This is a genomic window from Methylobacter psychrophilus (assembly GCF_025583945.1).
Taxonomy (GTDB): Bacteria; Pseudomonadota; Gammaproteobacteria; order Methylococcales; family Methylomonadaceae; genus Methylobacter_C; species Methylobacter_C psychrophilus.
The window spans coordinates 1-57671 of record NZ_JAOEGU010000017.1; the positions used below are offsets into that span (position 1 = coordinate 1).

The 57671-nt window shown below is 43.6% G+C and carries 44 protein-coding genes and 1 pseudogene (1 of these 45 running past the window's edge); 31 read left to right on the plus strand and 14 right to left on the minus strand.

The window, feature by feature from the left end:
* The 8 genes and pseudogenes from N7974_RS20895 to N7974_RS10050 all read left to right on the plus strand — a co-directional run.
* A pseudogene (locus N7974_RS20895) lies at positions 1–108 on the plus strand (IS5 family transposase); the annotation flags it as partial.
* Positions 96–1175: a SpoIIE family protein phosphatase gene (locus tag N7974_RS10020; protein WP_262965478.1), complete on the plus strand. Its 1080-nt coding sequence runs from the start codon at positions 96–98 to the stop codon at positions 1173–1175. The pseudogene N7974_RS20895 and the gene N7974_RS10020, both read left to right, overlap by 13 nt.
* Entirely contained in the window at positions 1163–3886 is a 2724-nt protein-coding gene (locus N7974_RS10025; protein WP_262965479.1) for a response regulator, read from the plus strand. Before N7974_RS10020 ends, N7974_RS10025 begins: the two co-directional genes overlap by 13 nt.
* Before the next feature lie 354 nt (positions 3887–4240).
* Complete coding sequence (locus tag N7974_RS10030) at positions 4241–6760, plus strand: response regulator (RefSeq protein ID WP_262965480.1); 2520 nt, start codon at positions 4241–4243, stop codon at positions 6758–6760.
* 70 nt (positions 6761–6830) lie between these two features.
* Complete coding sequence (locus N7974_RS10035; RefSeq protein ID WP_262965481.1) at positions 6831–10892, plus strand: PAS domain-containing hybrid sensor histidine kinase/response regulator; 4062 nt, start codon at positions 6831–6833, stop codon at positions 10890–10892.
* The gene (locus N7974_RS10040) at positions 10879–13305 is read left to right on the plus strand and encodes a PAS domain-containing hybrid sensor histidine kinase/response regulator (protein ID WP_262965482.1); all 2427 of its coding nucleotides are present in this window, start codon (positions 10879–10881) and stop codon (positions 13303–13305) included. Before N7974_RS10035 ends, N7974_RS10040 begins: the two co-directional genes overlap by 14 nt.
* Positions 13302–14207 carry a diguanylate cyclase domain-containing protein gene (locus N7974_RS10045; RefSeq protein ID WP_262965483.1) on the plus strand — a complete coding sequence of 302 codons (906 nt, stop codon included), beginning with the start codon at positions 13302–13304 and terminating at the stop codon, positions 14205–14207. The genes N7974_RS10040 and N7974_RS10045 overlap by 4 nt, the downstream gene beginning before the upstream one ends.
* 168 nt (positions 14208–14375) lie before the next feature.
* The gene (locus tag N7974_RS10050) at positions 14376–19046 is read left to right on the plus strand and encodes a PAS domain S-box protein (RefSeq protein WP_262965484.1); all 4671 of its coding nucleotides are present in this window, start codon (positions 14376–14378) and stop codon (positions 19044–19046) included.
* 765 nt (positions 19047–19811) lie between these two features.
* Here the strand turns inward: N7974_RS10050 and N7974_RS10055 are convergent.
* The 3 genes from N7974_RS10055 to nagZ are packed head-to-tail and all read right to left on the minus strand — an operon-like array spanning position 19812 to position 22115.
* Complete coding sequence (locus tag N7974_RS10055) at positions 19812–20552, minus strand: S-methyl-5'-thioinosine phosphorylase (RefSeq protein ID WP_262965485.1); 741 nt, start codon at positions 20550–20552, stop codon at positions 19812–19814.
* Positions 20552–21109 (minus strand): hypoxanthine-guanine phosphoribosyltransferase, encoded by a 558-nt coding sequence (locus N7974_RS10060; protein WP_262965486.1) that lies wholly within the window; start codon positions 21107–21109, stop codon positions 20552–20554. The genes N7974_RS10055 and N7974_RS10060 overlap by 1 nt, the downstream gene beginning before the upstream one ends.
* Positions 21102–22115, minus strand: coding sequence for a beta-N-acetylhexosaminidase (gene nagZ / locus N7974_RS10065; RefSeq protein ID WP_262965487.1), 1014 nt, complete (start codon positions 22113–22115; stop codon positions 21102–21104). Before nagZ ends, N7974_RS10060 begins: the two co-directional genes overlap by 8 nt.
* A gap of 394 nt (positions 22116–22509) precedes the next feature.
* Between nagZ and N7974_RS10070 the strand changes: the two genes are divergently transcribed.
* From N7974_RS10070 to rluB, 7 genes are all read left to right on the plus strand, one after another.
* Complete coding sequence (locus tag N7974_RS10070) at positions 22510–22641, plus strand: DUF3096 domain-containing protein (RefSeq protein ID WP_262965535.1); 132 nt, start codon at positions 22510–22512, stop codon at positions 22639–22641.
* A gap of 251 nt (positions 22642–22892) precedes the next feature.
* Positions 22893–23936: a tetratricopeptide repeat protein gene (locus N7974_RS10075; protein ID WP_262965488.1), complete on the plus strand. Its 1044-nt coding sequence runs from the start codon at positions 22893–22895 to the stop codon at positions 23934–23936.
* A 129-nt stretch (positions 23937–24065) separates the two neighbouring features.
* On the plus strand, positions 24066–24686 hold the full coding sequence (locus tag N7974_RS10080; protein WP_262965489.1) for an L-threonylcarbamoyladenylate synthase: 621 nt from the start codon (positions 24066–24068) through the stop codon (positions 24684–24686).
* Positions 24687–24701: 15 nt separating this feature from the next.
* Positions 24702–25361, plus strand: a complete 660-nt coding sequence (locus N7974_RS10085; protein ID WP_262965490.1) for a site-2 protease family protein — start codon at positions 24702–24704, stop codon at positions 25359–25361.
* A gap of 79 nt (positions 25362–25440) precedes the next feature.
* Positions 25441–26271, plus strand: a complete 831-nt coding sequence (locus N7974_RS10090; RefSeq protein ID WP_262965491.1) for a segregation and condensation protein A — start codon at positions 25441–25443, stop codon at positions 26269–26271.
* Positions 26237–27124, plus strand: coding sequence for an SMC-Scp complex subunit ScpB (gene scpB / locus N7974_RS10095; protein ID WP_262965492.1), 888 nt, complete (start codon positions 26237–26239; stop codon positions 27122–27124). The genes N7974_RS10090 and scpB overlap by 35 nt, the downstream gene beginning before the upstream one ends.
* Before the next feature lie 73 nt (positions 27125–27197).
* On the plus strand, positions 27198–28064 hold the full coding sequence (gene rluB, locus N7974_RS10100; protein ID WP_262965536.1) for a 23S rRNA pseudouridine(2605) synthase RluB: 867 nt from the start codon (positions 27198–27200) through the stop codon (positions 28062–28064).
* Between the two features lie 79 nt (positions 28065–28143).
* Here rluB and N7974_RS10105 read toward each other — a convergent pair whose 3' ends face one another.
* Positions 28144–29517: a sensor histidine kinase gene (locus N7974_RS10105; protein WP_262965493.1), complete on the minus strand. Its 1374-nt coding sequence runs from the start codon at positions 29515–29517 to the stop codon at positions 28144–28146.
* Complete coding sequence (locus N7974_RS10110) at positions 29510–30184, minus strand: response regulator (protein WP_262965494.1); 675 nt, start codon at positions 30182–30184, stop codon at positions 29510–29512. The genes N7974_RS10105 and N7974_RS10110 overlap by 8 nt, the downstream gene beginning before the upstream one ends.
* A gap of 245 nt (positions 30185–30429) precedes the next feature.
* Here N7974_RS10110 and N7974_RS10115 point away from each other — a divergent pair, with 245 nt between their 5' ends.
* The 6 genes from N7974_RS10115 to N7974_RS10140 all read left to right on the plus strand — a co-directional run bounded on the left by N7974_RS10115 (position 30430) and on the right by N7974_RS10140 (position 40675).
* A complete protein-coding gene (locus tag N7974_RS10115) occupies positions 30430–32031 on the plus strand; it encodes a SulP family inorganic anion transporter (RefSeq protein ID WP_262965495.1) in 1602 nt (533 codons plus the stop codon).
* 332 nt (positions 32032–32363) lie between these two features.
* A complete protein-coding gene (locus N7974_RS10120; RefSeq protein WP_262965496.1) occupies positions 32364–33638 on the plus strand; it encodes a TolC family protein in 1275 nt (424 codons plus the stop codon).
* A gap of 2 nt (positions 33639–33640) precedes the next feature.
* Positions 33641–34750 carry an efflux RND transporter periplasmic adaptor subunit gene (locus N7974_RS10125; RefSeq protein WP_262965497.1) on the plus strand — a complete coding sequence of 370 codons (1110 nt, stop codon included), beginning with the start codon at positions 33641–33643 and terminating at the stop codon, positions 34748–34750.
* Between the two features lie 3 nt (positions 34751–34753).
* Complete coding sequence (locus N7974_RS10130) at positions 34754–37855, plus strand: efflux RND transporter permease subunit (protein WP_262965498.1); 3102 nt, start codon at positions 34754–34756, stop codon at positions 37853–37855.
* 111 nt (positions 37856–37966) lie between these two features.
* A complete protein-coding gene (locus N7974_RS10135) occupies positions 37967–40183 on the plus strand; it encodes a bifunctional SulP family inorganic anion transporter/carbonic anhydrase (protein WP_262965499.1) in 2217 nt (738 codons plus the stop codon).
* A 78-nt stretch (positions 40184–40261) separates the two neighbouring features.
* The gene (locus N7974_RS10140) at positions 40262–40675 is read left to right on the plus strand and encodes a hypothetical protein (protein WP_262965500.1); all 414 of its coding nucleotides are present in this window, start codon (positions 40262–40264) and stop codon (positions 40673–40675) included.
* Between the two features lie 230 nt (positions 40676–40905).
* Here N7974_RS10140 and N7974_RS10145 read toward each other — a convergent pair whose 3' ends face one another.
* The gene (locus N7974_RS10145; protein WP_262965501.1) at positions 40906–41445 is read right to left on the minus strand and encodes a hypothetical protein; all 540 of its coding nucleotides are present in this window, start codon (positions 41443–41445) and stop codon (positions 40906–40908) included.
* Between the two features lie 156 nt (positions 41446–41601).
* Here N7974_RS10145 and N7974_RS10150 point away from each other — a divergent pair, with 156 nt between their 5' ends.
* Positions 41602–42087, plus strand: coding sequence for a hypothetical protein (locus N7974_RS10150; protein ID WP_262965502.1), 486 nt, complete (start codon positions 41602–41604; stop codon positions 42085–42087).
* 158 nt (positions 42088–42245) lie between these two features.
* On the opposite strand, the gene speD is transcribed toward N7974_RS10150, so the two are convergent.
* The 3 genes from speD to N7974_RS10165 form a co-directional block, all read right to left on the minus strand.
* Positions 42246–43052 (minus strand): adenosylmethionine decarboxylase, encoded by an 807-nt coding sequence (gene speD, locus N7974_RS10155; RefSeq protein WP_262965503.1) that lies wholly within the window; start codon positions 43050–43052, stop codon positions 42246–42248.
* Between the two features lie 5 nt (positions 43053–43057).
* The gene (locus tag N7974_RS10160; protein ID WP_262965504.1) at positions 43058–43477 is read right to left on the minus strand and encodes an OsmC family protein; all 420 of its coding nucleotides are present in this window, start codon (positions 43475–43477) and stop codon (positions 43058–43060) included.
* 344 nt (positions 43478–43821) lie between these two features.
* The gene (locus tag N7974_RS10165; protein WP_262965505.1) at positions 43822–44709 is read right to left on the minus strand and encodes a LysR family transcriptional regulator; all 888 of its coding nucleotides are present in this window, start codon (positions 44707–44709) and stop codon (positions 43822–43824) included.
* Between the two features lie 47 nt (positions 44710–44756).
* Here N7974_RS10165 and N7974_RS10170 point away from each other — a divergent pair, with 47 nt between their 5' ends.
* The 8 genes from N7974_RS10170 (at position 44757) to N7974_RS10205 (ending at position 53004) form a co-directional block, all read left to right on the plus strand.
* Positions 44757–45806, plus strand: coding sequence for a hypothetical protein (locus N7974_RS10170; RefSeq protein WP_262965506.1), 1050 nt, complete (start codon positions 44757–44759; stop codon positions 45804–45806).
* A complete protein-coding gene (locus N7974_RS10175) occupies positions 45803–47398 on the plus strand; it encodes a DHA2 family efflux MFS transporter permease subunit (protein WP_262965507.1) in 1596 nt (531 codons plus the stop codon). Before N7974_RS10170 ends, N7974_RS10175 begins: the two co-directional genes overlap by 4 nt.
* Positions 47395–48912 (plus strand): efflux transporter outer membrane subunit, encoded by a 1518-nt coding sequence (locus N7974_RS10180; protein WP_262965508.1) that lies wholly within the window; start codon positions 47395–47397, stop codon positions 48910–48912. The genes N7974_RS10175 and N7974_RS10180 overlap by 4 nt, the downstream gene beginning before the upstream one ends.
* 36 nt (positions 48913–48948) lie before the next feature.
* Complete coding sequence (locus tag N7974_RS10185; protein ID WP_262965509.1) at positions 48949–50175, plus strand: HlyD family secretion protein; 1227 nt, start codon at positions 48949–48951, stop codon at positions 50173–50175.
* 291 nt (positions 50176–50466) lie between these two features.
* On the plus strand, positions 50467–50838 hold the full coding sequence (locus tag N7974_RS10190) for a DUF805 domain-containing protein (protein WP_262965510.1): 372 nt from the start codon (positions 50467–50469) through the stop codon (positions 50836–50838).
* A 219-nt stretch (positions 50839–51057) separates the two neighbouring features.
* Entirely contained in the window at positions 51058–51663 is a 606-nt protein-coding gene (locus N7974_RS10195; protein WP_262965511.1) for a LemA family protein, read from the plus strand.
* Positions 51664–51676: 13 nt separating this feature from the next.
* Complete coding sequence (locus N7974_RS10200) at positions 51677–52504, plus strand: TPM domain-containing protein (protein ID WP_262965512.1); 828 nt, start codon at positions 51677–51679, stop codon at positions 52502–52504.
* Positions 52498–53004 (plus strand): TPM domain-containing protein, encoded by a 507-nt coding sequence (locus N7974_RS10205; protein WP_262965513.1) that lies wholly within the window; start codon positions 52498–52500, stop codon positions 53002–53004. The genes N7974_RS10200 and N7974_RS10205 overlap by 7 nt, the downstream gene beginning before the upstream one ends.
* Positions 53005–53055: 51 nt before the next feature.
* Here the strand turns inward: N7974_RS10205 and N7974_RS10210 are convergent, their stop codons facing one another.
* Together N7974_RS10210 and N7974_RS10215 are read right to left on the minus strand one after the other, a co-directional pair.
* Positions 53056–54027 (minus strand): FAD-binding oxidoreductase, encoded by a 972-nt coding sequence (locus N7974_RS10210; RefSeq protein ID WP_262965514.1) that lies wholly within the window; start codon positions 54025–54027, stop codon positions 53056–53058.
* Positions 54028–54105: 78 nt separating this feature from the next.
* Positions 54106–54507, minus strand: coding sequence for a group I truncated hemoglobin (locus N7974_RS10215; protein ID WP_262965515.1), 402 nt, complete (start codon positions 54505–54507; stop codon positions 54106–54108).
* A 175-nt stretch (positions 54508–54682) separates the two neighbouring features.
* On the opposite strand from N7974_RS10215, the gene N7974_RS10220 reads away from it, so the two are divergent.
* Complete coding sequence (locus tag N7974_RS10220; protein ID WP_262965516.1) at positions 54683–55315, plus strand: helix-turn-helix transcriptional regulator; 633 nt, start codon at positions 54683–54685, stop codon at positions 55313–55315.
* 241 nt (positions 55316–55556) lie between these two features.
* Here the strand turns inward: N7974_RS10220 and N7974_RS10225 are convergent, their stop codons facing one another.
* The 3 genes from N7974_RS10225 to nqrE form a co-directional block, all read right to left on the minus strand.
* Positions 55557–56069, minus strand: a complete 513-nt coding sequence (locus tag N7974_RS10225) for a hypothetical protein (RefSeq protein WP_262965517.1) — start codon at positions 56067–56069, stop codon at positions 55557–55559.
* 332 nt (positions 56070–56401) lie between these two features.
* Entirely contained in the window at positions 56402–57622 is a 1221-nt protein-coding gene (gene nqrF, locus N7974_RS10230; protein WP_262965518.1) for an NADH:ubiquinone reductase (Na(+)-transporting) subunit F, read from the minus strand.
* A gap of 14 nt (positions 57623–57636) precedes the next feature.
* A protein-coding gene (nqrE, locus tag N7974_RS10235; protein WP_243218299.1) for an NADH:ubiquinone reductase (Na(+)-transporting) subunit E crosses the window boundary here: on the minus strand, positions 57637–57671 show its end. 574 nt of this gene lie beyond the right edge of the window; the window shows 35 of its 609 coding nt (coding positions 575–609); its start codon lies beyond the right edge, outside the window; the stop codon is at positions 57637–57639.

The window sequence follows — 57671 nt, forward strand, 5'->3', positions numbered from 1 at the left end:
TTCGGTAAGCTCAAGCACTATCGCAGAATTGCTACACGATATGAGAAAAAAGCTATTAATTACATGGGGATGCTGTCATTTTCCTCGGTGCTTTTATGGCTGAGGTGAAACGTCAACAGAACCTAGACCTAAGAATTGCCATTACCCAAACACTAAACTGGCAACCCTTGCTTGGAGCCAGTGCCGTCGACAAATCCTTTATTGCCACTATCGTTTCCGAATTGGCGAGTAATATTATCAAATATGCAAAATCAGGTTATATAGATTTACGTTCTTACGAATGGCCTGGCAATGTTGAAATTGACGTGGTTGCAATGGATAACGGTCCGGGCATCGTTAATGTAAAGCAAGCCATGCAGGAGCATTTTAGTTCAGGTGGCACCCTCGGCTTGGGTTTATCGGGTGTCAAGCGCATTGCCGATGATTTTGAAATATATTCCACTGCCGGTTATGGCACCTGTGTATTTGCAAGAAAAAACATAAAAATTGATGCTGATCAGCAAGTTTTATCACTCACAACGGCCAGCTATTGTTCAATTTCAGAAAGACTTGCCACATTTAGAAATGCCAGTTTGGTCGAACCTCCAGTCACTATCAACTTTGAAATTGGTAAGTGTATACGCGCCTATCCGGGACAAATCGTCTCTGGTGATCAAGTACTGGCTTTACCTTTAGAGGATGGTTATTTTCTGGCCATCATTGATGCTACCGGCCACGGCCCGGATGCACATAAAATGGCGTTGGTGCTTGTTGCCGCCTTAAAAAAAATTGCCTCACGCAACTTGGTCGACATAATGAGCAAACTTTATGAGCTCGCAAAAGGCACAATAGGTGCTGCAATTGGTTTAGCCTTTTTTGATGCCAATAAACAGACGGTCTATTGTGCGAGTATAGGCAATACCAGCCTTGTGGTATTTAACGATAAAAAATGGCGTGGTGTTTCTCGTGATGGCATACTCGGACAACGCTCGCCCAGCTTTATGGAACAATCCACACACTTCAATCCAGGCGACATGGCTATTATGTTTACTGATGGTTTATCAGAATCATTGGCAAATAACGAAGCCATCAAGCTACGCTTTCAAGATGCGAATACTATCGCCTATCGACTGGTGGATATACTCGGCAAGACTTACGATGACGCCTCGTGCATAGTTCTAAAATGGAACAAATAAGTCATCTGGGTCACCTGGGTCAAATTAATTTGGCTACCGACAGATCAATCTTTGATACGCGTAATAAAGTTCGTGAAATTGCGACCTTACTCAAGCTGGGCTTAATCACCACCACGCGTTTGGCCTCAGAGATTTCAGAACTTTGTCGCTGGATTCGACAAGCCGGAGTCAAGCCCTTGCTGGAAGTGTGGATAGCCCCGGAAGAAATCAGCGGTATTCGCTTGCAATACGGTGTGTCAGCCATAGGATCAACGCCTTCTCTTGAGCAATTAAATACTGTCACTATGGGGCGGGTTTCTTCAGATATTGTCATTGAAAACGGTAGATTTACCGTGTTGGTAACTTATCAATTCAATAGCGCGAACTATAGCACAGCATACTTTAATCAGCTTGTCGCCATCATCAGTCGTCAGTCTCATGAAGATTTATTTTTAGATCTACAAGCTAAAAACAAAGAGCTCGCTAAAGCGACAGTGATTGCCGAGCAAGCTGCGCAAGTCAAAGCTGATTTTTTAGCCAACATGAGCCATGAAATCCGTACGCCCATGAATGCGATTATTGGCATGTCCAGCCTTGCCCTGAAAACCGATCTCAATACTAAACAACGTGGCTATATAGCGCGTGTTAGCCGGGCAGCAGAAAACTTGTTAGGTATCATCAATGATATTCTTGATTTCTCCAAGATAGAAGCTGACAGAATGACCGTGGAACAGACCAATTTCCAGCTTGATCAGGTACTGGATAACTTGGTCAACTTAATAGGTATCAATGCCGAAGAAAAGGGTCTTGAGTTATTATTCAGTCAGACCAAAAACCTGCCGGCCCATCTTATTGGTGATCCGCTAAGACTTGAACAGATTTTGGTTAATCTTGGCAATAATGCTATCAAATTTACCGATCAAGGTGAAATTGTTATCGGGGTAGAGCCTGTTACACAAAATGCTGATGGCATTACGCTGCACTTCTGGGTAAAAGATTCGGGTATAGGCATGACCTTTGAACAATGCAACAAGTTGTTTCAATCATTTAGCCAGGCAGACTCATCGACCACACGCAAATATGGCGGCACCGGCTTGGGACTTGTCATCACCAAGAAACTGGTTGAACTCATGACCGGCCATATTTGGGTAGAAAGCGTACCTGAACAGGGATCAATATTTCATTTTCATGCGCAGTTTGGCATTAACAACACGATTCAATCCAGTGAAATGCAGTTATGGGCTTCAACGGAACTTCAAGGGGTTCGTGCCCTCGTTGTTGATGATAATCAGATGGCACTTGAAATTATGTCTTCAATGGTGCAAGGGCTGGGACTGAACGTGGATGTTGCAGAAAATGGTCAGCAAGCACTTGACATGTTGATGACCGCAGACCAACTGACCGCTCCCTATCAATTACTGTATATAGATTGGAGAATGCCGGTTATGAACGGGATTGAAACCATTAAACGCATAGCTGACTTAAACTTGTCCAAACAGCCTGCAATCATTATGGTGACCGCGCTTAGCAGGGATGATGCTCGGGACTCTGCCAAGGAGCACGGTATTGATTTACAAGCGGTGTTAATGAAACCCGTCATTACCGCCAATTTACTTAGGAAGACAGTGAAGGTATTAGGCTATACAGGAGTGGATGACATGCTCTTTGATCACAACAGCGATCACTCTGAGCAAATAATTGCCAAGCTTGGCGGAGCTTATATTCTGTTGGTCGAAGATAATGAAATGAACCAGGAGCTTGCCATACAAGTTTTGGGGAGAGCCGGCATTCGTATAAAATTGGCCGAAAACGGCCAGGAAGCACTTGATATTCTGTATACCGGCGAGCAATTTGATGGGGTTTTGATGGATTGTCAAATGCCGATAATGGATGGTTTTAGCGCAACACGAGAAATTCGTAAAAATCCTGCTTGGGCAGAGCTTCCCATCATTGCCATGACCGCCAATGCTATGGCAGGTGATAAGGAAAAAGTAATCGCCGCCGGTATGTTTGACCATATTGGCAAACCGCTGCATTTTCAAACAATGTTCGAAACGATGGCTAAATGGATTACACCGTCCAAGCCTTTTGTTTATTTAGCCAAAGCAGAAACTGACGTTGCCGAAACAAACCTGGCGATACTTGCCTTACCGGACAAATTACCGGGCATCAATATGAAAGTGGGTCTTGCAACCACGATGAACAACATAAAGCTCTATCAACGTCAACTTGAGATGTTTCGCGATGGACAAGGCAATTTTGCCGAGCTGTTTGGTTTGGCGGCTATTGATGCCGACCCAGCGGCCCAAGCTCGTGCCGCTCATACGTTAAAAGGTACGGCAGGAAACATTGGCGCTCATGCTGTTTATGTGGCGGCAGGTAAACTTGAGCTCGCTTGTTATAAATGTAGCAGCCCGGATATTATTTCAAAATATTTAACACTAACGTTAATAGAGCTTGATATTGTCATTAGCGGCTTGGCATCGCTACCAACAGCCCAGCCATTAGTAAAGGCTACTGAACCCATGTCCGCTGAAACATTTAAGATATTAATTCAACGCTTGAAAAATTTCCTTGAAGATGACGATACCAGTGCTGGCGATGTCTTGGAAGAATTGTTACAAACTTCACAAGAAGCGGCTGTTGACTCATTATTAAAGAAGCTTCAGTTTGCTGTAGGAAATTATGATTTTGAAAGTGCTTTAGAGCTGATGAAAGAGTTGCCAGCCTGATATAAATCGACGTATCTGTGTCGGGTTACGGCTATCGCCTAACCCGACCTACAGAGATTATTAGTATTTTTTGTAATAAAAAAGTGGCATCCTTCATGCCTCGGTTTACACTTTTTGCAATTACCATTGCGTAAGTATCTGTGTCTGGTTACGGCTATCGCCTAACCCGACCTACAAAGATTATTAGTATTTTTTGTGATAAAAAAGTGGCATCCTTCATGCCTCGGTTTACACTTTTTGCAATTACTATTGCGTAGGTCGGGTTAGCAATAGCGCTTGTGCCCCAAGGGGTATAACCCGACATTTTGCTAACCACATTAAATTTTAACTGATTATAAAAATGCCTGAAATCAAATGAAATTAAGTTTAAAACCGGTCATTCTGATTATTGACGACTCTCCTGACATTATTAATTTAATATCAGGGTTACTCAAGAAGCATTACAAGGTGAAAACAGCCACTAATGGCGCGAAAGGCCTTAATATTGCCGGGAGTGATGACTCCATAGACCTCATCTTACTTGACGTTCTGATGCCCGGGCCGTCCGGCTTCGAGGTTTGTGAACAACTAAAAGCCGACGTTAAGACAGCCGATATTCCGGTCATATTTTTAACTGCCCTGTCCGATATTGAAGATGAGCAGCTTGGTTTTGAGCTGGGCGCTGTCGATTATATTACCAAGCCGATCAGCCCGGCTATATTGTTGGCACGAGTAAAGAACCACCTGAAGATCAAGGCTGCCAGTGATTTTTTAAAAGATAAAAATTATCAGGCCAATATCCGTCTGGACTTGATACTCAACGCCACTGGCGAAGGTATCTACGGAATCGGCATCAACGGCGACTGTGTTTTCATTAATACCGTCGCGTTAAACATCCTGGGATATGACTCGGAACAGGAGATTTTGGGTAAAAATAACCACCAGTTATTTCATTTTGCTCATCCTGATGGTTCACCCTATATCCTTCAACAATGTCCTATCTATAAAGCCCTGCAAGGCGAAGCAAGTTCGTTGATGGATACAGAGGTGTTTTGGCGTAAAGATGGCACCAGCTTATCTGTACAATACCAGTCACATCCTATCAAAAACAATGAGAAAATTATTGGCTGCGTAGTCAGTTTTATGGATATCACCGAGCGCAAACAAAACGAGGCGCTTCTGCTTGCTACTCTACAGCGCGCTGAAACGCTGGCCAAGTCGAAAGCGCAGTTTCTTGCCAACATGTCGCACGAAATTCGCACGCCAATGAATGGCATTATCGGTTTTTCCGAGCTGGCGTTACTTAAAGACATGCCTGCTGATATACGAGATTATCTACAAAAAATTAACAGTACCTCGCTTAACTTGCTAAATATCCTTAACGATATTTTGGATTTATCCAAACTGGAAGCCGGAAATATCCATATTAACTTGGCACACTTTGCTATTGACGGCTTGATAGATGTTCTCGATAGTCTGTTTATAGAGACTAGCAGGCAAAAAGGCCTGAATCTTACCCTAAACATTGCACCCGATGTGCCATGTTACTTGCTTGGCGATAGACTCAGGCTGGAACAAGTCTTGATTAACTTGGTGGGCAATGCGATTAAATTTACAGCAAGCGGCTCGGTTACCCTTAACATTACCTTGCAACAACGCCAGCAATCACAAGCCCGGTTATTATTTTCTGTCACGGACACCGGTATTGGTATCTCTGCTACTGATCAAGACAAGCTGTTTCAACCTTTCAGTCAGATAGATGAATCCATCACCCGGCGTTTTGGGGGTACCGGTCTTGGCTTGGCACTTAGCCATGATCTGGTACAACTCATGGGCGGTGAGTTATCGTTAATCAGTGAGTTTGACCAGGGTAGCTGTTTTAGCTTTGAGTTGATACTGGCCATATCATCGTTGTCCAGTCAGGACGGGATTCCGGATGCTTTGGAATCTTTGGACTCGGTGTTGCAAAAACTTGGCCAACAACTAACAGGCTTCCGAATTTTGGTAGTCGAAGACAATGTGTTTAATCAGCAAATTATACAAGAATTTCTTGGTTTATCGGGCATCAGCGTTAATATTGCCAATGATGGTCAAGAGGCTCTACTGGCACTGAAGAATGCTGAATTTGATGCCGTGTTGATGGATATTCATATGCCGGTCATGGATGGCTTTGAAGCAACTCGTCAAATACGCTGTTTCCCGCATCTCCAGACACTGCCAATTATTGCTCTGACGGCTGGCGTAACCGAGGAGGAGCGAGGGCAATATCTGGCTGCCGGCATGGACGATTTTATCAGTAAACCCATTAATCCGGTCCAACTCCTGTCAATACTCGCGCACTGGCTAAAGCTTGCTGATATTTCGGTAACGGCGCTTGGGAAGGCCCCTTTACAAGAAGCCGTTGAGAAAGACCAGTTAACCGCCGTTAACCCCGACATGATCTTGACTGAGTTATCGTTACCTATAAAAGCCGTCAGTATTACTGATAACTTAACGCCCCTCCCTATGGATCGGGATATGTGTGTACTTAAAGAACTGGTGGGTGACGATCCTGCTACTCTTGCCAAATTTCTGGGTTTTTTCCATGTTAGTGCACTGAAAATCAGTGCCGATATAATAATCGCACTCACTACCGGCCAAGCCATTGCGGCAAGCAACGCCGCTCATACCTTAAGTACTTCGGCACACAGCGTTGGAGCGCTCAGATTGGCTGATCTTTGTCTGCAAATTGAAGCAGCCGGTAATGCCGGTGACGGTGATATCAATGCCATACTCAATGACTTGTTACCTGACTTTGAAGAAGAATGGGGCAGGGTGGAACAATATCTGCTTGCCTGGCCGGATGAACCAACCTATACAGTAGCATTAGACAAACAAGAACCCTTAATCTTTTGACAAATAATACCGGTACTAATCCAGGTTAATAGCTCAAAAGTTGCACTGAAATTAAAAATAATCTACTGACATGTACGAACAATTTATTTTAAATCTTACCGGCGCAAATGGCTGGATGCCGCATGGTTTTTGTATCCAGTGGACACCCAGTATTCTCTGGTCTTATGTTGTTGCCGATGCACTGATTGCACTGTCCTATTATGCCATACCACTGGTGCTCGCTTACGTTGCCTGGCGTAGAAAAGATCTGCAGTTTCGCCGGGTTTACCTGATGTTCTGTGGCTTTATTCTGGCCTGTGGCACCTCACATTTATTATCGATTGTACTGCTGTGGCAACCATTGTACTGGCTTGATGCCGTTCTCAAAGTCATCACCGCCGGGCTCTCCGTTGCTACGGCAATTTATCTGATAAGGCTTGTTCCCTTGGCCTTACAGCAGAAGACCTCGGCAGAGCTGGAAAACAAGCTGCTCCATAGCTTCGTAAAACAAAGCGCCACTGAACTAAAAATGCTTAATATACAGTTTTATGAGACTTTTGATAACGCCCCCATCGGCATTATCAACTTGTCACCCAAAGGAATTTTTCTGGAAGTCAATCAACGCATCAGTGATTTTATGGGTTGCTGCAAAGAAGAGCTGGTCGCCCTGACTTTTGAAGCAATAATGCCTCCGGCTGACCACGCTATCGTTGCCCAGAAAATGACCTGGTGCCTGGCCGGTAAAATTTCAGAATTCACCCTGGAAAGTTGCTACCTACGTCAGGATGGCAAACAGTTCTGGGGGAATACCTTGGTAAAGCTGATTCGTCATCAAGACAGCTCTTCGAATTATTTTATGGCAATGATTGAGGATATTAACCAGCGCAAAGCCGCCGAAGCGATTTTGCAGGAACGGGACAAACTGTATTTTATTCTTAACAACACGCCGGCTTTGATTGGCTATTGGGACAAACAATTAAAAAACCTGTTTAGTAACCCTGCTTATACACACTGGTTTGATAAAACACCGGAACAAATTAAAGGCTGGCATATTCGCCAAGTGCTCGGCGAGACGTTATATGCGGAAAACTTACCCTTCATCAATGCGGTGATACATGGTGAACCGCAAAAGTTTGATCGTCATATTTTATGTCCACAAACCGGCCTGGAAATACACACTCAAATCAGCTACTTACCGCATATTGTTAATCACGAAGTACTGGGCTTTTATGTGTTGGGTATTGATATAACCGATCAGGAACGCTTAACTGATGCCAATTATTATAATTTAACGCTGCTTAAAAATCTGACTAGAGGCGTTATTCTGACTGATATAAACAAACAAATCACTTATATTAATCCCGCTTTTGAGAAAATAACCGGCTATTCGAGTGAAGATATGCTGGGTAAATCCTGCGCTATTTTGCAGGGTGAAAAAACCGATCCACAACAAATTTTACGGATACGGGAGGCACTTTCCAGCTTACAACCTTATCAAGGTGAACTTCTCAACTACCGTAAAGATGGTAGCCTGTTTTGGACTGAATTAACCATTAACCCGGTTTATGACCGGCACGGTAAATTGATTCATTTTATTGGCTTTCAACACGATATTTCACAGCGCAAATATCTTGAAGCCCAACTCAAGGACAACCAAAAACTGTTGGCCAATCTGTTTGCCCATGTTCCGGGTATGGTTTACCAGTTTAAAATTACTCCTGATGGGAACCTTAACTTTCCCTTCGCCAGTGACGGTATCAAGGATATTTACGAAACCACCCCTGAACAGGTACGCGAAAGCGCAACCGCCTTTATTTTTAATATTATGCACCCGGATGACCTCAACCGGATGAACAGCTCTATTGAGGAATCTACTCGCACCCTGCAACCCTGGCAACTGGAATACCGGGTCAATCTGCCTGGTAAAGGCTTGCGCTGGCTGTCCGGTCATTCCCAACCCGAACGGCTAAAGGATGGCAGTACCCTCTGGCATGGTTTTATTGCCGACATCACCGAGCGCAAACTGCTTGATAATGAACGCGACCGACTTCTGCAACTCATTGAAGAATCACAGGATTTTATTTCAATAGCCGATATGCAGGGACAGCTTACTTTTATTAATCGTGCCGGTTTTAAGATGGTTGGTTTGCCGGAACAATCAACTATCTCCGGTCTTAAGATCAATGATTTGCACACCGAACAGGCGGCAAGAAGGGTATTGGAAGAGGCTGTTCCGGTCGCCTGCATGCGAGGTTTTTGGGAAGGTGAAAATACGTTGTTGCACAGCGATGGTCACGAGATACCGGTTTCTCAATTATTACTAAGCCATCATCAAGGTGCAACCGGCTCGCCCACGTTCCTTTCTACCATCATGCGTGACATGACCAAGAGTAAGCAAGTTGAGCGGGAATTGCGCGAAGCCAAAGATAATGCAGAACACCTGGCACAAGCAAAATCCGACTTTCTGGCCAATATGTCGCATGAGATTCGCACGCCGATGACCGCCATTATCGGCTTCTCGCAACTGGCATTAACCAAAGCAAATTCACCTGAAATAACCGCTTACCTGGATAAAATCAACTCTGCCTCTACCAATCTGCTGGGCATTCTGAATGATATTTTGGACTTATCCAAGTTGGGGGCAGGTAGTGTTGCTATTTATCCGGTTCTTTTTGATATTGATAGCCTGCGCGATAATCTCTACAACCTGTTTATCAGCACAGCTGAAAAGAAAGGCCTCGGCTTTACTGTAACGGTAGGAACAGATATTCCTCGTAGCTTGCTTGGCGATAAACTCAGGCTGGAACAAGTCTTGATTAATCTGCTGAGCAATGCGATTAAATTTACAGCAAGCGGCTCGGTTACCCTTAACATTACCTTGCAACAACTTCAACAATCGCAAGCCCGGTTATTATTTTCTGTCACGGATACCGGTATTGGTATCTCTGCCACAGATCAAAACAAGCTGTTTCAACCCTTTAGTCAGGTAGATGAATCCATCACCCGGCGTTTTGGGGGTACCGGTCTTGGCTTGGCACTTAGCCATGATCTGGTACAACTTATGGGCGGTGAGTTATCGTTAATCAGTGAGTTTGACCAGGGTAGTTGTTTTAGCTTTGAGTTGATACTGGCCATATCATCGTTGTCCAGTCGGGACGGGGTTCCGGATGCTTTGGAATCTTTGGACTCGGTGCTGCAAAAACTTGGCCAACAACTAACAGGCTGCCGAATTTTGGTAGTCGAAGACAATGTGTTTAATCAGCAAATTATACAAGAATTTCTTGGTTTATCGGGCATCAGCGTTAATATTGCCAATGATGGTCAAGAGGCTCTACTGGCACTGAAGAATGCTGAATTTGATGCCGTATTGATGGATATCCACATGCCTGTCATGGATGGCTTTGAAGCAACCCGCCAAATACGGGCTCTCCCAGGATTCTCGACACTGCCAATTATTGCCCTGACGGCTGGCGTAACCGAGGAGGAGCGAGGGCAATATCTGGCTGCCGGCATGGACGATTTCATCAGTAAACCCATTAATCCGGTCCAACTCCTGTCAATACTCGCCCACTGGCTAAAGCTTGCTGATATTCCGGCAATAGCGCTTGGCAAGGCCCCTTTACAAGAAGCCGTTGAGAAAGACCAGTTGACCGCCGTTAACCCCGACATGACCTTGATTGAACCATCGTTACCTATAAAAGCCGTCAGTCTTACTGATAACTTACGGCCCCTACCTATGGATCGGGATATGTGTGTACTTAGAGAGCTGGTGGGTGACGATCCTGCTACTCTTGCCAAATTTCTGGGTTTTTTCCATGTTAGTGCGCTGAAAATCAGTGCCGACATAATAACCGCACTCACTACGGGCCAAGCTATTGCGGCAAGCAACGCCGCTCATACCTTAAGTACTTCGGCACAAAGCGTTGGAGCGCTCAGATTGGGTGATCTTTGTCTGCAAATTGAAAAAGCCGGTAAGGACGGTCACGGTGATATCAATACTATACTCAGTGACTTGTTACCTGACTTTGAAGAAGAATGGGGCAGGGTCGAACAATATCTGCTTGCCTGGCCGGATGAACCAAATTACGACATACCCTATTTTTCTCACAACCATCGTCCTATGTTAACGACTGATAATAATGACCATCAATAATAAGCCACTGGAACCAGCCAGTAAACTGGATTTGCTAGCCATAAGGCTAACCCGGGAACTCCCTACTGAGTTACGTGCTGAAATACAGGCTATATTCCAGGAATTGGAGACCTATAAGATCGAACTGGAAATACAGAACGAAGATTTGCGGCAAGCCCAAATCGCTCTGCAAGAATCCAGAGACCGTTATATAAATCTCTATGAATTTTGTCCTGAGGGTTATTTAACGCTGTCCGCTGAAGGTCGAATTGAAGAAATAAACCTGACTGCAACGGCGCTTTTTGGCATCGAACGTAACCAACTGCGGAACCGGCATTTTGCTGATTTGGTTGCCTCTCATGACCGAGACCGCTGGCATCGTCTGCTGATAAGTATGCTTCAATACGAAGCCCTCGAAAGTATTGAATTACAACTTCAATGCAACGAAAATGCCGTATTTGATGCGCATCTTAAAGTACTCAGTCTGTCTGCAGATGGCAATATCCAGACCATCCGTATTAACTTCAGCGATATTAGCAAGCTTAAAGAATTGGCATTACATCAGCAAAAAGAGGCCTTAAATAAAGCCGGTGCCTTGCAAAACGCAATTTTTAATAGCGCCAATTTCTCAAGTATTGCCACCGATGCCAAAGGTGTTATCCAAATCTTTAATGTCGGCGCGGAACACATGCTCGGTTATAGCGCTACCGAAGTAATTAATAAAATTACGCCGGCTGATATTTCCGATCCACAGGAAATTATTGCCCGTGCGGCTGCTTTAAGTCTTGAACTGGGCACACCTATTAAACCGGGCTTTGATGGCCTGGTGTTTAAAGCGGCACGAGGCATTGAGGATATCTATGAGCTGACTTATATTCGTAAAGATGGTAGTCGCTTTCCTGCGATGGTGTCTGTCACGGCGCTACGTGATCCCGAAGACAGCATTATTGGTTACCTGCTGATCGGTACCAACAATACAGAACGTAAACAGCTTCAAGAGACTATTCTGCTTAATAAAGAAAATGAAGCCAGGCTTTTGTCAGATAAAGAGCAAGCCGAATATTTATTAACCATAAAATCCCAATTTATCGCGACCATGTCGCATGAAATTCGCACGCCAATGAGTGCGATTATGGGACTTTCCCAATTGGCGCTCAATCAGGCGCTGCCCACTGAAACGCAGAATTATCTGAAAAATATTACCGTAGCCTCCAGGAGCCTTATGAATATTCTTAATGATATTCTGGATTTTTCAAAATTGGATGCCGGGCGTCTCGTCATTGAGTCAGTACCTTTCCCTCTTAATGATCTGCTGGATATACTCTACAGTCTATTTATTGACGCTGCCAAACAGAAACAACTGACCTTTAACATAGAGGTTGCATCCAATATCCCCTGCACCTTGATTGGCGACCGACTCAGGTTGCAACAAATATTAAGTAATCTGCTGGGTAACGCGATCAAATTTACCGCGCAGGGCGAAGTCACTCTAAAAATCACGCTGATGCAAATTGATCTCTCACAAGTCCGCCTGTTATTTTGCGTGTCGGATACCGGTATCGGTATCTCTGCCGAGGATCAGGACAAGCTGTTCCAGCCTTTCAATCAGGTGGACGGCTCCATTACCCGTCGTTTTGGCGGCACCGGTCTTGGGCTGGCTATCAGTAATAATCTGTTGCAGTTGATGGACAGCGAATTTTCACTAACCAGCACGCTAGGGCTAGGTAGCTCCTTCAGCTTTGAATTGGCTTTGGGCGTATCGACTACGTCCATTCAATACCGCGTTACCGAACCTTCTGCAATAGTAAGTCCGACCTTGAATTATTATCAACAACTGGTTGGTGCCAGAATTCTGATGGCTGAAGATAACCTGCTCATTCAACAGGTTGTACGAGAATCGCTAATTCCCTCAGGTATCATCGTCACTATTGCCAACAATGGTCAGGAAGCGCTGGATTTATTGGCACAGAGTAAATTTGATGGCATTTTGATGGACATTCACATGCCGGTTATGGATGGCCTTGAAACAACGCAACGGTTACGTAGTCTGCCGGGTTTGGCAACACTACCGGTGATTGCGTTGACCGCTGGCGTAACTGAAGAGGAACAGGCGCAATGCCTGGCCGCAGGTATGAATGATTTTATCAGTAAACCCATTGATTTAACTCAGCTTCTGCTGGCACTGGCGCAATGGCTCAGGTCTGAGGGTGATATGAATACGCTGAGGCAGTGCGCCATTGAGCTTGACGAACTTATGCAAGAACAAGAATTTATTCCCGAAGCCTTGCTAAACACCATGAAGACACATTTGTCCCCTACGCAGCTTGATCTGTTTAGCCGTCTACACCAGATGATCCGAGACCTTCGTTATAAAGAGGCACGCACCTTGCTTCATCAACTGATTTCACTATCCAATCCTCAGGAAACGTTATGAGAGATATTCAACAACGCCCCATTATACTCATTGTTGATGATATACCCGACAACATCAAGATTCTTGCGGAAGCGCTTCGTTCTGATTACCGGATTAAGGTGGCCAATAATGGCAGCGATGCTCTGGATCTGGCTGTACGTGTGCAGCCGGACTTGATTTTGCTGGATATCATGATGCCCGATATGGATGGCTTTGAAATCTGCCGACGCCTGAAAGAAAATGCCCGAACCCGTAAAATCGCCGTCATCTTCGTCACCGCCATGAGCCGTGAAACCGATGTAGATAAGGGACTTAATCTGGGAGCGGTTGACTATATCATTAAGCCTTTCGTAATTCCGGTCGTCAAAGCCCGTATTCGCAACCACCTTCTCATCAAGCAACAAGCCGATTTACTCGACTCGCGGGCGTTGCTTGATGCGCTGACGCTTATTCCCAATCGCCGCTGTTTTGATGAAACTTTCGCAGTAGCATGGCAGCAAGCGAGCCGGAATAAAACATCACTTTCGTTGGCGATAATTGAGGTGGATTATTTTAAGCACTATAACGACCATTATGGCCACGGTATCGGAGATAGCTGTTTAAAAAAACTGGCGGCTATGTTGGCCAACAGTCAAAAACACCCCGGCGATCTTATTGCACGCCTTGACGGTAATGCCTTTGCGGTTATCCTCCCTGACACCGATTCGGCCGCTGCCCGGCAAATTGCCGAAGGCTTGCGAGAGTGTATCCAGAACATGGGCCTGGCCCATGCCAAAGCAAAAGCCGGGGCAGTGGTTACTATTAGTGTCGGGGTAGCCACGCAAATGGCTATGCCAACTTATTTGTCCTGGGATGAGCTCTATGAGGCGGCAAACAGCGCGTTGTCCACGGCAACAGCCAATGGCGGCAATCAAGTCATGTAGGTCGGGTTAGCGACAGCGCTTGTGCCCCAGAAGGTATAATCCGACATTTTGCGCGAATGTGTCGGGTTACGGCTAGCGCCTAACCCGACCTACAAAGTTATGACAACGTAGATACTTTAAGGCTTCCATGAAGGAAGTCTATTTTATTAATTAAAGAACACCAGAACCATGCTTAAAGATAACCCGGGCCCTACATTGCCTATAACCCATCCACCCCGCCAATCTTATCAAGGGTTGTTGCACATTATCGGCTTGGCTGTCGCTTACGTGATAGCCGGTAAACTCAGTTATTTTTCGGTAATTCCACCCGGCTATGCGGCAGCTATTTGGCCGCCAGCCGGTGTTGCCCTGGCGGCTATGTTGGTTTATGGCTACCGTGTCTGGCCTGGTGTCATGCTGGGTGCGTTAATTGTTAACGGCTTGATCCCGGAAATGACCGGCTCGATTGCAGGAAATTTGCTGTCCGCACTGATAACCTTAGGTATTAGTACCGGTGCAACGCTGCAAGCGCTATCAGGCGCTTATTTGGTTAAACGCTTTGCCGGTTATCCCAACGGACTGATTCGGGCAAAGGATATTTTTCGCTTCTGGCTGGCTGGTGGCCTCCTGAGTGCCCTGATTAATTCGACGCTATCAGTGGCCCTGTTGGTCGCTGTCGGCACCACACCGGCAGCCAATTTTCCGGCAAACTGGGCAACTTGGTGGCTGGGCGATGCCTTAGGCATTATGCTCTTTACCCCACTAACGTTAGTCTGGCTATGCCAAACTGATTCAGCGTGGTGTAACCGGAAATGGCTGATTACCCTGCCAATAGTCGTTATGTTTATGCTAACCCTGAGTGCCGCTTATTATGAAAATCAAAATAGCCGGCAGCGATTAATGCTGACGTTGGACCAAGAGGCGCAAGCATTTAAAGTAGCGCTGGAAAACGAACTTTCTATTAATATCAATGCGCTACGTGCGCTTGGTAGTTTCTATAAAGCCTCAAACGCGGTTACCCGGGCAGAATTTAAAACCTTTACCACCGATGCCTTGAAGCAGTTACCTGGTATTAATGCGCTGGGCTGGAATGCCGCTATTTCCGGCACCCAACGGGATACCTACGAGGCAACCATCAAAAGCGAAGGTTACCCAAACTTTGAGATTACCCAACAAGATGCCAACCAACAGCTCTTAACAGCGGAAAATCGCCCGGAATATGTTCCCGTCACCTTCATTGAACCCTATCAAGGCAACGAAAAAGTCTTGGGGTTTGATATCTACTCTAATGCCATACGGCGAGAGGCTGTTGAGCGAGCAAGGGCTAGCGGGGAGATTACCCTGACCGCCCGGATTATGTTGGTTCAGGAACAAAGTCGGGGCTATGGCGTACTCGCCATTATGCCCGTGTATGCCCAAGGCCGCGCACACCAATCCTTGGAAGAACGTCGTCAGCATGTGACCGGTTATCTCGTTGCCGTCTTTAAAATCGAGGCTATTATCGCGGCGACACTTAAAGCTTCACCGGCTGCCGGACTGTCCTATCGACTGGTTGACCAGAGTGCACCGGCCGCAGAGCAGTTACTGTTTGTAAACGACCAGACACAACCCTCAGCCAGAGTAGTTAAGACAAAAAGTTTTTTCAATAATCCAAAAGATCTGCTCAGTGCGACCAAGATTGCCATTGGTGGTCGAATCTGGCGACTTGAAATCACCTTCACACCTGATTATATCGCCCAACACGGATCGGATAGCGCCTGGTTACTATTACTGTCGGGCCTGCTGTTGACCTGTCTGGTCAGTGCCTTCGCGTTGATGGCTTCTGGCCAAGGACGTTTGCTTCAGTTACAGGTAATACAACGTACCGCTGCGTTACAAGCCAGCAAGCGGCGCTTTGATTCCACGTTCAATGATGCACCGTTCGCTATTGCCCATCTATCGCCACAGGGCGGTTGTTTGGAAATCAATCAATATTTTTGCGAGTTTATGGGGTATAGCCATGCCGAGGCGCTCACCATACCCTGCCTGCAATTGATGCATCCCGATCATCACCAGCTCAATAATGAGAAAATTGCGCAATGCCTGAGTGGTGAAATATCAGGTTTTACGCTGGATAATCAATATCAACACAAGCTCGGGCATCTGCTCTGGGGCAAGCTAACGGTAAAATTAATCCGTACTGAAGCAGGCAGGCCGGATTACCTTATTAAAATAATTGAAGATATCACGGCGCGTAAAGCCGTTGAACAAGCGCTGGATAAAGCCGATATTTTAAAAAATGCAATTGTTAACAGTAGCACTTTTGCAAGTATCGCCACCGATGCCAAAGGCGTTATTCAGATTTTTAACTTGGGTGCAGAAAATATGCTCGGTTATCAGGCCGATGAAGTACTAAACCAGCTTACGCCGGCTGATTTTTCCGATCACCAGGAATTGCTTACCCGTGCAATGACTTTAAGCGAAGAACAGTCAGCTTTTATTACCCCCGGCTTTGAAGCTTTGGGATATAAAGCCTCACGGGGTATTGAAGATATTTACGAGTTAACGTATATCCGTAAAAATGGCAGCCGCTTTCCGGCAATGGTCTCAATTACCGCGTTACGTAGTAGTAGTATCATCATTGGTTACCTGTTGATTGCCATCGATAATACCGTCAAAAAACAGGCCGAAGAAACCATTAGAAGGCTGTCACTGGCAGTAGAGCAAAGCCCCAATTCGGTAACCATCACTGACCTTAACGGCACGATTGAATATGTCAACGCGGCCTTTGTCAAAACCTCCGGTTATCATGCCGATGAACTTATCGGCAAGCATCAAAAAATAATCGCATCCGGCAAAACGCCAGAGGCTGTCTATAACGATATGCGGGGTACTTTAAACCGGGGTGACGCCTGGCAAGGCGAATTTATCAACAAAAGCAAGGCTGGTGTTGAATACATAGAGTTAACCTGGATTTCGCCGATACGTCAGCCTGATGGCACCGTTACCCATTATTTGGGACTGAAAGAAGATATCACCGAGCGCAAGCACAACGAAGCGATTATCGTGCTGGCTAAAGAACGGGCTGAGGCCTTGGCAAAATCAAAATCGCAATTTCTTGCCAATATGTCGCACGAGATTCGCACGCCCATGAACGCAATCATTGGTCTGTCGCAACTGGCACTAAATAAAAACTTCTCGCCTGAAGCAGTGGATTATCTGGATAAAATCAACCGTGCATCGACCAGCCTGTTGATAATACTGAACGATATTCTGGACTTGTCCAGACTGGAAGTCGGGCGTGTCGCCATTGAGTACAAACACTTTCACCTTGATGGACTACTCGATACGCTTCACAATCTGTTTGATGCAGCCGCTAAGGAAAAAAATCTGGCTTTCACTATTGTGCTGGCAGGTGATGTTCCATTGGGCTTAATCGGCGATGCCTCCAGACTGCAACAAGTATTAATTAATTTGCTCGGTAACGCCATCAAGTTTACCGCTCACGGCAGCGTAACTCTGACCATCATGCTGCAACAAATTGACCAGTCACAAGCGCGGTTATTATTTTCTGTAGCGGATACCGGTATCGGTCTGTCCAGCCAGGATCAGGAAAAGCTGTTTAAACCGTTCAGTCAAGTGGATGATTCTATCACCCGTCGTTTTGGGGGCTCAGGCCTTGGCCTGGCGATCAGTAATAATCTGTTGCAGCTTATGGGTAGCCGGTTTACGCTGGACAGTACGCCGGGACGCGGCAGTTGCTTTAGCTTTGAGTTGGTCATGGCTGTTTTACCCTTAACCCGCCCCTATAAACTGGAGTCGCCCACGGGAAGATTGGCGTCGACATTAAGCGATTTTAGTCAATTACTGACCGGTAGCCGCATCCTGGTCGCAGAAGACAATCACTTAAATCAGCAAGTAGTCAGTGAATTTTTGGAATTATCGGGTATCAGCGTCAAGATTGCCAATAATGGTCAGGAGGCGCTGACATTACTGCTTGAGCAGGGCGAATTTGATGCCGTATTAATGGATATGCACATGCCGGTCATGGATGGTTTTGAAGCCACCCGGCAAATACGCAACCAGCTACGTTTTGTAACACTACCGGTGCTTGCACTGTCTGCCGGTGTAACCCAAGAGGAACAGGAGGAGTGCCTGGCCTCAGGAATTAACGATTTCATCAGTAAACCGATCAATCCGGTAAAACTGCTGTCAACGCTGGCACAGTGGATCAAACCCGATAACACCAAAATCGAAAGCTTGGAGGAGGAAGCTGTGGCAGTGCCGGCTATCGATACGCTACCGGATTTCGATCAGAGGAATCTGTTACTAATGCTCGGTAATAATCAAGAGCTGGCAACGCAATTACTGTTTAACTTCAAGGACAACATGCAAAACCTGCCGGCTGAACTTGCCGAACTTATCGCCTCAGGATCACTGGTTATCGCTAAAGAAAAAATACATACCCTTAAAGGTGTGGCCGGCAATTTTGGTGCAGTGAGACTGCATGCGGCCGCTGAAATACTGGAAGCGGAACTTAAATCAGAGCTACCCACAACGGCTGCTGTCAACCACTTTACTGCAGCCTTTAATCAGACGATGTCGGTCATCGCAGCGCAGTCTCCTCCTGATATCGTATTGCCGTTCAATGCCGGTAATCGTGACGAACTACTGCTGTCAATTGCCGAACTTGACGCACTGATCCAAGAGCAGGATTTCATTCCCGAAGAGTTGTTGAACACGCTAAAAACGCATCTGGCCACGGAACAGCTTGAGCTGTTTATTCGCTTACGCAAACTAATCCACGATCTTGACTATAAAAATGTACGACTACTGCTGCAACAACTGATATTGCAACCAGGCAGTAAAGATGCCTTATGACGCAAATATATTCCGCGCGGTCACAACCCGGTTTTCTGAGTGGCCATTTATCGGATAGCGGCGTTGTAAAAACAGTTAGATAGCCGGCTATGGGCCTGTTTTTACTTCTTACTCTCGAATAAAATTACTCGATCATGAATTCCTTAAACATGAACGCGCGGAGTATAGTTGTCGTTGGGATTTAGCACGAATAACTCTGCCAGGAGACTGTCCGAGAATAGAAAATTTCCCGCTCATTTTCGTTTAATAGAACAACTATTCGCCTCAAATGACCAAAAAATCTGACTAAAAATGGCTTTCCCTCGCTACGATTCCTATTCTCGGACAGTCTTTTAGCGTCTAAAGTAAGGCAACTCGTAATAAATAAGCCCCCAATTTATAGTCTCCATATGTTTAACTTAATGGCAGTGATCGTATCTGACACCTTAATAATTTGGAGTGCAAACCTGGGTTTGTACTCCGGCCTTTAGGCAACTCTCAGTAGTAGTCTCCACACGCTTCTTACACAGCGTTACAGGAATAATTAAGTCGGTGGTACTCCCAGAATCAAGCAATGATTGGCTGGTATTTATTGCGAGTTACCTAATATGTCTATCACTGGTCGTAGCCGAACGACAGCAATCGGACATATTACTGACGTAACTGTTTGCACCGTTTAAAACGATTGGTGTAAATATCTATGCCCTTGAAAGGATGGTATCTGTAAGTATTGAAATTATTTATCCGCGAATTTATAGGTGCGTAGAGCCGTTGTAGAAAATTACCTTACGCTTGGGCGATAAAAACTTTAAGTAATTTTGCCATATTGGCCATACCGACATGAAGATGCTGCTCAATTTCTGCCATAGTAATTTCACCTTCAGTTTTACCAGCTGCCCAGTTGGCAACAACAGAAATAGCAGCATAACTCATATCAAGTTCTCTGGCTAAAGCCGCTTCCGGCATACCGGTCATGCCCACTACATCGCAACCATCTCTTTCAAGACGTTTAATTTCTGCAACGGTTTCCAGGCGAGGACCTTGGGTACAACCATAAGTGCCTATTGGACTGATGGTAATATCGGCATTTGTGGCCGCTATAATTAAAGCCGAGCGCAATTTTTGACAATAAGGATAGCTAAAGTCTATATGCGTAACAGGGTAGTTTTCATCTTCAAAGAAAGTATGCCGGCGGCTATGGCTATAATCGATGATTTGATCGGGAATGGCAATGTGTGCCGGTATCATGGCTTCGGTAATGCCGCCTACTGCGGCAACGGCAATAATCTGTTCAACGCCCAGATGTTTAAGTCCCCAGATATTGGCGCGATAATTTATTTTGTGTGGCGCAATAGTGTGTGGATTACCATGTCTGGCCAAAAATATCACTTCTTTTTGGTCAATTTCACCGGTAATAAAGTCAGCTGAAGGCTCACCATAAGGAGTGGTGAGTTTGTCACGTTTGATGATGGTTAAGTCACTGAGTTGGGTTAGCCCTGTGCCGCCAATAATTGCAAGCTTGGTCATTATATTATGTCCTCTTTGATTTCTCTGCAGGCATAAATGCCGGATGCGTTACGTAAATAACCTTTGTAATCCATGCCGTAACCGAACAAGTAACGGTCGGCTACTTTAAGACCAACAAAATCAGCGGTTACCGGTTTTTCATGATCCAGCATTTTGTCCACTAACACCGCGCTGTAAACCGATGTCGCGCCCTGTTCCAGGCAATACTGATAGATTGCCGCCAAGGTTATACCTTCATCCAAAATATCATCAATAATTAATATCGTCCGGTCTTTAAGAGGCGATCCCGGTTTCAGTATCCATTCGATACTGCCACCTGCAGTCTGGTTTTGATAACGACTGGCGTTAATTGCATCTATATTGAGAGGGATGGTTAAGCGGGTAATTAATTTACCGGCAACGACTATGCCGCCATTCATCACACAGAGTAATAGTGGATTACGGCCAGCCAACAAGACATTAATTTGTTCAGCCATTTTATCCAGAGCCGCCTCTACTTCCTGTTCGTTGAACAGTAAGTCGGCATTGGTCTTAATGTAGTTTATTTCTTTAAGCATGTTTTTGAATCAGTTGGTTGATAAGATCAGCAGTTTGTTGCCATTTTTCAGTATTTTCAGATGTTGCCGGTTTCTGTTTGCCTTGCATTCGCTGAAGTCGTTGTTCCCTTACGGGGTCTTGTGTAACCGGCAATGCTTCCAGAACCTGTTCAGCCGCAAGTGGATTATTACAGACTAACAACATATCACAACCGGCAAGTTGTGCCAGTCTGGCGCGTTCAGTAAAATCTCCCGCCGATGCCGCACCCGCCATACTTAAATCATCACTAAATACCGCACCGTTAAAGTTTAATTCCTGGCGTAAGATCTGTTGTATCCAGAAAGCTGAAAAGCCGGCGGGATAAGGATCAATGTTTGGATAAACAACATGTGCAGGCATAATGCCTTCCAGGCCTTCTTTTATGAGTTGCTTAAACGGCAGGAAATCTTTTGCACGAAGACTTTCCAAGTCGCGATCGTCTGTCGGCAGGGTCAGGTGCGAGTCGAGCGCTACTGCGCCATGTCCGGGGAAATGTTTGCCGGTCGCTGCCATGCCTGCCGCATTCATGCCTTTTCTAAACAAACTTGCAAGGCGTGTTGCCTGTTCCGGGTCGGTTGAAAAGGAGCGATTGCCGATAATTTGACTAATTCCGCAATCAATATCCAGTACCGGTGCAAAACTGAAATCAACACCCACTGCCAATAATTCAGTTGCCATCAACCAACCTGCCGATTCTGCAAGTTCAGGGGTTTGAGCATAACAAGATGCAGGCGGCAACCGTGTAAAGCCGGTTTGAAACCGCTGAACCCTCCCGCCTTCCTGATCCACCGCGATTAGAATGTCGCCCTTACGTGCTGCACGAATACTGTTAATCAGTTCGGTAACTTGCTGCGGGTTTTGGTAATTACGGGAAAAAAGAATAACCGCCCCGGTATTGGGATGGTTTATTTTTTCCTGTTCATGCTTCGCCAGGGTTAAGCCTTCAACATCCAGCATAACCGGACCGATGGGATAGTGATGTGTCATTATTATAGAGTCAAAATGGTGTGATAATGCGCGTGACCAAGTATAAAGTATATTTTATTGAAGATTATTAAGCCCGATAATTATAACTGCCAATAGTGACCAAAATAAGTATATTGTCGGTAATTATTACAGGAAACGAGATTGCGGGCATTAAATCTTGTTCGTTGGTTTAAAGTTATTTTGTAAACACGATCTTTACGAAATAGAGTTTCCATGTTACATGTTTCATGTAAAAATGTGTAATACTCTAAAGACTATTCTTGGACAGCCTCTTGGTTAAAGCTTTTCATCTGAAAGTTGGTAGCCGGAATAGGTAACGACAACAAAAGCGAAACGCAAAGCGATGTAAGCTAGTTGCCTTGATTTAAATTTTTAAGGAAAAACCATCATGAATATGAATGTCGCAATTGAACCCATACTGGCTATTGTAATGGGACTATTAATTTTAGTGATGCCGCGGTTTTTAAATTACTTCGTGGCGGTGTATTTGATCGTTGTGGGTATCTTGGGGTTAGCGCACCCATAGGGTGATTGCCTGTATTGCCTTACCTTCTGTAAGCTTGCAGTCGTTGTAAATAAACAAAAAAATTGCGTCACTTGGGACTACTGATTTTTTGATAGCACCTGAGAGAAGTCATGTTAACGCCCAAAGATATGTCGATTTAGAATGGTTTTCAGGTTAATTTTTTTCTAACAAGTGTGGTGTTATGACACTAATAATATACGCTGTTTGTTTGACTAAAAAATTCGCCTGTAATTATTGATGAAGTAAGGTCCATGGCATTAAATAACTGCAAAGAATGTAAAAAGGAAGTTTCAACCAACGCTAAAACTTGCCCGTATTGTGGAATTAATAATCCTGGGGTTATTGATAGTAATCGCCGTATCGGCATAGTCGTTTTGGTGGTGATGATTTGCCTGGGAATATTTGCTTTTACAAAGCATGAAAGAGCTGACTATCACCAATCTGAAAAAGTCGAAATAAGCGAAAATAAAGTTGCGGCTGTGGCTAAAGTCAAGCAGGTAGTTAACTCCAGACAATCCTTATCAGCGCATTCTTTGTTAATGGAAACAGTCGCAGAAGAGGCATCAAAAATACCGGAACAGTCAGTACTTGAAACACTGCCAAAATTACCTGTAATCCAGGAACTGCCTAAACAGGCGACACTTGAGCAGCAGGATAACGCCGAGAATATTTACTCAGCAGATACATCGCAAACAATGGTTATGCATATGCTTGAATATGCGTTAAATGCTGATGGCTTAAGTCACGAGTCAGTACTACAAGAAACCAAGCTGCAAATAGAAAATTTAGCTAAACCGGAAAAAGGTAACAAGAAAGCGGCGAGAGTTATTAACCTTAAAGGTTTGGCGGCACTGAAAGAAGGTGATTTTAATAAGGCAGTAGAACTGTTTGAAAAAGCTAATAAATTAGATGCGTCGGATGTTGAAATTATCAATAATTTGGGTTTTTCTTATTTAAAAAAAGGTGATTTTAATGCGGCCCAACAAGTAATAATCAGTGCTTTAACATTATCTCCAGGGCGAACAACAGCATGGGAAAATTTAGGCGAAGTATTCGGAAAAAAGGGTGAGGTCAATAAGGCGTTAGCCTGTTTTTCTAATGCTTATAGATTTTCAAAAGACCGGTTAACATTGCATCAGTACATGAAAGGCCGTAACCAAAAAGAAGATGACAAGCGTTTAAAGCAAGCGCGAGAAAAAGCGATCAATTGGGCTGAAAAAATTTATTTGAATGGTTCGAAAAACATTCAGCAGCAAGAAAGTGTCAGACATGATTTGGCGGCTTCAAAAAAATAGCCTCTCAGCCCTGATGGAAGTAAAAATTTTTATCCTTATTTAAATTCTATTTTCAAGTATTTTTAAACGCGATCATTCGGGGATGTAAGGTATAATGCGCGTCTATTTAATTTCACTTTAGCATCCCTGATGGCTCAATTTTTTGAAATACATCCAGAAAATCCGCAACTGCGACTGATTCACCGTGCTGTGGAAATTATTCGCAAGGGTGGCGTTATTGTTTATCCGACCGATTCATCGTATGCGCTTGCCTGCCAATTGGATGACAAACAAGCATTGGACCGGATACGGCGTATCAGACAATTGGATGATAAACACAACTTTACGCTTGTGTGCAAAGACCTGACGCAAGTATCAACATTCACTAAAATTGGTAATGATGCCTACCGGTTAATTAAAATCTTAACGCCGGGGCCTTTTACTTTTATTCTGGATGCCACGCGTGAAGTGCCGCGCCGACTTCAACATCCCAAGAAAAAAACCATTGGTGTACGTATCCCCAATCATCCGGTTGCGCAATTGTTGCTTCAGGAACTAGGCGAAGCTTTGTTCAGTGCAACCTTGATATTGCCGGGAGAAACCGAGCCTATGACCGATCCTTACGAGATCAAAAACCAGCTTGATAATGAATTGGATTTAATCATTGATGCCGGTATTATTGACGGTGGAGAGACGACCATGATTGAGTTTTCCAATGACGGTGCAGAAATCATCCGGCAGGGCAAGGGTCTTGCTCCGATGCTGGATTGATAGAGAATATATAATATGATGGATAATTTAACATTAATTCAGCGCATAGCGGTTTGGGTATTGCCGGTGATATTTGCGATTACCGTACATGAAGTAGCACATGGTTGGGTTGCCAAAAAATACGGCGATAATACTGCTTCCAGTCTGGGGCGGTTAACCTTAAATCCGATCAAGCATATCGATTTATTTGGTACGATTATCCTTCCAGGACTGTTACTGATTACCGGTACCGGTTTTATTTTCGGTTGGGCAAAACCGGTTCCTGTTGATCCGCGAAATTTCAAAAATCCCTTGCAGGATATGGCTATAGTGGCTTTGGCCGGGCCTGTTTCAAATTTGTTGATGGCGGTCTTCTGGGCACTAATAATCCGTTTGGGGGTTACTATCGGCGCAGGCAATGAAGCGATCTCACACCCGTTGATTTATTCAGGCGTTGCCGGTATTTCCATTAATCTGGTTTTGGCCTTGATTAATTTGTTACCGATTCCACCGCTGGATGGCAGTCGTATTTTGACCGGTATTTTACCGACTTATTGGGCCAGGCAATATAATCGCCTGGAGCGGTACGGGTTTATTATTTTAATTTTGCTACTCTACACTAAAGTTTTAAACGCACTTTTAGAATATCCCCTGTTTATCGCCCAGAAATTGTTTTTTTCAATTGCTGGCTTATGATTTTCACGGATTACTCTGGAATCCTGTTTTGGAAGTTAATGTGGTCGGATTAGCGTAACCCGTCACACGCAACTACAAAATGACCAATAATATAACTGCTCCCGTTATGGATCAGGCACCAGCGTTTGCAATAGTTAACGGTGCGCCTTTTAATAAATTACCGGATGATCTCTATATTCCGCCGGATGCACTGGAAGTGTTTCTGGACTTGTTTGAAGGGCCGCTGGATTTATTACTGTATTTAATCAGAAGGCAAAATCTGGATATTGTTAATATTCCTGTCGCCCAGATCACCCAACAATACATCACTTATATTCAACTGATGAGTGAATTAAACCTGGAGCTGGCTGCAGAATATTTGGTTATGGCGGCGCTGCTGGCAGAAATAAAGTCGAGAATGCTGTTGCCCAGACAGTCTGAGCAAGATGATGACGAAGACGATCCCCGGGCTACATTAATTCGCAGATTACAGGAGTATGAATGTATTAAGGCCGCCGCTGAAGAGATGGATTTTTTACCCAGAGTTGAGCGTGATATATTTGCCGTAGATATTGATATTTCGCCATTAGATATTAAGCAGCAATTACCGGATATTCAGTTAAAAGACATGTTACTGGCATTTCAGGATGTTCTTAAACGAGTAGACCAACTTAGCCATCATCAAATTACCAAAGAAGCATTATCTGTCCGTGAACGAATGGCAACCATTTTGGCAAACCTTAAAGGACAAGATAGTCTCCTTTTCTCGCAATTATTTATCCGAAAAGAAGGTCGACCCGGCGTTGTTGTCTCGTTTCTGGCCATCCTCGAACTTGGCAAAGAAGGACTTATCGAAATCATTCAGTCAGAACCCTTTACCGAAATACGGGTTAGAAGTGCCGGTTACAAAGCCATCGAAGCGGGAAACTAAAGTATCGGTAAAGCCTGCTGTTGTTGGCTTTGCTGTGACCGATCATGATTTCCCCATCAACGATGCCCAAAAGGGCTTTGTCGAAGAACGGCTCGCTGTGCCAATCAGGTTGCGTCCCTTTGGCAAGTTTAGAAAACGACATAAACCGTTAAAACCAATAATATTGAACACACCTTCATCTGTGATTGAACAACCTGACATTAACGTAAAAACCAAGCGTATAGTCGAAGCAATTCTGTTTGTTGCCAAGCGTCCGATGACGGCTACACAAGTATTACACGTTTTTCCTGAACTGGAACAACCGGAACTGCAGGAGATACAAGCGGCAATAGCGGCTATTACGGAAGAATACAAGTCCAGGCCCATTGAATTAAAACAGGTAGCTAGTGGCTATCGATTTCAAATTAAACAGGATTTATCCCGCTGGGTATCGCGTTTATTTGAAGAAAAACCACCAAAATATTCACGTGCATTACTGGAAACCTTGGCAATTATTGCCTACCGGCAACCGGTGACTCGAGCTGATATTGAAGATATACGCGGTGTCAGTGTCAGTTCAAGTATTATTCAGACTTTACTTGAACGTGAGTGGGTCAGAGTAGTAGCATATAAAGAAACGCCGGGTCGACCCGGCTTATATGGCACGACCAAACAATTTCTGGATTATTTTAATATTACGTCATTAAATGAACTACCAACTTTGCAGGATATACAACATCTTGATGAGTCGATAGATAATACGCAACAACCTATGCAGGTAACGAGTGAAAAGCAAGAAACCAACCAACGATTCATCGAAGCAGCCGGGCAACTCGCCGAAGACAATAAAAAGGTCACCCAAACAACAGCGTAAAAACAAGGAAAGAAATGCGCCGAAAGAAACGGGTTACAAACCGGCCGGTAGTTCAGCAAAACAGCCGGATGAAATCAAGGTAGCAAAAAAAGCTAATAAAAACCAGCCCGATGCAGGCGAGCGCATTCAAAAAGTGCTGGCACGCGGCGGCGTCGGTTCACGTCGGGAAATTGAACGCTGGATAGCTGAAGGCCGGTTAAAGTTAAACGGCGAGATTGTTAAGCTGGGTGACCGATTAAAAGAGCGTGATTATTTGCAGCTCAATGAACGGGTGGTTCATTGGGAAAAATTTGCGGTACAACCTACGCGGGTGCTGCTTTACCACAAACCCACGGGTGAAGTGGTGACACGTCGCGATCCTGAAGGTCGTCCGGTGGTATTTACCCAGTTGCCCACACTGACTACCGCTCGCTGGATTTCAGTAGGCCGGCTGGACATTAACACCTCGGGATTATTATTGGTTACCAATAATGGTGAGCTGGCCAATCAATTAATGCACCCCTCCACGGAAGTTGAGCGTGAATATGCGGTCCGTATTTTAGGTGATGTATCAGAGGCAACGCTGGAAAAACTCAAGCAAGGTGTAGAGCTTGAGGATGGTAAAGCCAAATTTGATGCCATTCGATTTTTTGGTGGTGAAGGTGCCAATAAATGGTATCACGTTATCGTCAGTGAAGGCCGTAACCGACTGGTCAGGCGCTTATGGGAGTCGCAGGAAGTTGTTGTTAGTCGCTTAATGCGTGTTCGCTATGGACCAGTGGTTTTACCGGAACGTTTAAAAGCCTGTACATTTTATGAATTGACGGAAAAAGAACTGGATTTGTTATTTGAATTTGCCGGGCTGGAAAGAAATGAGCCGGAAGTAATAAAAGGCAAGCCGGAACCCAAAGGCCATAATCCCAGAAGAGAACCCAGAATCCACAGTCCTGGAAGACGGTAGTCTATGTGTCGGGTTACGGCTAGCGCCTAACCCGACCTACCGGGATTATTATGATTTTGTACTTTGACTGTCAGTGATTTTAAGATTTTTCAAAGAGTAAATTAGTGCGGGTTCCACCGTCTATACTTGATTTACTCAGTTCAAAACGTGCTTTATGCAGATCAGCAATTTCTTTGACAATAGCCAATCCCAAGCCGCAACCATTACCCGGGCTTCCGGGGACACGGTAAAAGCGCTCAAAAACCCTGTTTATTTCAATGTCGGATATGCCGGGGCCATCATCTTCTACTGTCAGACACGGAACCGGATAGCGGCAAATTTTGACGGTAATGTTACCGTTATCATAGCCATAAAAAATAGCGTTATCCAAAAGATTAGTCAATAATTCCCCCAGCAGTATTTCATCGCCCTGAACATAAATCACATCTTCCGTACTTTCAAAGCTCAATTCCATGTTCCGCTGTAAGGCCTTAGGCACCCAATCTATGCAGGTTTTTTTAGCCAGTTTGCAAAGATCTACCGGCAGCAACTCGTAGCCACCATTTATGGGCTCTGATCTGGCAAGAACCAATAATTGTGTCGTTAAATGGGACATGCGATCAGCGCTGTTTTGGATTTGTTTGAGTGCCGGCTGCATTGCCGATAAATCCTGTTCACGCAATGCACGTTCAGCCTGTAATTTCAAACCTGCCAGCGGCGTACGTAGTTGATGTGCGGCATTGGCAATAAAACGCTGCTGGGTAGCAATAGCCAACGTGTGTGCGGCCAATAAATCATTAATGGTATCTGTCAGTGTGCGCACTTCAATAAAAACATGTGTTTCCGGTATGGGGCTGAGGTCGCGAGATGACCGCTGACTGATTTGATTAGCCAATAACCGTAGCGGCTCCAAACCTTTTTTTAAACCCCTCAACAGATAAATACCGGTTAACAAGATTAATATTATTTGCGGAATCAGATCGGATAATAATATATCAATCATCATTGTCTGGCGCTTATTCATGGTTTCTGCGACATGGACAAAAACCTTTTCTGACGTTTTATCCAGAGGAATTAACATAGATACTACTCTGACCGATGCCCCGTTCATCTCGTCGTTAAAATAAACAGGATGCGTCCAATCTGTTTTTAGATCTTCGGGTTCGGGAACCAGATTATCGCCCGCCAGTATTTTCTGCTCTGATGAGGTGATTTTAAAATAGGTTTTATCTTGCTCGTTCCAGTTAAAAATTTCCAAAGCAGCGGTTGGCAACTCGATAACCACCTTGCCTTCCCGTACTTTAATTTCCTGCGTTAAGGATTTGGCAGAATCGAGTAGCCATCGATCATACGCTTCATCGACATAATTGAGAGTCACGAAATAAGACAGGGTGGCATCAACTATCACGAAAAAAATAAGCGGAATAACCAACCTGAACAGCATTTCTGTTTTGAGACTTCTGTTTTTATTCATCCGCTGATTTCTCCAATAGATAGCCTAAACCGCGTACCGTGCGAATCACTCCACCATAAGGTTCTATGCGTTTACGGAGGCGGTAAATATAAATTTCAATGGCATTATCGGTTAATGCATCACCATCGACCGATAAGCGTTGGGCAATACTATCTTTGGTAACAACTTTTCCGGCTTGCAGCAATAAAATCTCCAATACACCATATTCCCTTGCTGATAATAAAATCGGCTGTCTCTCTACCAGTACTTGGTGGTTATGCGTGTCCAGTACCAACCGGCCAATAACAATATCATTACTAAAGCCGCCATAACAGCGCCGAATCAGGGCATTAATCCGCACTTCCAATTCCCTAAGCTCAAAAGGTTTGGTCATGTAATCGTCAGCACCTTGCTCTATGCCGGTGATCCTGTCATTGAAACCATCACGCGCTGTTAAAATGATAATAGGCAAGGGCACCTTTAATCGTCTGAAACGGCGCAGTAATTCCAGTCCGTCAACATCAGGCAAGCCTAAGTCAAGCACGATTAAATCAAATCCCTGTGCTTGTAATAAATGTTCAGCATAAGTCCCCGTCGTTGCACAGGTAACGACATAACCGCTATTGGCCAAGGTGTGAATTAAGCCATCGGCTAAAACAGCATCGTCTTCTATTAATAAAATGTTCATAAATCCGGTGCAACTGTCGTGAAAGGTTGGTGAAAGGAAGAGGGGCTAGAATAACGTCTAAACAATAAGCTGATAGTCAAATAAAGCACCATACAGTTTAAAAGCCGGGTTTTTAAAGCATAAGGCTGGTATTGATTAATACGTTTCCTTTGGATAAATTGGGAGCTATAAATAGATTAATTATTAATTTCGATTCGATACTGTTTATAATAATAGCAACACATAACTTCACCGGATTATTAAGTATGATACACAAACACAAGCAGTATTATTTTCGTCATTTAAAGGATGATATTCCTGCCGGAATTGTCGTGTTTTTAGTGGCTTTACCTTTATGTTTAGGGGTGGCGCTGGCATCAGGTGCTCCTTTGTTTTCGGGATTAATTAGTGGCTTGGTCGGTGGTCTGATTGTTGCCTGGTTTAGTGGCTCACAACTTGCTGTTTCCGGACCTGCGGCCGGTTTAACCATTATTGTTTTTAATGCCATTGAAACCTTGGGCGGCTTTCAGGGAGTATTGGTTGCTTGTGTTTTAGCCGGTATCATGCAGCTCTGTTTAGGCTACCTGAGGGCCGGTATTATTGGTGCTTTTTTCCCTTCCGCAGTTATAGAAGGCATGTTGGCAGCCATTGGCTTAATTTTGATTATCAAGCAAATTCCTCATGCAACCGGCTATCATACCAGTTATGAAGGCGATGAGAGCTATATGAGGGAAACTGCCGAATCCAGTTTTATGGAGTTATTTGATGCGTTTAATGGAATATCTCCAGGTTCGGTTATTATTAGTGTTGTCGCGATATTATTGCTGATGTTATGGGGTACAGCATGGTTTAAAAAACAAAAACTATTAAAATTGATTCCTGGAGCATTAATCGCTGTCATTTGGGGTGTTGGTTATAATTTACTTGCCTTAAAGTTTTTTCCTCAGTGGGCAGTTAGGGGTGATCACTTGGTTAACTTACCGGTTTCAGAAAAAGCGATCGATTTTTTTAATAATTTTGTACTGCCAAGTGCCAGTTATCTGGATCATCTGAGTAATCCAAAGGTTTATATCGTTGCAGTAACTATTGCGATTATCGCCAGTTTGGAAAGTTTGTTAAGCCTTGAAGCGACCGATAAACTGGATCCTTTGAAGCGTATTGGCCCCACCAACAGAGAGCTTAAAGCGCAAGGCGTCGGTAATATTATTAGTGGCTTGCTTGGCGGTTTACCAATAACAGCGGTTATCGTTCGTAGCGCAGCCAGTATTAATGCGGGTGGTCAAACTCGTATAGCCAGCTTTACTCATGGTGTCTTTTTGTTGCTTAGCGTTATGTTTTTGGCACACTACTTAAACTACATTCCCTTGGCTTGTTTGGCGGCTATCTTGTTGCATACCGGGTATAAGCTGGCAAATCCGGTTTTATTTAAGGCGTTTTACCGAAAAGGTATGAGCCAATTTCTGCCTTTTGTCATTACTGTTATTGCCATTCTTACCACTGATTTATTAAAAGGTATGGCCATCGGTATGGTTATTGGTTTGTTTTTTGTCATTAAAGCCAATTATCATGCTGCCATTACCTTGACTCAAGATGGTACGCATTATTTGTTGGCGCTAAACAAGGATGTCTCCTTCCTGAATAAAGCGCTATTAAGAAAATTTATTTTGAGCATTCCCGAGAAAAGCACAGTAACTATTGACGCAAGCGATGCCAAATTTATTGATCATGATATTTTGGAAACGATTGAAGATTTCCTGGAAACTGCGCCGGATGATGATATTACTGTTGAAGTTATTGAGTTACATGGCAAAGAGAAAATTAAAAAACACCAAGCCATTGTCATATTAAACGACCGTGCTGAAGTGTAAATAATGGCCAAAAACAAACTTTTACCAAAGCTTTCATGACCGTAAAAAACCATTTTTGCGGTCATGAAAAAAGGCTACTGTATTTTATGTCTGACCGTTCATTATTAAAACGTCAGAATCATAATGCTCGCATACCCTGAATTGCATGATCTTTTTGGTATAAAAACTGCTTACTACTTTATAGAAAAGAAAGTCCATAAGCTTACTGATGGTCCGGAATAGCTGATTTTTTGGCTAATCAGTAAACTTGTGGTCAGGTTCCTTTTTTACTTAAGGCCGGCTTAACTTGATAGTAATACACTGTCATCATCTTTAACCTAAAATATAAAATCATGCGAAGACCCAGAAAATTATTTTATCCTCCCCTTTCCATCTTACAATATCTTGGTCTTATCTTTACCCTGAGCGCTTTTTGGCACGGTAGCCTGTCTGCAGAAACCCTGACTTTGCCGCAAGTACTTGGCTTGCTTGAAGAACATAATCCATCCATTGCCAATGCCAATGCACGTCAAGACTTGGCACAGGCAGCATTAGTAACCTCCAGAGCTTATCCAAATCCAGAACTGGAAGTCGGTGGAGGCACGTCTACAGGTATTGGCCAGGGGGCGCTTAGTGGCTCCAATCAACAGATTTTTATTTCCCAACCACTGGATTTTCCCTTTGTAAGAGAGGCTCGGCGTATGGTTGCTGAAGCCGGTATTACCTCGGCAGATGAGGCCAATCGACATGTCTGGCTAACCGTACGTAGTCAGGTGCGCTTGGCATTTTATGAAATTTTACGTCGTCAGGAAGTACTGCAAATCAGTAAAGACAACGAATTATTGCTGACGCAAATACGCGATAAAATTAAACTTAAAGTGGAAGTGGGCGAATCACCCCGTTATGAACAGGTTAAATCTGAAGCAGAATCACTCAATGCCTTGAAGTTGAGGGAAAGTGCTGAAACACAGGTAGATGATGCCAAATCAGCATTACGTATGATGTTCGGTTCAGGTTTACCGCTCCAATATGAAACATCTGGTGCTTTACCTGCACCATTAGTGACCTTGCCGACGCTGGCAAGTTTGCGTGAAGAAGTGCTGGACAGACAACCTATCCTTCAACAGGTCCGTGCAGAAGTCAAAAAAGCCGAGGCCAACGTCAAATTTCAAGAAAATCTTCGTTATCCGCAACCAACCCTAAAAGCCGGTGCGGAACAAGATCCAGGTCTTAAGCAGTGGCGGGTTAATCTTGTTATACCTTTACCTTTGTGGAATCAGCGTCAGGGACCTATTGGCGAAGCCGCTGCACAACTAAGGCAATCAGAAGCCTTGGCTAATCAACAGGAGTTTACCGTCATACGGGAGCTGGAAAATGCTTATAACCGCTATCGAATAGCCAATCGCCAAGTGGAAACCTTTGATGCCGGTTTATTAAAAGAAGCTGAAACGGTGCTAAAAGTCGCTGAAGCTGCTTACCGCTTCGGTGAGCGTGGCATACTTGATTACCTTGATGCCCAACGCACTTATCGCAGTGTTCGTACTGATTATCTCAACGCCCAATTTGACCGCCAGGCAGCACGAATTGATCTGGACCGTTTACGCGCTACCGACCTGGAGAACTTGTAACCATGACTTTATTTACCCCATTATTATTTATCCTGCTGCTGATTTCATCAACAAGTAACGCTGACGATTCGTTGCCGGTGGTAAAAGCTTCCCCAACTTTGATGAAGCAAATTAAAATCATGGCTATTGGTGAAGGTCAAGTACATGATTCATTGCGCTTGCCGGCACGAGTGGATCTGGATCAACAACGTGTTGCCCGAATGGGTGCAACAGTAACCGGCCGAATTACCCAGATCCAGGTTGAACTTGGTCAGAATGTCGCTAAAGGTGAGCATCTTGCAACGATTAATAGCACTGAACTTGGCTTGGTACAGTCCACTTACCTAAAAACCAGCGCCCAGGTGAATCTACGCAGACTCGCTGTCAATAGAGCCAAACGGTTACTGGCCAGTGATGTCATTGCGGCAGCCGAACTCCAGGAAAGAGAAGGTGTTTTGAATGAAGCTGATGTCGATTTACGCACGGCTACCGATCAGTTGCGTGTGTTTGGTATGTCTGACAGGGATTTGGCACAATTGGCTAAAGATAAGAAAATTCATTCATTCTTACCCATTACTGCCAGTATTCAGGGCACCATTGTTGAGCGCAAGGTGACGGTCGGTCAAGTTGTCCAGCCTGCCGATGCGTTGTTTACCGTAGCTGATCTGTCGCATGTATGGGTCGTTGCCGAACTACCTGAGCAACAGGCGAGTTGGGCGCATAAAGGTGATGAAGCACTGGTTACTATTGCCGCCCTGCCGGGACAAGAATTAAGTGGTCGCCTGATTTATGTCGCAGATATGGTTGATCCAAAATCCCGCACCGTGACAGTGCGAATGGCATTGCCCAATCCGGAACGTAATTTTAAGCCGCAAATGCTGGCAACGTTATTGATTCGCAAACAGGGTGTACCCGCATTGGTTGTGCCTGATTCAGCGGTACTTCGTATTAATGATAGCGAGCACGTTTTCGTCCAGACAGCCCCTGAAGTATTTGAGCTAAGACTCGTAAAGTTGGGCGTTCTTGATGGTAACGTCCGTCATGTTATTAGTGGCTTAACACAGGGTGATAAGGTTGTTGTAGAAGGCGGCTTTCATCTTAATAGTGAACGCCAACGCAAGGAATTGGAGTAAATTATGATTGAGGCTTTAATACGCGGCAGTTTAAATAACCGTATTCTGGTACTGGTTCTGGCGGTAGCGCTAACCTTGTTTGGCGTTCGTTCGCTGCAATCATTATCCGTCGATGCCTTTCCTGATGTGACTAATGTACAGGTGCAAGTTGCTACCGAAGCATCAGGAAGTTCACCTGAAGAGGTTGAACGTTTTATTACCGTGCCGGTAGAAATAGCGATGGCAGGTCTTCCAGGCCTTACGGAGATGCGCTCATTAAATAAAAATGGTCTTTCATTGATTACGCTGGTATTTACTGACGCGACCGATGTTTATTTTGCCAGACAATTAGTCATGGAGCGTTTGATCGAAGTCAGTCACAGCATGCCGGAAGGTATCAATCCGACATTAGGACCGGTTTCCACGGGACTTGGCGAAGTCTATCAATACACATTGGATAAAGCCGATGACGGCCAGCGTGCGTTAACACCGGAAGAGCTGATGAAACGGCGTGAAGCTCAGGACTGGATAGTACGTCCCTTATTGCGAGGTATACCCGGCGTTGCGGAAATTAATTCTCAGGGTGGTTATATTAAGCAATATCAGGTGTTGGTTAATCCTGACCGTATGCATCATTACCATATTACCTTGGAAGAAGTTTTTAATGCACTAGCGCGTAACAATGCCAATAGTGGTGGTGGCGTTTTACCGCATTATGCCGAGCAATATATGATTCGGGGAGTCGGTTTGATTCGTGATACCGGCGACATCGGCAACATCGTTCTTAAAGAGGAGCAAAGTGTCCCCATTCATATTCATGATGTCGCTAAAGTAAAAATAGGCAGTAAAGTGCGTGTTGGTGCCGTTGTAAAAAATGGTTACACCGAATCGGTTGGTGGTATTGTCATGATGTTGCGTGGCGGCAATGCCAAAGAGGTTGTTAGTCGCATTAAGGAACGCGTCCAGCAAATTAATGACCAGCACATGCTGCCGGATGGTCTGAAAATCATTCCTTATTATGATCGTAGTGTACTGGTTGATGCTTCCCTGCATACCGTCACCAAAGTGCTGCTTGAAGGTATTGCGCTGGTGGTCGTTACTTTACTGTTATTTCTCGGTGATATCCGCTCCAGTGTCATTGTTGTCAGTACCTTGGTCGTTACGCCTTTGGCTACTTTTATCGTAATGAACCAATTGGGGATTTCTGCCAACCTGATGTCGCTGGGTGGCTTGGCGATTGCTATCGGTCTGATTGTTGACGGCTCCGTCGTTGTTGTCGAAAATGCTTTCAGTTTACTCACCGAGCGCAAAGGTAGTACCAAAAGTCGGGTAAAAGTAGTAATGGAGGCGGCTGAGGAAGTTGCTACGCCGGTGTTGTTTGGTGTTGGCATTATCGTTTTGGTATTTTTACCGCTAATGACGCTGGAGGGTATGGAGGGCAAGATGTTTGCGCCATTGGCCTACACGATAGCGATTGCCTTGCTGATTTCACTGGTTCTGTCGCTGACCTTAACACCGGTTTTATGCTCTTTTCTGTTACAGGGGCAAGAGGGAACTGAGCACGACACGCGTATTATAGCCTTCATGAAGAAGCCCTATCTAAAGCTGCTGGATCTATCCCTGCAAAAAAGCAAGACGGTTGTTTTTGTGGCGACCAGTTTGTTTGTTGGTGCCTTGGCACTGCTGCCGCTGTTGGGTAGTGCTTTTATTCCGGAAATGAAAGAAGGCTCTATTGTGCCGGCAATTACCCGTATGCCAAATATTTCTTTGGAAGAATCCATCAAAATGGAAATGGACGCCATGCGCATGGTTATGGATATTCCTGGTGTGAGTCTTGTTGTTAGTAATGTTGGTCGGGGCGAAAGTCCTGCCGATCCCCAAAGTCAAAATGACTCTACCCCTATCGTCAGTTTGAAGCCTCGTGATGAATGGCCTGAGGGATGGACTCAGGATAATATTGCTGATGCGATGCGTGACAAGTTAAGTACTGATTTACCCGGCGTACAAATTGTGATGGCACAACCGATTTCTGATCGTGTTGATGAAATGCTCACCGGAGTTCGCTCGGATTTGGCTATTAAAGTATTCGGGGATGATCTGGAAAAATTGAAAGCTACTGCAAATGAGATCGCCCGAGTTGCCGGTGGTATTCAAGGTGCTGAGGACATTCGTGTAGAACGACTTACCGGTCAACAGTATTTATCCATTACTGTTAATCGGGAAGCGACTGCCAGACATGGTATTAATGCCTCTGATATTAATGATGTTATTGAAACCGCTATTGGTGACAAAACAGCGACAGAAATCTATGAAGGCGAACGCCGTTTTACTGCGTCAGTACGTTTTCCGGAAAGTTTTCGTAACAGCATCGAAGACATTGATGCTGTTTTGCTGACCTCTGCAAATGGTGCCCGTATACCGTTAGGTGATTTGGCCGATATTCGCTTGAGCGACGGGCCTGCCCAGATTAGCAGGGAAATGGGCAAGCGCCGCATCGTGGTCGGTATTAACGTCAGAAACAGGGATTTGGGAAGCTTTGTCGCTGAGCTACAAAAAACCATATCCAGTGAGGTTAAGTTGCCGGAGGCCTATTATTTGGAATGGGGTGGACAATTCCAAAATATGGAGCGTGCATTGGGACATCTTAAAATTATTATCCCTATTACGATAGGTGCGATTTTCTTTGTGTTGTTCATGTTGTTCAATTCGCTACGCTTTGCCACGCTGATTATTTTGGTGTTGCCGTTTGCATCAATAGGTGGCGTGGTATCTTTATTTGTTACCGGTGAATATCTGTCAGTACCGGCCTCCGTAGGTTTTATTGCACTGTGGGGTATCGCGGTATTAAACGGGGTGGTGCTGGTGTCCTATATCCGTAATTTACGAGATAACGGACTATCCCAGATAGAAGCCATTCGCCAAGGCTGCGCGCAACGATTTCGCCCTGTTATGATGACAGCTACCGTGGCGCTACTGGGACTGGTGCCTTTCTTGTTTGCTACCGGGCCAGGCTCCGAAGTTCAGCGCCCGCTGGCTATTGTGGTAATTGGTGGGCTGATTACATCAACGTTATTAACGTTAATTATGTTGCCGACGCTTTACCGATGGTTTGAAGAAAAACGTTAGTTCGTTTTTTTGACTCAAAATATATAACGTCTTATCACTACGATATAAAAGTCGACGGTGATAGGACTATTTTTTTAGACAACAAAATACTTTTGAGTGGATATTACAACCATGACAAGCAATCCTTTATCAAAACTTCAGCGATATGATTTTGGCATATTGGCTAATTTAAAATATGATCTCCCCGCCAGTATTGCGGTATTTCTGATATCCATTCCACTATCGTTAGGCGTCGCACTGGCCTCGGGTGCACCGCTATTCTCGGGATTGATTACCGGCATTATCGGCGGCATCATTGTCGCGCCGTTAAGTGGATCATCGTTAGGTATCAGCGGTAGTTCTGCGGGACTTTCTGTTATTGTATTAAGTGCTATTCAGGATCTTGGCTTTAATGCTTTTTTACTGGTAGTGGTTATGGCCGGTGTTTTCCAGGTCATGATGGGGCTGGCTAAAGCCGGCGTTATTGCTTATTACTTCCCATCTTCGGTCATTAATGGCATGTTGTCGGGGATAGGTATCATTATTTTTCTCAAGCAAATCCCTCATGCTATAGGCTATGACAAGGATTACGAGGGCGATTTTAGTTTTTTTCAGGCAGATAATTATTCTTCATTCTCAGAGTTGTCGCATATGCTGGAGTTTATTTCGCCTGCTTCAGTTTTGATTGCTGTCATATCACTGTTGTTCCTGATTTTGTGGGATCAGCCGTTCATGAAAAAACACCGTTTTTTCCAACTGTTTAACAGTGTTTTAATGGCCGTTATTGCTGGCGTACTAACCAATTATATCCTGCAAAATTTTTATTCTGATTTCGCTCTTGGTGACGGTCATCTGGTTATGATTCCGGTGTTTCAAAGTGCAAATGATGTGTTGAGTCAGTTGTATTTTCCTGATTTTTCTCAGCTGAATAATCCTAAAATTTATCTGGCTGCATTAACGTTGGCACTGGTCGCTAGTTTAGAATCGCTACTCTCGGTAGAAGCGGTTGATAAATTGGATCCCTATAAAAGGGTAACACCTTCCAACCGGGAGTTGATCGCGCAAGGTATTGGTAATATCAGTTCAGGTTTGATTGGTGGCTTGCCTCTGACGCAAGTCATTGTCCGTAGCTCTGTTAATATCCAGTCAGGTGCAAGAACCAAAGCATCAGCTTTTATCCGGGGCCTGTTATTATTGTTTGCGGTTATTTTTATTCCCATCCTGTTAAATAAAATCCCGTTGGCAAGTCTGGCTGCCATTTTGTTGGTGGTGGGTTATAAACTGGCGAGGCCGGATGTTTTTAAAGCCATGTACAATGCCGGGATGTATCATTTTATCCCGTTCTGTGCGACTATTTTTGGCCTGGTTTTTACTGATATGCTTTTGGGTATTATTATTGGCCTGAGTGCCGCTATATTTTCAATTTTATTGGAAAATTATAAAAGCGCTTTTTATTTTAATGAAGTACATGTTGGTAACAAAACCATTATTCGGTTATCCGAGCATGTTTCTTTTTTAAATAAAGCCAATATCCAGAAAACATTTGAACAGTTACCCAAGAATGCTGAAGTTGTTATTGATGCAACCCGCTCCAAATATATCGATTACGATGTTTATGAAATCATTCAAAACTTTAAAATCGAAGCTGAATATAAAAATATTAAACTGACTATTGAGAATCTTCGTGGCTATGGTGTATTGGAACCGGTTGAGAATGCACGAGCACAAACCTATAATACACAACAATCATTAACACCTTCTGCAGTGCTGGCGCTATTAAAAGAAGGCAATGAACACTTTGTTAATAATTTAAAAGCTAATCGCAATTTACTGGAACAGGTTAATGATACCCGGCAAGGACAATTTCCTATTGCCATTATCCTGAGTTGCATGGATTCACGTACTTCTGTGGAGCTGATTTTCGACCAAGGTCTGGGTGATGTATTTAGTACCCGGGTAGCCGGTAATATCATCAATGATGATATTCTGGGTAGTATGGAATATGCCTGTAAAATTGCCGGATCAAAACTTATTGTGGTGTTGGGACATTCTCATTGCGGGGCTATTAAAGGTGCCTGTGCAGATGTTAAGTTGGATCATCTGACCGGATTGTTGTCCAAAATCAAGGCGGCGGTTAATGCTGTCAGAATTGATGAATCGGTAAGAATCAGCGCCGATGATCCTGTTCTGGTTCAAAAAGTAGCGGATAAAAATGTGCAGTTAACCGTTGAGCAAATCAGAAGTAAAAGTACTTTGTTAGACGATATGGTTAAAAATGGTGAAATTGGTATAGTCGGCGCGATGTACGACATTGAAACCGGGAAAGTGAAATTTTATGCGGATGTTTAGCGGCAAGATACACGATGTGCAGGTATTGCTGCTATTAAAAAGTAAATTTTATTGACTCTATTATTTTAGGAAGAGCCTATGATGCCGTTAAATAATCGAAAAATACTGATCCATTTTCTTGTGATCATTATTGTTGTGACGATGTATGATGTGATGTTGCATTCATTACTTACCATCGTGCATCTTGCCTTTGAATGGTTTGAGCTTGCTCTTGAGCATCTTATTGAGCATCTTTTTCATACCGACCGCAAACAGGGCCAAATTATCGTCTTTTACCTGTTGTGCTTTATGGCACTGGGCGGTTGCTATCTATTATGGCGTGTGCTGCCGGTATTTTATCATTGGCTTAAAAACCGGCTCCTTGCTATTGGCAGGGAGTATCAATTATACCTTGCCAGTTATTGGGAGCAGTTGTCTTCAGCCCAAAAAATAAAATGTGTTACCTCTTTTACGATGAGCGTATCTTTCCTTGCTTTAGTTGTATTTAGCTAACGGATATTTGTAAAGTGTAAGGTAAAGTTGACCTATAATTATTCAGGAAAATTTTGTCTCTCGCTATTGTTCTTGACTTAAGGGTATCGACTGCAGTGAGGCTTGCTATGCGCCCCTTGGGTATTTAGGCGCACATGTTAAGCCTTGGTGACTGTCCGAGAATAGAAAGTCTACATTGCCAGCCTTGATATGAATCACATACCTGATTTTTGATCGAAACAAGAAAAGCGTTACTGTGTTATTGGTTCGTCATACAGGTTGTTAAATAACTTGACCACAACAAATATCATGGCTTGGGTAAATTCAATGAATGGCACCCGACTAACACTGGCAGAAGCAAATTCATCAATAGATTCATTTAAGAATTTTACCAACCCAACCTGAACCGGATTTTCGTTATCCTTAATAAAGTAGCCTTGTAGAATGCTTTTTTTCGTATTGTCTACAGATGCATTTTGCCTTAATAATTGAAACTCTGTTTCCAATAGAACGGCTTGCCTTTCCATCCAGGTAGGGTCGTCTATAGCTTTTGGTACGTCGCCCAGCGCATTTTGATATACACAAATGACCTCGAAACATAAATCCATAAACAGGTGCGCCATATCCTGATTCTTATCAGCAAGAATGGAAGGAAAAATGCCAAAAATTGTTTGAAAAAGTATCGGTTGATCAGTCTCAAATTGAGACATAATTAGTTTGCCGTTTTCTTCGTCTATGCTTTTGGCGTATTGCAGGGCTTGATATAGCTGCTGTTCAGTTAAGTCTTGCATTGTGATCTCTATTTATAGTGTATAAAAACATATCATACCAATTTATAGGAATTATATTTAAACGTTGTTAACAATCGGTTATTTTGACAGAAAACCAGGACTAAGCCACGGGGTTTGGTATCATGACCACTTATTATCAACCTATCAGGAAAAAAAATGCCGGGTAAAGTTAAACCTGAACAATTAAAAGCTGATCTTGTTATCCCTTGGATCATTCTGGGCGTTATGCTGGTTATGCTGGCAGCTTTGCTTATTGTCTGCCTGATATTAGGCGAACAAATACAACAACCACTCCCGGAAGCTCAGCGAGTGCTGATAAGAACGATATTTTATGTAGTGGCCATCATAACCTTTCCACTGACCAACTTGATTCGCTACATTCAACTACGGTTAAATCAAACCATGCCGTTTTCGCACGGAACCGTTAACGAGGCAAAAAGACGTTATTTAGTGACAATTATTGTGTCTATGTCACTCATTGAGAGCGTTGGAGTTTTTGGTTTGGTCATGTTTATCTTGGGCGATAATGTTAATACGTTGTATATATTTACAGGATTATCTGCATTAGGGCTGTTTTTATACCGACCTAAAGTGGAGGAATATGCCAGGATTGTTGAAGGCTTGATGACAGAAAAGATATGAATAGTAAGGGTATGGTCGGGTTTTATGCCGTTTGTAGTGAAGTAATATTAACCGATCGGTAGTTAATTCATTCGCTGGTGTTAATTACAAGTCAATCAACTACTTAAATACAATGGAGATGTAATAAATTACATCTCCACTTTAAAAATTTAAGACGCTTAATCAGCAACTTTTATTTTTTTACGCCGATAGTTGTGACCATAAAAAATTTCAGTAACTTCTCTGCGTAATTTTTCTTCTATTTCTTCTTTTTGAGTGCCAGTCAGATTACTTTCTTTCTCAAATAAATAATTTTCCAGCTCGGTTTCCTTGAGCATCATTTTGGTATGAAAAATATTTTCCTGATACACATTTACGTCTATCATTTGATAGCTTTCCTGAGTATCTTTGGCAATATAGTTTTGAATAGAGGTAATGTTATGATCAATATAATGCTTTTTACCGGATATATCACGGGTAAATCCACGCACTTTATAGTCCATAGTGACAACATCGGATTCAAAGCTGTGCAGTAAATAATTGAGCGCTTTTAATGGTGAAATACGACCACAAGTTGATACATCAATATCAGCACGAAAAGTACTTATACCATTATCAGGATGGCTTTCAGGATAAGTATGTACGGTAATATGGCTTTTATCCAGATGCGCCAAGATGGTGTCAGGTAACGGGCCTGGCGATTGGCTATTCATGCTGGGTGGCGGTGGAGCATCGCCCTCTGAAATCAGCATGGTAACGCTGGCGCCTTGAGGCTCATAGTCCTGATGGGCGATGTTAAGAATTTGCGCGCCAATAATTTCCGCAACATCTTTAAGAATTTGCGTTAATTTCTTGGCGTTATACGCTTCGTCAATATATTCAATATAGGCCTGCTGTTGTTCAGCTGGAGCGTAACAAATATCATATATATTAAAACTAAGGGACTTTGTTAAATTGTTAAAGCCGTGTAATTGCAACTTATTCAAAACTGTTAAACCTCTATAACTTCAAAATCATGGGTAATTTCTACCCCCGCTTTACCTAGCATAATGGAAGCAGAGCAATATTTCTCTGCCGACAATTTAACTGCCCGTTCAACAGCCGATACTTTCAAATCACGACCACTGACGACAAAATGCAGGTGAATTTTGCTAAACACACTTGGCACAGTATCTACCCGTTCTGCAGAAATTTCTGCCACGCAATTGACAATGTTATTTCTGCCTTTTTGTAAAATCTGCACGACATCAAAAGATGAGCAACCACCCAAACCCACTAGAATCATTTCCATGGGTCGCATTCCCATATTGCGTCCACCATGATCAGGTGCACCATCCATAACAACCGCATGACCACTGCCAGTTTCGCCGACGAACATTACACCATCAATCCATTTGACTGTTGCTTGCATTTTTTTCCCCAACTAAAATGACACATAGAGTAGCATATAAATACGCTTGCACGGAGTTTTCAATATTAATTTTTTGTTACAGTTTTTTAATGTTGGTCGATCCTTAGTTAAATGCTTTGTCATTAACCAATAATCCAAATATGGATAAAACACTTTGGTATTTCACCAAGAAGCATTTTATATAAGCAGTTAACCAAGAACCTATTTTTTGATATTGGCTTGCAGGTAACGGATCGGAGTTAAAGCTTAATAGTGCCTTGATCGATATTTTGATAGTCATGCTGATACCCGTTTTATCTAAATTAATGAGTCAAGATAGTTAGTGCTTAACCTCTATCAATTCATTACTTTTTTTGCTCAACAACCGCTAATGAACGCAAGCTTTCCAACACCTCATGTAACACCGCTGAATCACTTTTACCAGAAAAAACCATATAAGCCGGCAATCTAAATTGTGGGCTACCGGATACATGAAACAATTTATTAGCCTGAATTAAGGGTTCAGCAATGCGCATAGGTAAAAAACATGAGCCGCCATTGCTAAGTATTAACTGCACCCCAAGCCAGCCGATATTTACCAACTGGGGAGGGCGTTCCAGATCAGGATAGCTACTACTGTGCAAGGCATAAAATGCCGGTCCCCAGTCCACATAGATATAATCATCATTTGGCCAGGGTTTATCCGGATCGGTGGTCAGCAGTACCAGTGTTTCATCGAATAAATGCTCAATCTGAAGGCCGGGGCTATGTTGTGGTGTATACATCATGCCTACATCGATTCTGCCTTCGATGAGCCCGCGCATTAAATCGTCTTCAAAGCCAATTTCGCTACAAATGGAAATATCCGGCGCCTGCCTGCGCATTGTACCAAGCCAGCGGGGCAATAATTCTTCCCAGAAAGCAATCCGTGCACCTATGGTAATACTGGCATTAAAGCGACTGGGTAAGCCAATATCGTATTGTGCCTGTTCTAATGTTAATAATATAGATTTTGCATGACCTAAAAAACGACGCCCAGGTAATGTTAGCGTAGCGCCTGAGCGATTGCGTACAAACAGGCTAACGCCAAGATACGCTTCCAGTCTTTGTATGCGTGTACTCACTGTTGATTGGGTAACATGTAGCCTGGTCGCCGCTTCCAGAAAGCTACCATTAGCGACTACCCCCAAAAAAGTTTTGATCTGATCTATGTCCATTAATTTAGTATCGGATATATCGATACTAATGTCCAATAAATATCGTTTGCCTTATATAAGGACGAGCTTTTATAGTAGACAGCATGAATATTAATAAATCATTTGTCGTCGTTTTTTTTGCGTTAATTGGCAATAAAGACAATAAAACCATGCATAAATCATTACCTGTCAAAAACAGGGATCACAAGTCTGTGATTAGTATTTATCGACAGTCAATTTTTTATGCTTCGCATTCTTTAACAGAGATGAAAAATTATGGCACATGGTTGTTACTGGTTTTTTTATTAAGCGGTTGTGTTACTGAACCGGTCAAGCCGTCAAGTGACACGATGGCTCAAATACATACTATTCTGGTGGTGCCGGTGGAGTCACCACCACTGGAAGTTATTCCTGATCTGATTCAATCCCGATTTCCCGTATATAGACAGTATCAGTATCAAGCGCTACCTCATTCTGTTTTTTTGGAAAAACATATTTACAAAAGTTCCGGAGGGGTGCTTATCGCAGGCTTGGTAAGCAAGGATGATAGTGTCTCGGTAGCAGACCTTAATCAAAGTCCTGACTCAACGGAAAAGACTGCCAGCCTGAAGTCCTTGGTGTCGCTGTCAGGAAACTGGACGCCAACTTTCATGTTGGCGCAGGAAGCCGTTTCCCAATTAAATGGCGATAGAGTCAAAGCAATATTAAGCACGCATTATTATCGTTTGCCAATGGCTGGTGGCGATAGCAAAGCTGATATTGGTAATTGGCATAAGACCATCAGGCAATGGTACAACCAAAACCTGTCACCTGTCGATTATCGACAACTTAACCTGGAACACATTGATGCCGTATTGGAAGTGGGTATCGAAACCTATAGAATTTTTGCTGTGCAAACGTCATTACAGGTATTGATTAAGCTAATCGACCCCAATACCGGACAAGTTATCGGAAAAATTAGTACTAAAACTTTTTCTGCCGAGGATTCACCACAAACTTTACTTAACCATGATGCTGAAAAGTTCAAGCAGTTGGTGACAGAAATGGGTAAGCACTTAATTACTCGTGGAGCTAATCAGCTTGGATTACCATTGAAAGCGACTGACCCGTCCATCACGCTTTCGCCATTAGCCATTGATACAGTAACCCCATGACTATCGCTTATGCCGAACGGCTCAGTGGATGGCGTTTTATTTTGTTTAATATCATGCTCAGTTTAGGGCATATTATTGTGTTGTTTAATGTCGGTGCATATATTGCTGTATTGCCACATGTTACCGGTGATCTGGGTGGCGTATCACCCAGTTTTGGTACCTGGGGACAGACCTATTTCATTATTGCCCTGGTACTGGCTTTTCCTGTAGCACGCTGGCTCTCAGGTCTATTGGGTGATTATCGTTTATTTATCACAGCATTTATTATTTATGCAGTTGCTTCTTATCTATGTGCCATCAGCCAAAGTTTGTGGCTGTTTATTCCGGGACGTATCCTACTTGGATTTTCAGGTGGAATTACACTCTTTATTGGACAATCGCTGTTATTGAAAGAATATCCTGAGCATCTGAAATTATTAAGTTTAGGAATATGGGGACTGGTTACACTGATGCCTTTTACCATCAGTTTTCCTATTGGCGGACTGATCGCTGACGAGTGGGGGTGGCGTTATTTATTTTATTTAAATATCCCGATCGCCTTGGTCATCGCCGTGATTACCGGTTCACTACTGGTCGGGCGAGGCTTTAGGTATAACCACACGCGTTTTGATTACGTTGGTTTTATTTTGTTGGCTTTGGTTCTTGGTAGTCTGCAAACCTTGCTGAATCTAGGTAATGATTTTGACTGGTTGGATTCATTGTTTCTGGTCAGTATATTGATTTTGTTCACAGTGGCATTACCCTGTTTTATTATTTGGGAGTTCAATGAACATCACCCGGCGCTTAACATACGCCTTTTTGCACATCGTAATTTTACAATAGGTGTAATCTGCATTGCCGCCGGATTTTTTTCAATCCAGGGCTTACTTTCGGTATTTATTGTTCAGCTGCAAGTATTACTGGGCTATTCCTCGTTTCTTGCCGGTATGGCTTACCTGCCCATGATATTACTTGCTGTACCGGTGACGTTGGTAATGCATAAGCTACCCAAAGTACTTGATGCTCGTCCGCTCGTCTGTGTCAATCTTCTTGGTTTCGCGTTCACTTTTTATTGGTTGGGTCTGTTCGATGATCCGGGTTCATTCGAGCAAATTTTTTGGCCCTTGCTATTGCTTGGTTTTTTTTTAGGATCGTTTTTTACACCATTGGTCAAACTGACTCTTCACGGACTGTCTGGCGAACTGCAAATGCGTGCCTCTGAAGAAGCGGGATTCCTGCGGGTAATTGCCGGTGCCTTCGGCATTACTTTACAAGGTGTTGTGCTCTTTCAGCGCACCCCTTTTCATCAATTGCATTTGGCTGATCATTTCGGCGGCCGGCAGTTTGCTGCCATTGATTTACTGCAAGGGTTTGCTTCGGAATTAGAGGCTACCGGTCTTGATAAGAATATGGTAAAAGCCAAGCTCCTGATTCTCATAAAGCAGCATGCCGGCATCCTGGCGTTGAATGATGCTTTTTTATTGGCGAGCTACCTGTTTTTGGGATTGGCCGGATTGGTGTGGTTTGCTTATCCGACCTATCAACCTTTGCATCCTACTTTAGTGGAAGAAGTAAGAAATCTTCGCGCCGAAGAAATAATAGAAGAAGCATGACTCGTCAATTTATGGTAAAGCAATTTCTCCTTACGGGACTTATGCTCTTGCTGTCCGGTTGTGCCTGGATACCGGTAGGAGACAAGCGTGCCGAGTTTATAAAAATGCCCGCCATGAAACATACGTTATCGCAGACCGGTCATGATGAATTACCTGCGACTACCAAGCATTGGCCTGACAAACGTTGGTGGCGGAAATTTGGTAGTACGGAACTTAATAGTCTTATGGTTATTGCGCTTAAAGATAATATTGGTCTCAAGGTAGCTGCGGCGAGATTACGTCAAGCCGAGGCTCTGGTTAAGGTAGAGGGTGCAAGATTACTACCGTTTCTGGACGCACAGGTGGGCGTGGAATCAGGTCGTGTTTCAGGAAATGGTTTTAATGTGGCACTGCGGGGAGAAAATTTTTCCTCCGCTTTTATTAATCCCTTGAACTTGCGCTACCAGCTTGATTTTTGGGGTAAAAATCGTGCCGCAATAGAAGCAGCATTGGGGCAGGCAGCCGCTGAAGCAGCGGAGCTGGCTGAAGTTTTACTGCAATTAACCAGCACAATTGCACGTTCTTATATACAAGGAATGGCGCTACGCGAGCAACTGGAACTGGTACATACCATGGTGACGTTGCAGCACGATTTGCTTGAACTGTATGAAACACGGTTACGATTGGGACTGGATGCCGCCGACCAAGTTAAACAAGGTACCATTGAATTAGAGCAGATAAATAAGTACGAAGCCGGTATCCGTGAGCAGTTAACTATTCAGCGAAATTTACTGGCCCGGCTGATCGGTGACGGACCTGATTCAACACAAAACCTGTTTACCAACACCGTGATTAGCCCTGAGCCGATAAAGCTGCCTGAGAAATTACCGCTGGAATTACTCAGGCATCGCCCGGATCTCGCTGCGACTCTGCATCGAGCCGAGTCTGCAGAAAGAGGTGTTACCGTTGCCAAAGCCAGCTTTTTACCCACTATTGATCTGACTGCGTTTGCCGGCGTCAATGCCTTAAGATTAACTAATGGAGCAAGTTCTCTGGCCAGTATTTTATTTTCAGGCTCCAGTTTCTCCTATGGAATTGCACCGGGCCTGCGACTACCCCTATTCGAAGGTGGACGTCTACGCGGGGAGTTATCAGCACAACGGGCAGAATACGATGGCGCCGTAGAGTTGTACAATGAAACTTTATTACATGCTTTACAGGAGGTAGCCGATAGCTTAACTCGCTGGCGGGAAAGCCATACCATTCTTGAGGCACACGAGCGTTTGCTGTCTACACAACATGAAAATTTAGGTCTTATTGAAGAGCGTTTTCGCAGTGGTCTGGATGATCGTCGAGCGTTGCTGACTGGCCAGCATGCCTTGCTGAACCAGGAATATGCCTTGCAAACTTTGGCAGCTGATCAACGCCTTGCCATGGTGGACTTAATGGAAGCTTTGGGCGGCGGCTACGTTAACGATCTTCAGCCCATCCAACAGAAACCCGAACCCAAACTCATTAGTTGGCTGCCATGGTAGCTTTGATGAAAGTGGGATATTGCCATATAAATACCAATGAAAACTGATCCCCAAATTATTCGTAACCGTCGCAATCGCTACTTATTATTAGTGATGCTGATATTGTTTATAAGTACGTTGGCTTATACCGGTTATTGGTGGTATTACTCACGCTTCCAGGTTGTCAGTCATAATGCCTTTATCTCGGGTAATCTTGTTCCTGTTGAAGCTGATGCAACAGGTATCGTTATCCAGGTTTTGGTTGAAGAAAGTCAGTATGTCAATAAGGGCGATTTACTGGTACGTCTTGATGAGCATCGCGCCCTGACCGGTTTAGGTCAGAGTCGGGGTGAGCTGGGGAAAGTAGTACGGGATATCAGTGCTGTTTTTTCCACACATGAGCAAATGTGTCAAAAAATGCTTGCCCGTTCTGCACGATTTATCCGGGTGCGTCATGATGTTAATCGATTACGTCAGGCGCTGCCAAACGGTTCGGTATCTGATCAGGTTGTGCAAAATGCTGAAGACCAGATGATAGCTCTCGAAGCCGAGATGCGCGAAACCGAGGCAGAACTCAAATCTATTGATGCAAAAGTGGGCGGCACCAGCAGGGTATTACACCCCGATATAGAGGCGGCCAAGTATAAATTTATTGCCGCCTATCTTGAGTATGCAAGACAACAAATTCATGCGCCTGTTTCAGGTTATGTATCCATGCGTAAGGTTCAGGTCGGAAATCGGGTTCAGCCTGGTGATCCGTTAATGACACTGGTTCCTTTGGATCATCTCTGGGTAGAGGCCAACTTGCGGGAGACGGAGATAGCACTGGTACGCCCCGGCCAACAGGCCGAAATTATGGTTGATCTTTATGGCAAGCAGCATCTTTATCACGGAACGGTAGCAGGCTTGATACCAGGTACAGGCAGCGTCTTTGCTCTATTGCCGCCTGATAATGCGGCCGGAAATTTTATTCATATTGTCGAACGTGTTCCTGTGCGTATCGCCTTGCGAAAAGATGAAATACTGAAATATCCTCTGCGTCCGGGGCTCTCCACAATCACTTCTATTGACGTTAAAGAATCAAAACTACCTCTCAATACTTCACTGGCAGCTGTTTCCAGTCAAGAGTATGAGACTGATATCTTTATTGATGAACTTGATAAGGCAGAAGCCAACGCTCAAGAAATTATTATGGCTAATTTGGTACAGAAAAACGCGCCATTACCATCAAATTGTCAATATCCCCAAGCAGAGACAACCAAAAAATCCGGTATTTATCGATAATAATAGTTTTATTTTTATTACCGTGAGCTATAAGGCGGGTATGGGTTTTATGGCTTATGGTAACTGTAGCTATCAAGATAAGTTTGTTATGTTTACGTAAGGCGCACCTAAACTGTCAAGGTAATATCTTTAAGTCGGCAACGATACCGAGAGAAAAGTTTTCCTGAACAACTATATAAATATCCTGTTTTCGATTAATCTATGGAGCTTGCCACTTAGTCGCTGATGATGGTGGTTTCCTTAATATAAGTTGCCATGCCCGTTAACGGGTGACAGGAGCATTACAGTTTTATGAACTGGTATCTTGAAGTTTTAAAAAAATATACGGTTTTTGATGGTCGGGCAAGGCGAAAAGAGTATTGGTTTTTTATACTATTTAACGTGCTTATTAGCATGGCACTGGCAATTATTGACCGGTTTACAGGTAATGTTGATACTGAAACAGGCTTGGGTATTTTAAGCAGTCTTTATCCTCTAGGGGTTTTGCTTCCGACGCTCGCGGTATCTGTTAGACGACTACATGATACTGGCCGAAGTGGCTGGTGGTTATTGATTAATTTTGTGCCAGGTATTGGTGCCATCATCTTCTTTTTCTTTATGGTGCTTGACAGCAACCCGGAAAGAAATGAATATGGACCATCGCCTCAAGATACTGAGATATAACTAAATGTGTAACCCTTATCCTGAAAACGAAAGTTTTTCTACGAAAGATACGCAATAAATTAAGAGACGGTATTATGGCCGTTAACGTTTTTGGTAACGATTAACCGCTTAATAACACGTTTGACCATTTTTGTGCTGCCGCGAAGTGCTTGCTTTGGGGTTTTGTTAAGCACACAATTTTTTCATGTAAATACGTTAACTGATAGCTGAGAGATTGATATGTTTAGAGGGCTGATTATATTATTGCTGATAACGACTTTGTCAGGCTGTGGTTATAACACGCTACAATCTACTGATGAAAATATCACCGCGACATGGGCAGAAGTGTTAAACCAATACCAGCGCCGCGCCGATCTGGTGCCAAATTTGGTCAATGTCGTTAAAGGCTATGCTGCTCATGAAAAAGAGGTGTTAACCCAGGTTACTGAAGCGCGTGCAAAAGTTGGCGCAATACAGGCGACACCGGAGTTAATTAATGATGAAGCGGCCTTCAAGAAGTTTATTGCCGCGCAGGGGCAAATGACCAGCGCAATTTCCAGGCTGCTGGCGGTCTCCGAGAATTATCCCCAACTAAAAGCCGATGGTTTATTCCGGGATTTACAGGCGCAATTGGAAGGTACGGAAAATCGTATTACCGTGGCGCGTAATCGCTACATTGCCGCAGTCAAAGACTATAACATTACCGTAAGGTCGTTTCCCACTAATCTCACAGCAATGCTGTTTGGCCACAAAACCAAGCCAAGTTTTACCGTGGAAAATGAAAAGTCTATTTCAGAACCGCCCAAAGTTGATTTTGATACGCCTGCAATGGCTCCAGGTCAGTAAGGTTTAGTCTGCAATGTTGCCATTAGTCCGTTACGGATTTGGGGTTTTCTTGCTACTGTTTTTTACGGTAGTCCGGGCACAGGTCGAAATTCCTGAATTATCGCATCGGGTCACTGATCTTACCGCTACTCTAGGTACCCAACAAGCCACTGCGTTGGAAAACAGGTTGGCGGAATTTGAAGCCAAAAAAGGCAGCCAGATTATTGTTCTGCTTGTCCCCACTACCCAACCCGAAGATATCGCTCAATTTGGCATACGCGTTGCCGAAGCGTGGAAAATTGGTCGAAAAAATGTCGATGACGGCGTTATTTTAATTATCGCCAAAGACGACCGTAAATTACGCCTGGAAGTGGGTTATGGTTTGGAAGGTGCTATCCCTGATGCCATTGCCAAACGTGTGATTGCCGATACTATCACGCCCTTTTTTAAAAAAGGCGATTACGCTGGCGGCGTAGATGCCGGCGTTACCCAGTTAATGCAACTAATTGAGGGCGAGTCTTTGCCCGCTCCTCTTGAAGAGTCGGATAACAAGCTAAACGAAAGCGCTTTTATGTTCATTCTGTTGGGTGGCTTGATAGCAGGTTTTATCTTGTCTGCGATGATGGGGCGAGTTATGGCGGGAATACTTGCCGGATTGGGTACCGGTGCGCTAGCTGCGCTATTTTTTGGTTTGAGTTTCGCGGTAGTCCTCATTGGAATAATGGTTTTTTTCATTGTCGGCGTTCGCCATAGTGGCGGTGGCGGCTGGACAGGTGGCGGTTTCGGTGGTGGCAGTAGTGGATCATGGGGTGGCGGTGGTGGCGGTAGTTTTGGTGGAGGAGGCGCATCAGGATCATGGTAGCTATTAAACGCTGGTTTTTGCATACCTTTACGCCGCCATGGCGTTGGCGACTGGCATTTCCTGCGGCAGTGCTTAAGGATATTGAAATCGCGGTAAAACAATCCGAGTGTCAGCACCGTGGCGAATTGCGTTTTGCTATTGAAAATACCCTTGCACCTACCTGGGTGTGGCGAGGACTGTCAGCCCGTCAGCGCGCGACAGAAGTATTTTCGACGTTACGGGTGTGGGATACTGAAGAAAATAGTGGTGTATTAATTTATTTGTTATTGGCTGACAGGGAAGTTCATATCATTGCTGATCGTGGTATTGCCAGACGTGTGCATCAGACAGAGTGGGATGCAGTGGCACACGACATGCAGGAAGCTTTTCGGGACGGCGATTTCCGGCGTGGCTCACTTGAAGGTATTGAGCGCATTACGAGGATGCTGACTACCCACTTTCCTGCCGTTGCAGACAATCTCAATGAGCTGTCCAACAAACCCGTTATTATAAACAGCTGAAATATAAGATTAACAAAGAAAATACTTAATGCATGTCATCAATAGCCTGAATCAGGCCGGTGATACCAAAAAGGCATCGGCGTATATATCGGCTGATGCTACACCCTTGAGAAAGGTCATTTTTTTCATTTGCTTGACCATATCAGGATTACCACAAAGAAATACCCGCCAACCTTTTAAATCCGGAAGCGATGCCAATGCGACTTCGTTGACTCGTCCATGGCTAAATCCTTCAGGACTATCTGCACCCGATAGGCAAGGGATGTAATGAAAATTTGCATGCTCTTCGTCAAGTTGTTGCATCTCGTCAATCCGGTAAAGATCTTCAACTTCACGACTGCCATGGAACAGATAAATGGAACCGGAATGTCCTTGCGTAAGGGCATCAGTTAGAATTCCCGCCAGTGGTGCCAAGCCGGTTCCTGTTCCTGCCAGTAGTATATTTTGATCATTTTTTTCGGGTAGGTAAAAACAAGATCCGTTCGCTTCGGATACAGCGATGGTATCTCCAACCTTGATTTCATTATGTAGCCATTCACTAAACTGACCATTAGGTAATCGACGAATATTAAATTCCAGAATATTGGATTCTTGCGGAGTATTGGCAATGGAATAACTGCGTGTTAAGCCGTCTGCTCGCTGCAGATTGACAAATTGCCCGGCATTAAATTTGAATGTATCCTTAAAAGCCAGGCTTAGTAACAAGGTATTTCTATTAAGCATTTCGGTAACAACAACTGTGCCTTCGCTATAGAATGCTGCTTGGTCGGGAAGTTTAATTGTCATGTCTTGTTCTGGATGACATTGGCAAGCAAGAAAATAATTGAGTTTTTTCAGGGTGTTTTTTAACCCTGCCTGAGCCGCTTCCGGTGGAGTGGTATCGGGACTGCTTACTATACAGCTATGACAAGTGCCTTTTTTACAGCTATAGGCAATAGCAACATCTTCGCGTAACAGGGCATCAAGCACTGTTTCATCGGCTTGGCAAGAATAAGCGTTTTCTTCAATGGTTAATTTGTACATGATCCTGTGCTTTAAACGAATTCCATAATGTTTTGGTAATCAATTAAAGTAAAACATTATGGAGTAGGGTTGTGGTATTTATCTGCCTAATATATCGTTGCGTGTGGTTTCACAAATCACCACGACTTCAGCAATGAGTTCTTGAGGGGCATTTAACTCTACCAATGTAGCGCCTAAATGTTCTACAACGGCATCGAAATGGCTATCATCCAAGCCCATCTTAACAAGGTGTGCATGACCTTTGCGCATGTCTGCGCCGGTATAGCTATGTGGCCCGCCAAAAGCCATGGTTAAAAAAGCTTTTTGTTTGGCTGCTTGCGTTTCCATGTCAACGTCGTCGAAAAAACCGTTAATACGGTCGTCATTAAGAACCTTGCGATAAAAAATATCCACGGCTACATTAACTGCCGGTTCCCCGCCTAGTCTGTCATAAAGAGTTTCACTCACTATTGCTTCCTCATGGTTTTGTATGTCGGTCATTATTATTTCCTCAATTGTTTTGCCAAAATATAATTAAACAAGATTAATTACAGGAAAATAATAACAAATCATTTTAACTTATACAATATAAATATGTTATATTAAATTTAAGTATTTAATGCAGTGTTTTCTGCTATGCTTAAAGTTATAAAGCAAATTAAAAGAAGGAGTTTTTATGGTGGAGAAAGTCAGGCCACGACAGCAGCAAATTTTAAAATTAATGCTGGAAAAAAAAGCCGGGCTAAGTATTGATGAAGTTGCTACTGCATTGGATATTTCCCGTAACGCGGTGCAGCAGCATTTTGTTGTGCTGGAAAGAGACGGTTATATACAGGCTGGTGTGCTCAATAAGACAGCTGGTCGTCCGGTACGTAGCTTTGTTTTAACCGAAGCCGGCATCAACAGTTTTCCAAAGCAATATGCCTGGTTTTCTGAACTCATACTTGCTGATATGAAAAACGAAATAGGGTCTGAAGCTTTTCAGCGTTATCTGCATAAGTTGGGCAGCAATTTGTCACAAACTTTGTTGCCTCAATTTGAAGGAAAGCCGATTAATGAGAAGATTGAGGCATTATTGAAAGTAATGGATAGCTTGGGTTTTGATGCGAGAATTATTACAGACTCCGATAGTAATGAGCCTGCTATTGAAGCACGTAACTGTATTTATCATGACCTTGCTCAAAAACATGAAGAAATTTGTGAGTTTGATAGAGCATTAATTTCCTCGTTACTGGATAAGAATATTGATCATGTAGAGTGTATGGCAAAAGGTGGCGCTGTTTGTTGCTTTAAAATTATCAACAAATAATCAATTTATTTGCCAAAAAATCTTTGAACGACTGGAATAAGCAGGAGTAACAGTCTACGTTGACGGATCGTTAGGATTATTTTTCGGCCTTAATAAACTGAAAACGCAGGTGAGATTAGTTATTATAAAGATGATATGCTTTTAATAATTTGGCTGTTCCGAACATCCCGGAAACCAATGCTTCCAGGTTTTCTCATGGGCTTGCTAAAAGCCAATTGTTTAACAGCTAGAGTATAGTTATTTATATATCCATAAACAGCATGGGAATGCCGTAAGTTAAAATAAAATAACTAAAGGCTGAAATAATGCTGACACTCATTTTAAATTCTAATAATTGTCGGAAAATATAACTGACAATGGCAATATACCAGCTGACCAATAACACAGCTAAAGAAATCGATATCACTTCCCGATATTCGTTGTGGTTCATTACCATGACAAAATCCAGTGCTTCGCCAGCAATGGCCAATGTCATAATAAAATTTTCGCAGATAAAAATAGCCGTAAATAGTTGATTGAAATAGTGCCGTTTTTTGAGAACCAATAATAGCAGGGCTATGGATGAAAGAGCCATAATGGCCCGTAATGAGACTTCCAGTGAGCCATCGGCAGGGTCGGCAATAAGACCTTCAACAATAATGCCGGAAATAAGGTAGAACACTATAGCTTTCCACATAAACGATTTTGATGGAAATAAATCAGTCGGATTATTTCTGAACCAGCAAAGCGAAAGGTATTTAATTAATAAATTCATGGTAAATAATGCTCGTACTTAAGAAAATCGGGTGGTTAATAGATTGTATTGATTGGCTTATTATAACCGCTGGCGCAAAATTAATGACTTAAGATTTAATCAGAAATGAAATCAACGAGATTGAAGTGAGCGTGTATCATGGAAAAATAAAAGCGGCAGAGTAGGGCATTTAGCCGGCAAAAATCTGAGATGTACAGGGCATATAATTTTTCTGGCCTTATTTGTAGCAGACAAAAAAATGGGGATAACCTTTACGCTTATCCCCATTTTTTTTATCTATACTTTGCTCTCCCTAAAACAAGAATTATTTAAGGGAGAAGACAGTGTATTATTTAACCACCAAAGTCATCCAACATAATGTTTTCCGGCTCTACACCGTTATCAATCAACATATTGATAACGGACGTATTCATAATTGGAGGTCCGCACATATAGAACTCACAATCTTCTGGGGCTGGATGGTTTTTAATGAATTCTTCATAAAGAATATTATGAATAAAACCTTTATAACCATCCCATTCTTCATTTGGCAATGGATCGGATAACGCAACATGCCATTCAAAATTATCATTTTCTCTGGCCAGCATGTCAAAATCTTCTACATAGAACATTTCACGTTTACTACGTGCGCCGTACCAGAAAGTGATTTTACGTTTGGATTTAAGCCGGCGTAACAGGTCAAAAAGGTGTGAGCGCATAGGTGCCATACCGGCACCACCACCAACAAAGACCATTTCTGCTTCAGTATCTTTGGCATAAAATTCACCATAAGGTCCTGAAATAATACATTTATCGCCGGGTTTTAAGCTAAATATATAAGACGACATGATACCTGGCGGTACGCTATCGGGTGCACCAGGAGGTGGTGTCGCGATACGAACGTTCAGCATGATTTCTTTTTCTTCAGGATAACTTGCCATTGAATAGGCACGCAATGCCGGTTGTTTCACTTCTGAAACATAACGCCATATCTTGAATTTATCCCAATCCTCATGAAATCTTTCTTCAACGTTAAAATCACTGTATTTGGCAATGTGCGGAGGACATTCAATTTGAATATAACCGCCTGCCTTATATTTGATTTCTTCGCCTTCAGGTAATTGAAGTACCAGTTCCTTAATAAAAGTTGCAACGTTATTATTTGACTTAACAGTGCATTCCCATTTTTTAACACCAAACACTTCATCTTCAACTTCTATGCTCATGTCATGTTTTACCGAGACCTGACAAGAAAGACGTTCGCCATGAGCGGCTTCGCGTTTGGTAATATGGGTCAGTTCAGTCGGTAAAATTTCCCCGCCACCTGAATGTACGACAACTTTACACTGAGCACAAGTACCGCCACCACCACAGGCTGATGAAACAAATAAACCATTATCAGCCAAAGCAGTTAACAGTTTTGAGCCAACCGGCACATGAATTTTCTTTTCATTATTGATCAGGATCTCAACATCTCCTTCCGCGACCAATTTGCTTTTAGCGCCGATAATTACAAATACCAGTGCGATAACAAAAGCCGTGAAAATAATGATCCCTAATAGAATTTCCAGCATTATACGCTACCTTCTTAAAGTTGGATTCCAGAGAAAGCCATGAAGCCAA

Excerpts from the sequence above, each read along its gene's own strand:
- N7974_RS10175 (WP_262965507.1), top strand. The coding sequence starts at position 45,803 with ATGACTATCGCTTATGCCGAACGGCTCAGTGGATGGCGTTTTATTTTG.
- N7974_RS10170 (WP_262965506.1), top strand. The coding sequence starts at position 44,757 with ATGAATATTAATAAATCATTTGTCGTCGTTTTTTTTGCGTTAATTGGC.
- N7974_RS10195 (WP_262965511.1), top strand. The coding sequence starts at position 51,058 with ATGTTTAGAGGGCTGATTATATTATTGCTGATAACGACTTTGTCAGGC.
- N7974_RS10135 (WP_262965499.1), top strand. The coding sequence starts at position 37,967 with ATGACAAGCAATCCTTTATCAAAACTTCAGCGATATGATTTTGGCATA.
- N7974_RS10225 (WP_262965517.1), bottom strand. The coding sequence starts at position 56,069 with ATGAATTTATTAATTAAATACCTTTCGCTTTGCTGGTTCAGAAATAAT.
- N7974_RS10140 (WP_262965500.1), top strand. The coding sequence starts at position 40,262 with ATGATGCCGTTAAATAATCGAAAAATACTGATCCATTTTCTTGTGATC.
- N7974_RS10205 (WP_262965513.1), top strand. The coding sequence starts at position 52,498 with ATGGTAGCTATTAAACGCTGGTTTTTGCATACCTTTACGCCGCCATGG.
- N7974_RS10055 (WP_262965485.1), bottom strand. The coding sequence starts at position 20,552 with ATGACCAAGCTTGCAATTATTGGCGGCACAGGGCTAACCCAACTCAGT.
- N7974_RS10075 (WP_262965488.1), top strand. The coding sequence starts at position 22,893 with ATGGCATTAAATAACTGCAAAGAATGTAAAAAGGAAGTTTCAACCAAC.
- N7974_RS10110 (WP_262965494.1), bottom strand. The coding sequence starts at position 30,184 with ATGAACATTTTATTAATAGAAGACGATGCTGTTTTAGCCGATGGCTTA.
- N7974_RS10115 (WP_262965495.1), top strand. The coding sequence starts at position 30,430 with ATGATACACAAACACAAGCAGTATTATTTTCGTCATTTAAAGGATGAT.
- N7974_RS10020 (WP_262965478.1), top strand. The coding sequence starts at position 96 with ATGGCTGAGGTGAAACGTCAACAGAACCTAGACCTAAGAATTGCCATT.
- N7974_RS10160 (WP_262965504.1), bottom strand. The coding sequence starts at position 43,477 with ATGCAAGCAACAGTCAAATGGATTGATGGTGTAATGTTCGTCGGCGAA.
- N7974_RS10030 (WP_262965480.1), top strand. The coding sequence starts at position 4,241 with ATGAAATTAAGTTTAAAACCGGTCATTCTGATTATTGACGACTCTCCT.
- N7974_RS10180 (WP_262965508.1), top strand. The coding sequence starts at position 47,395 with ATGACTCGTCAATTTATGGTAAAGCAATTTCTCCTTACGGGACTTATG.
- nqrF (WP_262965518.1), bottom strand. The coding sequence starts at position 57,622 with ATGCTGGAAATTCTATTAGGGATCATTATTTTCACGGCTTTTGTTATC.
- N7974_RS10200 (WP_262965512.1), top strand. The coding sequence starts at position 51,677 with ATGTTGCCATTAGTCCGTTACGGATTTGGGGTTTTCTTGCTACTGTTT.
- N7974_RS10130 (WP_262965498.1), top strand. The coding sequence starts at position 34,754 with ATGATTGAGGCTTTAATACGCGGCAGTTTAAATAACCGTATTCTGGTA.
- N7974_RS10145 (WP_262965501.1), bottom strand. The coding sequence starts at position 41,445 with ATGCAAGACTTAACTGAACAGCAGCTATATCAAGCCCTGCAATACGCC.
- N7974_RS10025 (WP_262965479.1), top strand. The coding sequence starts at position 1,163 with ATGGAACAAATAAGTCATCTGGGTCACCTGGGTCAAATTAATTTGGCT.
- N7974_RS10125 (WP_262965497.1), top strand. The coding sequence starts at position 33,641 with ATGACTTTATTTACCCCATTATTATTTATCCTGCTGCTGATTTCATCA.
- N7974_RS10190 (WP_262965510.1), top strand. The coding sequence starts at position 50,467 with ATGAACTGGTATCTTGAAGTTTTAAAAAAATATACGGTTTTTGATGGT.
- N7974_RS10040 (WP_262965482.1), top strand. The coding sequence starts at position 10,879 with ATGACCATCAATAATAAGCCACTGGAACCAGCCAGTAAACTGGATTTG.
- N7974_RS10080 (WP_262965489.1), top strand. The coding sequence starts at position 24,066 with ATGGCTCAATTTTTTGAAATACATCCAGAAAATCCGCAACTGCGACTG.
- N7974_RS10070 (WP_262965535.1), top strand. The coding sequence starts at position 22,510 with ATGAATGTCGCAATTGAACCCATACTGGCTATTGTAATGGGACTATTA.
- N7974_RS10150 (WP_262965502.1), top strand. The coding sequence starts at position 41,602 with ATGCCGGGTAAAGTTAAACCTGAACAATTAAAAGCTGATCTTGTTATC.
- N7974_RS10035 (WP_262965481.1), top strand. The coding sequence starts at position 6,831 with ATGTACGAACAATTTATTTTAAATCTTACCGGCGCAAATGGCTGGATG.
- nagZ (WP_262965487.1), bottom strand. The coding sequence starts at position 22,115 with ATGACACATCACTATCCCATCGGTCCGGTTATGCTGGATGTTGAAGGC.
- N7974_RS10050 (WP_262965484.1), top strand. The coding sequence starts at position 14,376 with ATGCTTAAAGATAACCCGGGCCCTACATTGCCTATAACCCATCCACCC.
- N7974_RS10185 (WP_262965509.1), top strand. The coding sequence starts at position 48,949 with ATGAAAACTGATCCCCAAATTATTCGTAACCGTCGCAATCGCTACTTA.
- N7974_RS10120 (WP_262965496.1), top strand. The coding sequence starts at position 32,364 with ATGCGAAGACCCAGAAAATTATTTTATCCTCCCCTTTCCATCTTACAA.
- N7974_RS10085 (WP_262965490.1), top strand. The coding sequence starts at position 24,702 with ATGATGGATAATTTAACATTAATTCAGCGCATAGCGGTTTGGGTATTG.
- N7974_RS10090 (WP_262965491.1), top strand. The coding sequence starts at position 25,441 with ATGACCAATAATATAACTGCTCCCGTTATGGATCAGGCACCAGCGTTT.
- N7974_RS10105 (WP_262965493.1), bottom strand. The coding sequence starts at position 29,517 with ATGAATAAAAACAGAAGTCTCAAAACAGAAATGCTGTTCAGGTTGGTT.
- N7974_RS10060 (WP_262965486.1), bottom strand. The coding sequence starts at position 21,109 with ATGCTTAAAGAAATAAACTACATTAAGACCAATGCCGACTTACTGTTC.
- N7974_RS10220 (WP_262965516.1), top strand. The coding sequence starts at position 54,683 with ATGGTGGAGAAAGTCAGGCCACGACAGCAGCAAATTTTAAAATTAATG.
- N7974_RS10210 (WP_262965514.1), bottom strand. The coding sequence starts at position 54,027 with ATGTACAAATTAACCATTGAAGAAAACGCTTATTCTTGCCAAGCCGAT.
- N7974_RS10045 (WP_262965483.1), top strand. The coding sequence starts at position 13,302 with ATGAGAGATATTCAACAACGCCCCATTATACTCATTGTTGATGATATA.
- N7974_RS10215 (WP_262965515.1), bottom strand. The coding sequence starts at position 54,507 with ATGACCGACATACAAAACCATGAGGAAGCAATAGTGAGTGAAACTCTT.